General features: G+C 69.2%; 55 protein-coding genes and 2 pseudogenes (1 of these 57 only partly in view). 41 read left to right on the top strand and 16 right to left on the bottom strand.

Annotated elements, in window-relative coordinates:
* A protein-coding gene (gene rpsB / locus BJF87_RS14035) for a 30S ribosomal protein S2 (protein ID WP_005198990.1) crosses the window boundary here: on the top strand, positions 1-572 show its 3' portion. The gene continues 250 nt to the left of window position 1, outside the view; 572 of the gene's 822 nt are visible here — the last part of the coding sequence; its start codon lies off the left edge, out of view; the stop codon is at positions 570-572.
* A 55-nt stretch (positions 573-627) separates the two neighbouring features.
* The gene (tsf, locus tag BJF87_RS14030) at positions 628-1,452 is read left to right on the top strand and encodes a translation elongation factor Ts (protein WP_005198991.1); all 825 of its coding nucleotides are present in this window, start codon (positions 628-630) and stop codon (positions 1,450-1,452) included.
* Here tsf and BJF87_RS14025 read toward each other — a convergent pair.
* Positions 1,424-2,284 (bottom strand): hypothetical protein, encoded by an 861-nt coding sequence (locus BJF87_RS14025; protein ID WP_396246701.1) that lies wholly within the window; start codon positions 2,282-2,284, stop codon positions 1,424-1,426. The two genes, tsf and BJF87_RS14025, sit on opposite strands and share 29 nt — an antisense overlap.
* Positions 2,285-2,301: 17 nt before the next feature.
* Here BJF87_RS14025 and BJF87_RS14020 point away from each other — a divergent pair.
* The 5 genes and pseudogenes from BJF87_RS14020 to BJF87_RS14000 all read left to right on the top strand — a co-directional run.
* A pseudogene (locus tag BJF87_RS14020) lies at positions 2,302-2,838 on the top strand (alpha/beta hydrolase); the annotation flags it as partial.
* On the top strand, positions 2,835-3,407 hold the full coding sequence (locus tag BJF87_RS14015) for a glucosyl-3-phosphoglycerate synthase (protein ID WP_316042965.1): 573 nt from the start codon (positions 2,835-2,837) through the stop codon (positions 3,405-3,407). The pseudogene BJF87_RS14020 and the gene BJF87_RS14015, both read left to right, overlap by 4 nt.
* Positions 3,408-3,440: 33 nt before the next feature.
* Entirely contained in the window at positions 3,441-4,196 is a 756-nt protein-coding gene (pyrH, locus tag BJF87_RS14010; protein ID WP_006359271.1) for a UMP kinase, read from the top strand.
* Positions 4,197-4,273: 77 nt separating this feature from the next.
* Positions 4,274-4,831: a ribosome recycling factor gene (gene frr / locus BJF87_RS14005; protein WP_006359272.1), complete on the top strand. Its 558-nt coding sequence runs from the start codon at positions 4,274-4,276 to the stop codon at positions 4,829-4,831.
* Positions 4,828-5,694, top strand: a complete 867-nt coding sequence (locus BJF87_RS14000; protein ID WP_006359273.1) for a phosphatidate cytidylyltransferase — start codon at positions 4,828-4,830, stop codon at positions 5,692-5,694. The genes frr and BJF87_RS14000 overlap by 4 nt, the downstream gene beginning before the upstream one ends.
* 10 nt (positions 5,695-5,704) lie before the next feature.
* On the opposite strand, the gene BJF87_RS13995 is transcribed toward BJF87_RS14000, so the two are convergent.
* Entirely contained in the window at positions 5,705-6,139 is a 435-nt protein-coding gene (locus tag BJF87_RS13995; RefSeq protein WP_035754099.1) for a lipopolysaccharide assembly LapA domain-containing protein, read from the bottom strand.
* Between the two features lie 30 nt (positions 6,140-6,169).
* On the opposite strand from BJF87_RS13995, the pseudogene rlmN reads away from it, so the two are divergent.
* A pseudogene (gene rlmN / locus BJF87_RS13990) lies at positions 6,170-7,275 on the top strand (23S rRNA (adenine(2503)-C(2))-methyltransferase RlmN).
* Positions 7,276-7,355: 80 nt separating this feature from the next.
* On the opposite strand, the gene BJF87_RS13985 reads toward rlmN, so the two are convergent.
* Complete coding sequence (locus BJF87_RS13985) at positions 7,356-7,637, bottom strand: DUF2631 domain-containing protein (RefSeq protein ID WP_006359276.1); 282 nt, start codon at positions 7,635-7,637, stop codon at positions 7,356-7,358.
* 114 nt (positions 7,638-7,751) lie between these two features.
* Between BJF87_RS13985 and puuE the strand changes: the two genes are divergently transcribed.
* The 6 genes from puuE (at position 7,752) to BJF87_RS13955 (ending at position 15,272) form a co-directional block, all read left to right on the top strand.
* Positions 7,752-8,738 carry an allantoinase PuuE gene (gene puuE, locus BJF87_RS13980; RefSeq protein WP_042375886.1) on the top strand — a complete coding sequence of 329 codons (987 nt, stop codon included), beginning with the start codon at positions 7,752-7,754 and terminating at the stop codon, positions 8,736-8,738.
* Positions 8,739-8,751: 13 nt separating this feature from the next.
* Positions 8,752-9,924 carry a 1-deoxy-D-xylulose-5-phosphate reductoisomerase gene (dxr, locus tag BJF87_RS13975; protein WP_035754162.1) on the top strand — a complete coding sequence of 391 codons (1,173 nt, stop codon included), beginning with the start codon at positions 8,752-8,754 and terminating at the stop codon, positions 9,922-9,924.
* 34 nt (positions 9,925-9,958) lie between these two features.
* Complete coding sequence (locus tag BJF87_RS13970) at positions 9,959-11,185, top strand: RIP metalloprotease (RefSeq protein WP_035754101.1); 1,227 nt, start codon at positions 9,959-9,961, stop codon at positions 11,183-11,185.
* Between the two features lie 79 nt (positions 11,186-11,264).
* Complete coding sequence (gene ispG / locus BJF87_RS13965; RefSeq protein ID WP_006359280.1) at positions 11,265-12,452, top strand: flavodoxin-dependent (E)-4-hydroxy-3-methylbut-2-enyl-diphosphate synthase; 1,188 nt, start codon at positions 11,265-11,267, stop codon at positions 12,450-12,452.
* A 62-nt stretch (positions 12,453-12,514) separates the two neighbouring features.
* Positions 12,515-13,351: a GNAT family N-acetyltransferase gene (locus tag BJF87_RS13960; protein ID WP_035754163.1), complete on the top strand. Its 837-nt coding sequence runs from the start codon at positions 12,515-12,517 to the stop codon at positions 13,349-13,351.
* A gap of 82 nt (positions 13,352-13,433) precedes the next feature.
* A complete protein-coding gene (locus BJF87_RS13955; RefSeq protein WP_042375889.1) occupies positions 13,434-15,272 on the top strand; it encodes a penicillin-binding transpeptidase domain-containing protein in 1,839 nt (612 codons plus the stop codon).
* On the opposite strand, the gene BJF87_RS13950 is transcribed toward BJF87_RS13955, so the two are convergent.
* From BJF87_RS13950 to BJF87_RS13940, 3 genes are read right to left on the bottom strand one after another with little or no spacing between them, the layout of a single operon-like run.
* The gene (locus BJF87_RS13950) at positions 15,269-16,060 is read right to left on the bottom strand and encodes a heme ABC transporter ATP-binding protein (protein WP_006359283.1); all 792 of its coding nucleotides are present in this window, start codon (positions 16,058-16,060) and stop codon (positions 15,269-15,271) included. The two genes, BJF87_RS13955 and BJF87_RS13950, sit on opposite strands and share 4 nt — an antisense overlap.
* Positions 16,057-17,166, bottom strand: coding sequence for an iron ABC transporter permease (locus tag BJF87_RS13945; protein ID WP_035754103.1), 1,110 nt, complete (start codon positions 17,164-17,166; stop codon positions 16,057-16,059). The genes BJF87_RS13950 and BJF87_RS13945 overlap by 4 nt, the downstream gene beginning before the upstream one ends.
* On the bottom strand, positions 17,163-18,140 hold the full coding sequence (locus tag BJF87_RS13940; RefSeq protein WP_042375910.1) for a hemin ABC transporter substrate-binding protein: 978 nt from the start codon (positions 18,138-18,140) through the stop codon (positions 17,163-17,165). The genes BJF87_RS13945 and BJF87_RS13940 overlap by 4 nt, the downstream gene beginning before the upstream one ends.
* 174 nt (positions 18,141-18,314) lie before the next feature.
* On the opposite strand from BJF87_RS13940, the gene map reads away from it, so the two are divergent.
* On the top strand, positions 18,315-19,178 hold the full coding sequence (gene map / locus BJF87_RS13935) for a type I methionyl aminopeptidase (protein WP_042375891.1): 864 nt from the start codon (positions 18,315-18,317) through the stop codon (positions 19,176-19,178).
* A gap of 15 nt (positions 19,179-19,193) precedes the next feature.
* Here map and BJF87_RS26730 read toward each other — a convergent pair whose 3' ends face one another.
* Both BJF87_RS26730 and BJF87_RS13930 read right to left on the bottom strand, forming a co-directional pair.
* On the bottom strand, positions 19,194-19,928 hold the full coding sequence (locus BJF87_RS26730) for a hypothetical protein (protein ID WP_262338964.1): 735 nt from the start codon (positions 19,926-19,928) through the stop codon (positions 19,194-19,196).
* A complete protein-coding gene (locus BJF87_RS13930) occupies positions 19,916-21,382 on the bottom strand; it encodes a serine/threonine-protein kinase (protein ID WP_262338963.1) in 1,467 nt (488 codons plus the stop codon). Before BJF87_RS13930 ends, BJF87_RS26730 begins: the two co-directional genes overlap by 13 nt.
* A 144-nt stretch (positions 21,383-21,526) precedes the next feature.
* Between BJF87_RS13930 and BJF87_RS13925 the strand changes: the two genes are divergently transcribed.
* Together BJF87_RS13925 and BJF87_RS13920 are read left to right on the top strand one after the other, a co-directional pair.
* Positions 21,527-23,104, top strand: a complete 1,578-nt coding sequence (locus BJF87_RS13925) for a cobyric acid synthase (RefSeq protein WP_187346507.1) — start codon at positions 21,527-21,529, stop codon at positions 23,102-23,104.
* Between the two features lie 13 nt (positions 23,105-23,117).
* Positions 23,118-23,921, top strand: a complete 804-nt coding sequence (locus BJF87_RS13920) for an alpha/beta fold hydrolase (RefSeq protein ID WP_081724851.1) — start codon at positions 23,118-23,120, stop codon at positions 23,919-23,921.
* 7 nt (positions 23,922-23,928) lie between these two features.
* Here the strand turns inward: BJF87_RS13920 and mtr are convergent, their stop codons facing one another.
* Both mtr and BJF87_RS13910 read right to left on the bottom strand, forming a co-directional pair.
* On the bottom strand, positions 23,929-25,326 hold the full coding sequence (gene mtr, locus BJF87_RS13915; RefSeq protein WP_035754108.1) for a mycothione reductase: 1,398 nt from the start codon (positions 25,324-25,326) through the stop codon (positions 23,929-23,931).
* A complete protein-coding gene (locus tag BJF87_RS13910; RefSeq protein ID WP_035754109.1) occupies positions 25,323-26,384 on the bottom strand; it encodes an alpha/beta hydrolase in 1,062 nt (353 codons plus the stop codon). Before BJF87_RS13910 ends, mtr begins: the two co-directional genes overlap by 4 nt.
* 152 nt (positions 26,385-26,536) lie before the next feature.
* On the opposite strand from BJF87_RS13910, the gene mqo reads away from it, so the two are divergent.
* From mqo to BJF87_RS13880, 6 genes are read left to right on the top strand one after another with little or no spacing between them, the layout of a single operon-like run.
* The gene (gene mqo, locus BJF87_RS13905) at positions 26,537-28,063 is read left to right on the top strand and encodes a malate dehydrogenase (quinone) (protein WP_035754111.1); all 1,527 of its coding nucleotides are present in this window, start codon (positions 26,537-26,539) and stop codon (positions 28,061-28,063) included.
* A gap of 32 nt (positions 28,064-28,095) precedes the next feature.
* Positions 28,096-28,593 carry a GNAT family N-acetyltransferase gene (locus BJF87_RS13900; RefSeq protein WP_006359294.1) on the top strand — a complete coding sequence of 166 codons (498 nt, stop codon included), beginning with the start codon at positions 28,096-28,098 and terminating at the stop codon, positions 28,591-28,593.
* Positions 28,590-30,494 carry a VWA domain-containing protein gene (locus tag BJF87_RS13895; RefSeq protein WP_035754112.1) on the top strand — a complete coding sequence of 635 codons (1,905 nt, stop codon included), beginning with the start codon at positions 28,590-28,592 and terminating at the stop codon, positions 30,492-30,494. The genes BJF87_RS13900 and BJF87_RS13895 overlap by 4 nt, the downstream gene beginning before the upstream one ends.
* Before the next feature lie 25 nt (positions 30,495-30,519).
* The gene (cobO, locus tag BJF87_RS13890; RefSeq protein WP_035754113.1) at positions 30,520-31,137 is read left to right on the top strand and encodes a cob(I)yrinic acid a,c-diamide adenosyltransferase; all 618 of its coding nucleotides are present in this window, start codon (positions 30,520-30,522) and stop codon (positions 31,135-31,137) included.
* A complete protein-coding gene (locus tag BJF87_RS13885; RefSeq protein WP_035754114.1) occupies positions 31,131-32,591 on the top strand; it encodes a cobyrinate a,c-diamide synthase in 1,461 nt (486 codons plus the stop codon). Before cobO ends, BJF87_RS13885 begins: the two co-directional genes overlap by 7 nt.
* Positions 32,588-34,219, top strand: coding sequence for a GAF domain-containing sensor histidine kinase (locus BJF87_RS13880; protein WP_035754165.1), 1,632 nt, complete (start codon positions 32,588-32,590; stop codon positions 34,217-34,219). The genes BJF87_RS13885 and BJF87_RS13880 overlap by 4 nt, the downstream gene beginning before the upstream one ends.
* On the opposite strand, the gene BJF87_RS13875 is transcribed toward BJF87_RS13880, so the two are convergent.
* Positions 34,216-34,881, bottom strand: a complete 666-nt coding sequence (locus BJF87_RS13875) for a response regulator transcription factor (protein ID WP_006359299.1) — start codon at positions 34,879-34,881, stop codon at positions 34,216-34,218. The genes BJF87_RS13880 and BJF87_RS13875 overlap by 4 nt on opposite strands.
* Before the next feature lie 208 nt (positions 34,882-35,089).
* Between BJF87_RS13875 and BJF87_RS13870 the strand changes: the two genes are divergently transcribed.
* From BJF87_RS13870 to BJF87_RS13855, 4 genes are all read left to right on the top strand, one after another.
* A complete protein-coding gene (locus BJF87_RS13870; RefSeq protein ID WP_006359300.1) occupies positions 35,090-36,085 on the top strand; it encodes an acyl-ACP desaturase in 996 nt (331 codons plus the stop codon).
* Positions 36,082-36,375 (top strand): hypothetical protein, encoded by a 294-nt coding sequence (locus tag BJF87_RS13865; RefSeq protein WP_006359301.1) that lies wholly within the window; start codon positions 36,082-36,084, stop codon positions 36,373-36,375. The genes BJF87_RS13870 and BJF87_RS13865 overlap by 4 nt, the downstream gene beginning before the upstream one ends.
* A 53-nt stretch (positions 36,376-36,428) precedes the next feature.
* Entirely contained in the window at positions 36,429-37,628 is a 1,200-nt protein-coding gene (cobA, locus tag BJF87_RS13860; protein ID WP_187346506.1) for a uroporphyrinogen-III C-methyltransferase, read from the top strand.
* 72 nt (positions 37,629-37,700) lie between these two features.
* Positions 37,701-39,200: a DHA2 family efflux MFS transporter permease subunit gene (locus BJF87_RS13855; protein WP_035754115.1), complete on the top strand. Its 1,500-nt coding sequence runs from the start codon at positions 37,701-37,703 to the stop codon at positions 39,198-39,200.
* Here BJF87_RS13855 and yaaA read toward each other — a convergent pair whose 3' ends face one another.
* Complete coding sequence (gene yaaA / locus BJF87_RS13850; RefSeq protein WP_187346505.1) at positions 39,201-39,983, bottom strand: peroxide stress protein YaaA; 783 nt, start codon at positions 39,981-39,983, stop codon at positions 39,201-39,203. It abuts the gene before it with no gap.
* Between yaaA and BJF87_RS13845 the strand changes: the two genes are divergently transcribed.
* Entirely contained in the window at positions 39,982-41,712 is a 1,731-nt protein-coding gene (locus BJF87_RS13845) for a proline--tRNA ligase (protein ID WP_035754166.1), read from the top strand. The genes yaaA and BJF87_RS13845 overlap by 2 nt on opposite strands.
* Here BJF87_RS13845 and BJF87_RS13840 read toward each other — a convergent pair.
* Entirely contained in the window at positions 41,709-42,173 is a 465-nt protein-coding gene (locus BJF87_RS13840) for a ferritin-like domain-containing protein (protein ID WP_006359306.1), read from the bottom strand. The genes BJF87_RS13845 and BJF87_RS13840 overlap by 4 nt on opposite strands.
* On the bottom strand, positions 42,170-42,673 hold the full coding sequence (locus BJF87_RS13835) for a hypothetical protein (RefSeq protein WP_006359307.1): 504 nt from the start codon (positions 42,671-42,673) through the stop codon (positions 42,170-42,172). Before BJF87_RS13835 ends, BJF87_RS13840 begins: the two co-directional genes overlap by 4 nt.
* Before the next feature lie 116 nt (positions 42,674-42,789).
* Between BJF87_RS13835 and rimP the strand changes: the two genes are divergently transcribed.
* The 7 genes from rimP to BJF87_RS13800 all read left to right on the top strand — a co-directional run bounded on the left by rimP (position 42,790) and on the right by BJF87_RS13800 (position 50,673).
* Entirely contained in the window at positions 42,790-43,359 is a 570-nt protein-coding gene (gene rimP, locus BJF87_RS13830) for a ribosome maturation factor RimP (RefSeq protein ID WP_006359308.1), read from the top strand.
* A 63-nt stretch (positions 43,360-43,422) separates the two neighbouring features.
* Positions 43,423-44,433 (top strand): transcription termination factor NusA, encoded by a 1,011-nt coding sequence (gene nusA / locus BJF87_RS13825; RefSeq protein WP_006359309.1) that lies wholly within the window; start codon positions 43,423-43,425, stop codon positions 44,431-44,433.
* Between the two features lie 103 nt (positions 44,434-44,536).
* Complete coding sequence (locus BJF87_RS13820; protein ID WP_075863322.1) at positions 44,537-44,791, top strand: YlxR family protein; 255 nt, start codon at positions 44,537-44,539, stop codon at positions 44,789-44,791.
* Between the two features lie 131 nt (positions 44,792-44,922).
* Complete coding sequence (gene infB / locus BJF87_RS13815) at positions 44,923-47,802, top strand: translation initiation factor IF-2 (protein WP_075863321.1); 2,880 nt, start codon at positions 44,923-44,925, stop codon at positions 47,800-47,802.
* Positions 47,803-47,897: 95 nt separating this feature from the next.
* Positions 47,898-48,347: a 30S ribosome-binding factor RbfA gene (rbfA, locus tag BJF87_RS13810; RefSeq protein ID WP_006359570.1), complete on the top strand. Its 450-nt coding sequence runs from the start codon at positions 47,898-47,900 to the stop codon at positions 48,345-48,347.
* A complete protein-coding gene (locus BJF87_RS13805) occupies positions 48,344-49,300 on the top strand; it encodes a bifunctional oligoribonuclease/PAP phosphatase NrnA (RefSeq protein ID WP_006359569.1) in 957 nt (318 codons plus the stop codon). The genes rbfA and BJF87_RS13805 overlap by 4 nt, the downstream gene beginning before the upstream one ends.
* Positions 49,297-50,673 carry an MATE family efflux transporter gene (locus BJF87_RS13800; protein WP_075863345.1) on the top strand — a complete coding sequence of 459 codons (1,377 nt, stop codon included), beginning with the start codon at positions 49,297-49,299 and terminating at the stop codon, positions 50,671-50,673. Before BJF87_RS13805 ends, BJF87_RS13800 begins: the two co-directional genes overlap by 4 nt.
* A gap of 3 nt (positions 50,674-50,676) precedes the next feature.
* Here the strand turns inward: BJF87_RS13800 and BJF87_RS13795 are convergent, their stop codons facing one another.
* Complete coding sequence (locus BJF87_RS13795) at positions 50,677-51,552, bottom strand: hypothetical protein (RefSeq protein ID WP_035754118.1); 876 nt, start codon at positions 51,550-51,552, stop codon at positions 50,677-50,679.
* Between the two features lie 69 nt (positions 51,553-51,621).
* On the opposite strand from BJF87_RS13795, the gene BJF87_RS13790 reads away from it, so the two are divergent.
* From BJF87_RS13790 to truB, 3 genes are read left to right on the top strand one after another with little or no spacing between them, the layout of a single operon-like run.
* Complete coding sequence (locus BJF87_RS13790; protein WP_035754169.1) at positions 51,622-52,611, top strand: metallophosphoesterase; 990 nt, start codon at positions 51,622-51,624, stop codon at positions 52,609-52,611.
* Positions 52,608-53,264, top strand: a complete 657-nt coding sequence (locus tag BJF87_RS13785; protein ID WP_006359565.1) for a 4'-phosphopantetheinyl transferase — start codon at positions 52,608-52,610, stop codon at positions 53,262-53,264. The genes BJF87_RS13790 and BJF87_RS13785 overlap by 4 nt, the downstream gene beginning before the upstream one ends.
* 1 nt (position 53,265) lies before the next feature.
* A complete protein-coding gene (truB, locus tag BJF87_RS13780) occupies positions 53,266-54,186 on the top strand; it encodes a tRNA pseudouridine(55) synthase TruB (protein WP_006359564.1) in 921 nt (306 codons plus the stop codon).
* Here the strand turns inward: truB and BJF87_RS13775 are convergent.
* Positions 54,183-54,872: a metal-dependent transcriptional regulator gene (locus tag BJF87_RS13775; RefSeq protein ID WP_164905319.1), complete on the bottom strand. Its 690-nt coding sequence runs from the start codon at positions 54,870-54,872 to the stop codon at positions 54,183-54,185. The genes truB and BJF87_RS13775 overlap by 4 nt on opposite strands.
* Before the next feature lie 116 nt (positions 54,873-54,988).
* Between BJF87_RS13775 and BJF87_RS13770 the strand changes: the two genes are divergently transcribed.
* From BJF87_RS13770 to rpsO, 3 genes are all read left to right on the top strand, one after another.
* Positions 54,989-55,960 (top strand): bifunctional riboflavin kinase/FAD synthetase, encoded by a 972-nt coding sequence (locus BJF87_RS13770; RefSeq protein ID WP_075863320.1) that lies wholly within the window; start codon positions 54,989-54,991, stop codon positions 55,958-55,960.
* The gene (locus BJF87_RS13765) at positions 55,957-56,652 is read left to right on the top strand and encodes a hypothetical protein (RefSeq protein WP_006359561.1); all 696 of its coding nucleotides are present in this window, start codon (positions 55,957-55,959) and stop codon (positions 56,650-56,652) included. Before BJF87_RS13770 ends, BJF87_RS13765 begins: the two co-directional genes overlap by 4 nt.
* A 77-nt stretch (positions 56,653-56,729) precedes the next feature.
* Complete coding sequence (rpsO, locus tag BJF87_RS13760; RefSeq protein WP_005199046.1) at positions 56,730-56,999, top strand: 30S ribosomal protein S15; 270 nt, start codon at positions 56,730-56,732, stop codon at positions 56,997-56,999.
* Positions 57,000-57,289: the final 290 nt, after the last annotated feature.

Below are 57,289 nucleotides of genomic sequence, written 5' to 3'. Positions count from 1 at the left end.
CCACCCGCGTCGGGATGCCTTACGTCAACCAGCGTTGGCTCGGCGGAATGCTCACCAACTTCAACACCGTGCACAAGCGTCTCCAGCGCATGAAGGAGCTGGAGACCATGGAGCAGACCGGTGGCTTCGAGGGTCGCACCAAGAAGGAGATCTTGATGCTGACCCGCGAGAAGAACAAGCTCGAGCGCACGCTCGGCGGTATCCGCGACATGGCCAAGGTTCCCTCGGCCGTGTGGGTCGTCGACACCAACAAGGAGCACATCGCCGTCGGTGAGGCTCGCAAGCTGAACATCCCGGTCATCGCGATCCTGGACACCAACTGCGACCCCGACCTCGTCGACTACCCGATCCCGGGCAACGACGACGCCATCCGTTCGGCTGCTCTGCTGACCCGCGTCGTGGCCTCGGCCGTCGCCGAGGGCCTGCAGGCCCGCGCCGGTGCTGCCGGTGGCGACGCCAAGCCGGAGGCAGCCGCAGGCGAGCCGCTCGCCGAGTGGGAGCAGGAGCTGCTGACCCAGGCCGCCGCTCCGGCCGGTGGCGAAGCAGCCACCGACGCGCCGGCTGCCCAGTAACACCTGCCGCAGCAATTCGGTCCCACCACACTCTTTCGAAGGAGGCTCGCCAACGATGGCGAACTACACCGCAGCCGACGTGAAGCGACTTCGCGAACTCACCGGTTCTGGAATGCTGGACTGCAAGAACGCGCTGGCCAACAACGACGGTGATTTCGACAAGGCCGTCGAGGAGCTGCGCATCAAGGGCGCCAAGGACGTGGGCAAGCGCGCTGAGCGCTCCACCGCCGAGGGCCTGGTCGCCGCCAAGGGCGGTGCGCTGATCGAGATCAACTCCGAGACCGACTTCGTCGCCAAGAACGACGAGTTCCAGAAGCTCGCCGATGACATCGTCACCGCCGCCGCCGAGGCCAAGACCAACGATGTCGAGGAGCTGAAGAAGGCTGCTCTCGGCAGCGGCACGGTCGACGAGGCCATCGCCGCGCTCTCGGCCAAGATCGGCGAGAAGCTCGAGCTCCGTCGCGTCGTCTTCTACGACGGCCCGGTCGCCGTGTACCTGCACAAGCGTGCTTCGGACCTCCCGCCCGCCGTCGGCGTGCTGGTGTCCTACACCGGTGAGGGCGAGGGTGCCGAAGAGGCCGCTCGCGGCGCCGCCATGCAGGTCGCAGCTCTCAAGGCCAAGTACGCCACTCGCGAAGAGGTCCCCGCGGACGTCGTCGAGAACGAGCGTCGTATCGCCGAGCAGACCGCCAAGGAGGAGGGCAAGCCGGAGCAGGCTCTGCCCAAGATCGTGGAGGGTCGGGTCAACGGCTTCTACAAGGACGTCGTGCTGCTCGACCAGCCGTCGGTCCAGGATTCGAAGAAGACCGTCAAGGCTCTGCTCGACGAGGCCGGTGTGACCGTCAACGGCTTCACCCGCTTCGAGGTCGGACAGGCCTGATCGCCTCCGGGGTCTCCCCGGACGACGACTCGACCGCCCCGTCTCCCATCGTGGAGGCGGGGCGGTTGTCGTTGCGCCGCAACACGAATGTCAGACCGCCGACGCCGATGGCGAGTGCGGCCAGCACCCACAGCGTCGTGCGGAACGCACCCAGGAAGGTGCGCGCGGTGACGGCCCGCGCCGCCTCCTGCGTGTACGGCTGCGCGTCGGCGGCGATCGCCGCGACGGCGCTGTTCGCCGGGGTGTCGGCGCATCCCGGGACCGGTCGCTCCGGATGCGGTGAGGTGAGCTGTTGCGTCGCACACCAGGCGAACCGGTCGGCGACGGTCGGCCGGAACATCGGGTCGACCGGCGAATCCTCCAGGGCGACGGCGAGTTCGGCGCGTACCGCGGGCACACTGGTGTCGGTCTGCCCGGCCACCTGGCCGAAGAAGAACATCGTCACCAGCGCCAGGCCGATCGACGCCCCTATCTGCTGCACGGTGGGGATCGTGCCGCTGGCCGACCCGACCGTTTCCGGCGAGGTGTCGGAGAGGATGACCGCCTGAAGGGGTGCGACGAACAATCCCGTGCCCACCCCGCCGAGTACCAGGGGAGCCAGGATCGCGCCCACCGGAAGGATTTCCGACGCCGGGTCGAGGGTCATCGCGATCCATGCGAACGCCACCCCGACGGTGACCACACCGCCGAGCAGCACCCGGGGCGCGCCCATCCGGGCGACGGCCCACGGCGACGCGACCGACCCCACGGCCGCCCCGCCGGCGAACGGCAATGCGAGAAGTCCGGTGTCCAGTGCCGAGTACCCGAGACCGAACTGCGCGGAAATCGACACGGTGAAGAAGAATCCCGCGCAACGCGGTCGCCGGGATCTCGATGGCCGGCACCTCGGTGTTCCAGCTCTCGCTGCACGCGCCCGAACTGTACGAGGCGCTCGGTTCGTTCAGCGGGTGCGCGCAGACGAGCGATCCGCTGGGGCAGGCCGTGGTGCGCATGGTCGTCGAGGGGCGCGGCCACGGCAACACCCTCAACATGTGGGGGCCGCCGACGAGTCCGGCGTGGCGCGCCAACGATCCCTTCGTGCATGCGGAGTCGTTCCGCGGCAAGTCGATCTACGTGTCCAACGGTTCCGGTGCGCCGGGGCGTTACGACACGATCGACGGGCCGGGCATCGACGGCAACGGTTCCAAGCTGTTCGACCAGCTCGCCGTGGGCGCGGTGATCGAGACCGCCACGGCGGAGTGCACCCGCAATCTGCAGCGTCGGATGCGGGAGCTCGGGGTGCCGGCGACCTTCCATCTGTACGAGGGCGGCACCCACTCGTGGCCGTACTGGCAGGACGAACTGCACCGCGCCTGGCCCCAGTTCCGCGCGGCACTCGCCGGGTGACCCCCGACGACCTCGTCGTCTTCGTCGATGCCGACGTCGTCGACCCTGAACCGGAGGATGTCTCCCGGATGCTCGGCCCGCTGCTCACCACCCCGGGCCTGCAGCTGGTCAAGGGGTACCGCCGGGATCCGGCCGGTGGCGGTCGTGTCACGGAGTTACTGGTGCGGCCCCTGGTCGCGTCGCTGTGTCCCGAGCTGGCGGGGATCATCCAACCGATCGGCGGTGACCTCGCCGGGACACGCGACCTGCTGACGTCGATCCCGTTCGCGCCCGGCCACGGCGTCGACATCGGCATCCTCCTCGACACCGTCGCGGAGTTCGGGACAGATGCCGTCGGTCAGGTCGATCTGGGCGTCCGGGAATCGCGGAGTCGCCCGCTGGTGGAGCTCGGCCCGGTGGCGCGCCAGATCGTCGCCACCCTGCTCGAACGGCTCGGGATCGAGGACTCGCAGGCCCCCCTGGCACAGTTTCTGCCCGACGGCGACGGGTATCGGTGTGTGCGGACGTTTCCGATGCCGGCCCGGGCCGAGGAGTACGCGTGTCGCGAGTCGCATTCGGTGAGGACGTAACATAGTCCACCGAACCGACGAGTGAGGAAGCGAATGAGCGAAGCGCCCGATCCCACCCCATCCGATCTCAAGAAGGCCGAGCGTTCCGGATTCAAACGAGTCCTGTTGAAGCTGGGCGGTGAGATGTTCGGCGGGGGAGAGGTCGGTCTGGACCCGGACGTCGTGGCGACCGTGGCCGATCAGATCGCCGACGTCGTGAACTCCGGCGTCCAGGTGGCCGTCGTCATCGGCGGCGGCAACTTCTTCCGCGGGGCCGAACTGCAGCAGCGCGGCCTCGACCGCAGCCGCTCGGATTACATGGGCATGCTCGGCACCGTGATGAATTGCCTTGCTCTGCAAGACTTCCTGGAGAAGCGCGGCATCAGCACCCGCGTGCAGACCGCCATCACCATGGGCCAGGTCGCCGAGCCGTACCTGCCGCTGCGCGCCCAGCGCCACCTCGAGAAGGGGCGCGTGGTCATCTTCGGCGCCGGCATGGGCATGCCGTACTTCTCCACCGACACCACCGCGGCCCAGCGTGCGCTGGAGATCAAGGCGGAGGTGGTCCTCATGGCCAAGGCCGTCGACGGTGTCTACGACGCCGACCCGCGGACCGATCCGAACGCCAGGCTGTTCACCGAGATCACCCACCGCGAGGTCCTCGACAAGGAACTCAAGGTCGCCGACGCGACCGCCTTCAGTCTGTGTATGGACAACAAGATGCCGATCTTGGTGTTCAATTTGCTCCAACAGGGCAACATCGCCAGGGCGGTGGCCGGTGACCGGATCGGCACGCTGGTCAGCACCTAGCAGCCCGCGACCCCACGAGAACACGGCCCGCACGAGAACCGGCCTGCCAGGCCCTACGGAACGGAACAAGGACGAAGATGATCGACGACGCGCTGCTCGACGCCGAGGAGAAGATGGAGAAGGCGGTCAACGTCGCCAAGGAGGACATGGGCTCCATCCGCACCGGACGTGCGAACCCGGCCATGTTCAACAGGATCAACATCGAGTACTACGGCTCCATGACCCCGGTGACGCAGGTCGCGTCGATCAACACGCCCGAGCCGCGCCTGGTCGTCATCAAGCCGTACGAGGCGTCGACGCTCCGTGACATCGAGACCGCGATCCGCAACTCCGATCTCGGCGTGAACCCGACCAACGACGGCACGATCATCCGCGTCGCCATCCCGCAGCTCACCGAGGAGCGTCGCCGCGACCTGGTGAAGCAGGCCAAGGGCAAGGGTGAGGACGCGAAGGTCGCCATCCGCAACGTGCGCCGCAAGGCCGCCGACGAGCTCAAGCGCATCCAGAAGGACGGCGAGGCGGGCGAGGACGAGGTCACCCGTGCTGAGAAGGAACTCGACAAGACCACGGCCACGTATGTGCATCAGGTCGACGAATTGGTGAAGCACAAAGAAGACGAATTGCTCGAGGTGTGAGCGAGAAGGCATCCGACCCCGAGAACAAGACCGGCCCCGAGAAGAAGTCACGGGCAGGTCGTGACCTGCCGGCCGCCATCGCGGTCGGAGGCACTCTCGGCGTCAGCATCATCCTGATCCTGCTGTTCGCGCCGATGCTCTGGTACGTCCTCGTCGCGGTCGCCTTCGCGATCGCGACCTGGGAGGTCACCAAGCGGCTGCAGACCGCGGGGTACAACGTCGCGTTCTGGCCGCTGCTCATCGGCGGTCAGGCCATCATCTGGGTCAGCTGGCCGTACGGGCCCACCGGCGTGCTGGTCGCGTTCGTCGCGACCGTGCTGGTGTCGATGGTGTGGAAACTGCTCGCCCAGGGCATCTCGAACGCACCGGAGAACTACCTCAAGGACCTCGCCCTCACGGTGTTCGTGCTGGCCTGGCTACCGCTCCTGGCGTCTTTCGGCGTCCACCTCGTCACGCAGGAGGACGGCGCCGCCCGGGTCGCGACCCTCATGGTGGTCGTCGTCTGCTCCGACGTCGGCGGATACGCCGCCGGTGTCATGTTCGGCAGGCACCCGATGGCGCCGGCGATCAGCCCCAAGAAGTCCTGGGAGGGTCTCGTCGGTTCGCTGCTCGTCGGCACGATCGGCGCGGTCGGCTGCATCACGTTCCTGATCGGCAGCCACTGGTGGATCGGTCTGATCCTCGGACCCGTGCTGGTCGTGTGCGCAACGCTCGGCGACCTGGTGGAGTCGCAGGTCAAGCGTGATCTCGGCATCAAGGACATGGGCACGCTGCTGCCGGGCCACGGCGGCATCATGGATCGCCTCGACAGCCTGCTGCCCTCGGCGTTCGTGGTGTGGGCGGTGCTGACGGCTCTGCTGTAAGGAGCCCGACCTACCCGGCGGCCCTCTTCAGCGCCCGACGCAGCTGCAACATGCGCAGACCGCCGATGATGGCGACGATCAACGCACCCGCGATCGCGGCGATCAGCAGGCTCACCCCGAGCGGGAGGTTGACCTCCCAGAAGATCAGCTCGATCCGCTGACTCTCCAGGTTCTGCACGATGAACACCAGCAGCAGGACCAGGATGATCGCGCCGATGACGACGCCGAACCAGGTCGCGCGGGTGCGGGTGTGCTCGACGTCGGCGACGGTCTGGCGCAGACGGTCGCGCTCGGCCAGCACGGCGTCGTGATCATCCGCGGTCGGCACCGGGGTCACGGCTGCGGGCTCGGGGACGGGCACGGTGTCATGAGCAGGGTGGGGCTCGCCCTGCGAACCCCACTGGGGGACCGGATTCCCGGTTCGTCGGCGATCGGGTGTGGTCATGGGTTCATCATGACATGCGACAATGGCCCGATGACCTCATTACCGCTGGTGTTCGACGCGCCCAAACGTGGGCTGCCGCCGACACACTTCGCCGACCTCGACGCCGCCGGCCGCGTCGCGGCGCTGGCCGAATTGGGTCTCCCGAAGTTCCGGGCCGATCAGCTGGCCCGGCAGTACTACGCGCGCCTCAACGGCGACGTCGAGGAGATGACCGATCTGCCCGCGGCCTCCCGCGACGCCGTGCGAGAAAAGCTCTTCCCGCAGCTCCTCACGCCGGTGCGGCACATCTCGTGCGACGGCGACTCGACCCGCAAGACCCTGTGGCGCCTGCACGACGGCACTCTCCTCGAGAGCGTGCTGATGCGCTACACCGAGCGCAACACGCTGTGCATCTCCAGTCAGGCCGGCTGCGGCATGGCCTGCCCGTTCTGCGCCACCGGACAGGGTGGCCTCGACCGCAACCTGTCGACCGCCGAGATCGTCGACCAGGTGCGGGCCGCGGCGCGTGCCCTGCGCGACGGGGAACTCGGCGAGCCGGGACGCCTGTCGAACGTCGTGTTCATGGGCATGGGCGAGCCGCTCGCGAACTACAAGCGCGTCGTCAGTGCCGTCCGCCAGATCACCTCGCCGGCACCCGACGGGCTCGGGATCTCGGCGCGATCGGTGACCGTCTCGACCGTCGGTCTCGCCCCGTCGATCCGGCGTCTCGCCGATGAGGGTCTCGCGGTCACGCTCGCGCTGTCCCTGCACACCCCCGACGACGAACTGCGCGACACCCTCGTGCCGGTCAACAACCGTTGGTCGGTGGCCGAGGTGCTGGAGGCCGCGCGCTACTACGCCGACACCACCGGACGCCGCGTCTCCATCGAGTACGCGCTGATCCGCGACGTCAACGACCAGCCTGGCGGGCCGACATGCTGGGACAGAAGCTGCACAAGGCGCTCGGCTCCCTCGTGCACGTGAACCTCATCCCGCTCAACCCCACACCGGGCTCGGAGTGGGATGCCAGTCCCAAGCCGGTGGAACGGGAGTTCGTGCGCCGCGTCCGCGAACAGGGCGTGTCCTGCACGGTGCGCGACACCCGCGGGCAGGAGATCGCCGCGGCCTGCGGCCAGCTCGCCGCCGAAGAGCGCTAGCCCGCTGGAGGCTGTGGACACAACAAACGCTGAACGGCAAAGCCGTTCAGCGTTTTTCGAATGTCTGGGTCAGGGGTGCGTCAGGACCACTTGCCGCGGTTCATCCACCAGCCGCGCACCACGAAGTACAGGACTCCGACCGCGAAGGCGATGAGCCAGAGGTCCTCGACGTGGCCGGTGTGGTTGCCGATCATCATGAGCAGCAGGAAGGCCGCGAAGAAGATGGCGGCACCGTAGAAGGTCTTCGTCGCCGATCCGAACCAGCCGAAACGAGCCGACGGTGCATCGGCGGGCTCACGACGCCAGCCGGTGTCGATGACGTCGGCGTGTCCGCCAGTGTGCTCCACATCGGTGCTTGCCACAGCCACTCCTCACAGCGCGGGTCGTCAGAAGTCTGACGAACGGTAGTAGTTCTCGATCAGCATAGCGGCACGGTGATCTCGCCGACCGAGCCCGGTGGGTGATTCGGTGACAGAATGCGGCACATGTCTTCGTCCGAGTTCCGCGCCGGCCCGGGTGCGGGCCGTTCCCTGGCCGACTACCGCGCCGAGGCCTATCCCCGCGACATGGTCGGATACGGTGCCACGCCACCGAATCCGCAGTGGCCCGGCGACGCGAAGATCGCCGTCCAGTTCGTTCTCAACTACGAGGAGGGCGGCGAGAACAACGTGCTCGAGAACGACCGCGGCAGTGAGACCTTCCTGTCGGAGATGGTCGGCGCCCAGCCTTTCCCGAACCGGCACATGAGCATGGAGAGCATGTACGAGTACGGCTCGCGGGCCGGGGTGTGGCGGGTCCTGCGCGCCTTCGACCGCCGCGGGTTGCCGCTGACGATCTTCGCGGTCTCCCAGGCGATGGCCCGTAACCCCGAGGTGGCGGCGGCCTTCGTCGATCGCGGCCACGAGATCGCGTGCCACGGCTACCGGTGGCTCAACTATCAGCTGATCGACCCCGAGGTCGAACGTGATCACATGCGCGCAGGCATCGAACTGCTCACCGAGATCACCGGTGAACGCCCACGCGGCTGGTACACCGGCCGGGACTCACCCAACACGCGGCGCCTCGTCGTCGAACAGGGCGGATTCACCTACGACTCCGACAGTTACGCCGACGATCTGCCGTATTGGGTGAAGGTCCCGCGCGGCGACGAACTCGTCGATCACCTGGTCGTGCCCTACACCCTCGACACCAACGACATGCGGTTCTCCTCGCCCGGCGGCTTTCCGTCGGGGGAGCAGTTCTTCGCGCATCTGCGCGATGCCTTCGACGTGCTCTACCGCGAGGGCGTCGAGGGTGCGCCGAAGATGCTGTCTGTCGGACTGCACTGCCGGCTCGTGGGCCGGCCGGCACGGCTGGCGGCTCTCGAGCGGTTCCTCGACCACATCGGGTCCCACGACGACGTGTGGATCACCCGCCGGATCGACATCGCCGAACACTGGCGGAAGGTGCACCCGGCCGGCTGACACAATGGACAACGTGCCCACACGTGTCTTGATCCTCGGTTCGACCGGCTCCATCGGCGTTCAGGCGCTCGAGGTGATCGCCGAACATCCCGACCGCTTCGAGGTCGCCGGTCTCGGCGCGGGTGGCGGGAACCTCGACCGGCTGGCCGATCAGGCCGCGGCCTTCGGGGTCCCCGCATCTCGGCTGGCCGTCGCCGACGAGGCTCGCGCCGCCGAGCTCGCCGAACGACTCGGAGCGCCGGTTCTCGGTGGCACCGAAGCCATGTGCGACCTGATCGATGCGGTCGCCGCCGACGGCGGAACCGATGTGGTGCTGAACGCCGTGGTCGGTTCGATCGGCCTGGCGCCCTCGCTCGCCGCGCTGCGGACGGGTGCGCGTCTCGCGCTCGCGAACAAGGAGTCCCTCGTCGCCGGCGGGTCGCTCGTCCTCGATGCGGCGGCTCCCGACCAGATCGTCCCCGTCGACTCCGAGCATTCGGCCATTGCCCAGTGTCTGCGCGCCGGAACCGCCGCCGAGGTGGACCGCTTGGTCCTCACCGCGTCGGGCGGACCGTTCCGCGGCTGGTCGGCCGAACAGCTCCACAACGTCACCCCCGAGCAGGCCGGGCGCCATCCCACCTGGTCGATGGGCCCGATGATCACCCTCAACTCGGCGACCCTGGTCAACAAGGCCCTCGAGGTCATCGAGGCGCACCTGCTCTTCGACGTCGACTACGACCACATCGACGTCACCGTCCATCCGCAGTCGATCGTGCACTCGATGGTGACCTTCGTCGACGGCGCGACCGTCGCCAAGGCGTCGCCGCCGTCGATGAAGCTGCCCATCGCGCTGGCACTGGGCTGGCCGGATCGTGTCCCCGGATCGTCGACCGCGTGCGACTTCTCCACCGCCTCGGCGTGGACGTTCGAGCCCGTCGACGACAAGGTCTTCCCGGCGATCGAGCTCGCCCGGGAGGCGGGACGGGGTGGCGGGAGTCTCACCGCGGTGTACAACGCCGCGAACGAGGCGGCCGCCGCGGGCTTCTTCGCAGGTACGATCCGTTTTCCGCGGATCGTCGAGATCATCGGTGAGGTGCTCGGCGAGGCGGATCAGTGGCGAGTCGAGCCAGGTACTGTGGAGGAGGTCTTCGCCGCCGATCGGTGGGCCCGGGAGCGCGCCGCACAGCTGGTCGCCGCCTCGTCGTGATCGGTGCGCATCGTGATCTGGATGGAGTGAGTACGTGAGTTTCGCGATCGGTGTCACGCTCTTCGCGGTGGCGCTGTTGCTGTCGGTCGCCTGGCATGAGTGCGGTCACATGTGGGCCGCACAGGCAACCGGCATGAAGGTCCGTCGCTACTTCGTTGGCTTCGGGCCGACGATCTGGTCGACGCGCCGCGGCGAGACCGAGTACGGACTCAAGGCGATCCCGCTCGGCGGCTTCTGCGACATCGCGGGCATGACCCCGCACGAGGAGCTCACCGCCGACGAGCAGGACCGGGCGATGTACAAGCAGAAGGCCTGGAAACGCCTCGTCGTGCTGTTCGCCGGTCCCGCGCAGAACTTCATCCTCGGCTTCGTCCTGATCATCATCGTCGGCCTCACCTTCGGGCTGCCCGATCTCAGCCCGCCGCCGACCCCGGCGAAGGTCGCCGAGACCCAGTGCGTGTCGTCGACGATCACCATCGCCGACGGCGAGCAGACCAACTCGCCCTGCACCGGCGGCGGACCTGCGGCCGCCGCGGGTCTGCGCCCGGGCGACGAGATCGTGGCCATCAACGGGACACCCGTCGGCAAGGCCGCGGACCTGACCCCGGTCATCCGTGAGTCCACGGGCCCGGTGGTCCTCACCGTCGACCGCGCCGGTGAACGCCTCGACCTGACGATGACGCCCGAGCCGGTCACCGTCACCGCCAAGCGCGCCGACGGCACCACCGAGAGCGTGTCCTACAACATGGTCGGCATCGCCTACGACGCCCCGCCGGCGATCAAGGACTTCAGCGGCCTCGACGTGATCCCGGGTGCTTTCGTCTTCACCGGCGACCTGATCAAGGAGACCTGGAACGCGCTCCTGTCGCTGCCCACCAAGATCGGTGCACTGTGGACCGCGGTGACCGGTGGCGAGCGCGCGCTCGACACCCCGGTCAGCGTCTACGGTGCCTCGGTGCTCGGCGGCCAGGCGGTCGAACGCGGCCTGTGGGACATGTTCTGGATGCTGCTGATCAGCATCAACTTCTTCCTCGGCCTGTTCAACCTGGTCCCGCTGCTGCCGCTGGACGGCGGACACATGGCGATCGTCGGCTATGAGAAGGGCCGCGACACCGTCCGTCGCTGGTTCGGCCGGGCCCCCGGCGCGGCAGTCGACTACTACAAGCTGCTCCCGATCACCTACGCCGCGGTGGTGGTGATGGCCGGCTTCATGGTGCTCACCCTCACCGCCGACATCATCAACCCGATCAATCCGTGGTGACCTCCCACAACGAATTCCCACCCGACACCCGACACCCGACACCCGACACACCCACACCCGAATCCCAGAGGTGAATGCGATGAACGCCCCGACTCCTGCCAACGCCGTGCCGATCGGGCTCGGCATGCCGGCCGGACCCCCGCCGGTGCTGGCCCCGCGCCGCAAGACCCGGCAGCTGTTCGTCGGCTCGGTCGGCGTCGGCAGTGACCACCCCATCTCGGTGCAGTCGATGACGACCACCAAGACCCACGACATCAACGCGACCCTGCAGCAGATCGCGGAACTCACCGCGTCGGGCTGCGACATCGTGCGCGTGGCCTGCCCGCGACCCGAGGACGCCGAGGCGCTGCCGATCATCGCGAAGAAGTCCAAGATCCCGGTCATCGCCGACATCCACTTCCAGCCGAAGTACATCTTCGCCGCGATCGACGCGGGGTGTGCGGCGGTGCGCGTGAACCCGGGCAACATCAAGGAATTCGACGGCCGCGTGAAAGAGGTCGCGAAAGCCGCCGGGGACGCGGGCATCCCGATCCGCATCGGCGTGAACGCGGGCTCCCTGGACAAGCGCATCCTGCAGAAATACGGCAAGGCGACGCCCGAGGCGCTCGTCGAGTCGGCGCTGTGGGAGGCGGGTCTGTTCGAGGAGCACGGCTTCGGGGACATCAAGATCTCGGTCAAGCACAACGACCCGGTGATCATGGTCGAGGCCTACCGCCAGCTGGCCGCCCAGTGCGACTACCCGCTGCATCTCGGCGTCACCGAGGCCGGTCCGGCGTTCCAGGGCACCATCAAGTCGGCCGTGGCCTTCGGTGCACTGCTGAGCGAGGGCATCGGCGACACCATCCGCGTGTCGCTGTCGGCGCCGCCGGCCGAGGAGATCAAGGTCGGCGACCAGATCCTGCAGTCGCTCAACCTGCGTCCCCGCAAGCTCGAGATCGTGTCGTGCCCGTCGTGTGGCCGTGCCCAGGTCGACGTCTACAAGCTGGCCGACGAGGTGACCGCCGGCCTCGAGGGCATGGAGGTCCCGCTGCGTGTCGCCGTCATGGGCTGCGTGGTCAACGGACCGGGTGAGGCCCGCGAGGCCGACCTCGGCGTCGCCTCCGGAAACGGCAAGGGTCAGATCTTCGTCAAGGGCGAGGTCATCAAGACCGTGCCGGAGGCGCAGATCGTGGAGACATTGATCGAAGAAGCGCTGCGGATTGCCGAGGAATCAGGGGAAACTGGAGACGGCACGCACGTCGGCCCGCCGGTGGTCACCGTCTCCTAGGGTCCGCGACCCGAACCGAACGGGCGCTGTCGCGAGTCCCCATGGGGAAGTGAGGAGCGGTGGTGCTGAAGCTACTGGGCGACAAACCGCTCGGCGCGCGTGACTCGGCGGCCGTCGAACGCGTCCTCATGTCCGACCCGGTGGCGATGTGCATGGTCGCCGCGAGGTTCGAAACCCACGGCATCAACCCGCGCCTGCTCGGCGGTGAACTCTGGACCGCGCACGATCCGTCGACGTCGCTGTGCTTCTCCGGCGCCAACCTGATCCCGCTGATCGGGTCCGCCGACGACCTCGACTACTTCTCCGATCGCGCGGTCGCCGCACCCCGCGCCTGCTCGTCGATCGTCGGCCGCGCCGACCTGGTGTTGCCGATGTGGCAGCAGATCGAGCCCGTTTGGGGTCCGGCGCGAGAGGTACGTCCGGTCCAGCCGCTGCTGGTCCTGTCCGGGAATCCGGCGGTCCCGTCGGATCCGGCCGTGCGGCTGGTGACCCTCGACGATCTCGACGCCTACATGCCGGCCGCGGTCGACATGTTCATCGGTGAGGTCGGCGTCGACCCGACGGCCGGCGACGGCGGACGTTCGTATCGCAGACGGCTGGCGTCGCTGATCTCGGCGCAACGTGTCTTCGCGCGTTTCGACGGTCCCGATGTCGTGTTCAAGGCGGAGATCGGGTCGCTGTCCCGGCGCGTCGGCCAGATCCAGGGTGTGTGGGTGTCGCCGGACCGACGCGGTGAGGGTCTGGGCCTGGGTGGCACCGCGGCCGTCGCCGAGGCGGTCGCCGCCCACGGACGACTTCCGAGCCTGTACGTCAACAGCTTCAACGAGACCGCCCGTGCGGTGTACGACCGTATCGGGTTCACCGAGGTCGGTACCTTCGCGACCGTCCTCGTCGACTGAACGGATCTCCGGGCGACGTCACACCGTGGCCTCCCGCGTGGCTTCCCGGGATCGGCCCGTCGCGGCCCTAGACTCGACCGCGATGTGGCGCACGCGAACTCGATGGACCCCGGCGGTGATCGTCGCGGTCTGTGCTGTCGTGATCACCGCGACCGCCGCCTGCTCGTCCGCGGAGGACGACGGCCCGCGCCGGGCCGCAGAACGATTCCTCGAGGCGTACTCGCAACAGGAACTCGACGCCGCGGCCGCCCTCACCGACGTGCCGCAGACCTCCCGCTCGGCGATGGAGTCGGCGTGGTCGGGACTCGCCGCGGAAGAGCTCGAGGCGAAAGCCGGCCGGGTCCGCGTCACCGGTGACACCGCCGAGGTGCAGGTCGACTACACCTGGGCGCTGCCGCGCGGTCGTGACTGGTCGTACGACGCGACGCTGCGCCTGGGCCGATCCGACTCCGGCTGGGCGGTGCGCTGGGCGTCGACCGCGGTCCATCCGAAACTCGGCGCCGACCAACGACTCTCGCTGCAGATCATCGAGGCGCCCCGGGCGACGGTGAACGAGGCCGACGGTTCGGAGGTCATGGTCAACGGCACTGTCGTCGGCGTGAACTTCGACCCGGAGAAGGCCACCGAACTGGGGGCCTCGGTCGCGTCCTCGGTCACGAGCGCGGTCGCCGTGCTGCGTCGGTTCAACCGCGACCTCGACGAGCAGCTGATCACCGAACAGGTCACCTCGAACGGTCAGCAGTATCCACTGGCCCGCCTCACCCACGCCCAGTTCGACCGGCTGCGCGACCAGCTCGCGATCCCCGGCGTCGTCACCAACGAACAGGCCGAGCTGGTCCCCAAGGACCCGAAGTTCGCGCCGGCGCTGCTGACCGAGGTCAAGAAGGTCGTCGACGGCGAGGTCGCCGGACGTGCCGGCTGGCGGGTGGTCTCGGTGAACCCCAACGGACTCGACGCCGACGTGCTGGCCGACCACGACGCCGACCCGTCGCCCGCCGTGTCGCTCAGCCTGTCGCGGACCGTGCAGAACGCCGCTCAGCGAGCGGTCAACGCCGCCAACAGGTTCCAGGTCGCGATGGTCGTCGTGCAGCCGTCCACCGGCCGAATCCTCGCCGTCGCACAGAACCCCAACGCCGACCGGCAGGGTCCGATCGCGACGACCGGCCTGTACCCGCCCGGTTCGACCTTCAAGATGGTCACCGCGGCTGCCGCCATCAACCGCAAGATGGCCGGACCCGACACCACCGTCGGCTGCCCGGGGGAGATCCAGATCGGTCCGCGCCTGATCCCGAACTACAACGGCTTCTCGCTCGGCACGGTGTCGATGCTGCAGGCGTTCGCCGCGTCCTGCAACACCACGTTCGCCAAGCTCGCCAGCCAGATGGGTCCGTCGGACCTCGCCCACGCCGCCGCGGCGATGGGGATCGGTCAGCGGTACTCGATCGCCGGCCTCGACGCGGTGTCCGGGTCGGTGCCCATCGAGAACGAACTGGTCGCACGCAGCGAGGACGGCTTCGGCCAGGGCAAGGTGCTGGTGTCACCCCTCGGCCTGGCGCTCGTCGCCGCAACCGTCGCCAACGGTTCCAAAGCCCCGGTGCCGCAACTGATCCTGGACAAGCCCACCGAAATCGAGGGGCCGACCCCGACGATGCCGCCGGAGGTCTACCAGCAACTGCGGCCGATGATGCGCGCGGTCATCACCAGCGGTACCGCGTCGGTCATCGACGGTCGCGGAGCGGTGTTCGGCAAGACCGGTGAGGCCGAATTCGCCGGCGGATCACACGCCTGGTTCGCCGGCTACCGCGGCGACATCGCCTTCGCGACGCTCGTCGTCCGCGGTGGCGACTCGAACAACGCGGTCGCCGTCACCCGCGACTTCTTCGACGGGCTGGGCCCGGGGTACGCGATCCGTACGCCCTAGCTGCGTTCGGGCAGGATCACCCGGCGCCCGCCGTGGTCGATGACCTCGACCGGATGGTCGTAGGTGCGGCTCAGCAGTTCGGCCGTCATCACCTCGTCGGTGGAACCGATGGCGAGCAGCTCACCGTGTTTCATCACCGCGATGCGGTCGGCGTAAGCCGCGGCGAGGGTCAGGTCGTGCACGACGAGCAGCACGGCGTTTCCGGCATCGCGGTGGATGCGCAGGATCTCGAGGACCTGTTCCTGGTGGTGGATGTCGAGGGCGGCGGTCGGCTCGTCGAGCATCATCACCGGGGTGTCCTGGGCCAGCGCCCGCGCCAGCGACACCCGGGCCTGCTGTCCGCCGGACAGCTGGGCGAAGGGGCGGTCGACGATGTCGGAGAGTTCGCACAGGTCGACGGCGTCGGCGATGACCGCGGGGGAGTCGGCGGCCCGCGGGGTCCGCAACCAGGGATAGCGGCCCATGGCGACGACCTCGGCAACGGTGAACGGGGTGTCCACGCGGTTCTGCTGGGTGACCACGCTGCGGTGTCGTGCGAGCTCGCGCAGCGAGGTGGTCGACACGTCCCGTCCGTCGATGGTCACGCGACCGCTCTTCGGGGGACGCGTGCCCGACAACACCGACAGCAGCGTCGATTTGCCGCATCCGTTGGGGCCGACCAGCGCGACGAGTTCGCCGGCATGGACCTCCAGGGACACACCGCGGACGACCTCACGGCCGCCGAGCTCGACCCGGACGCTCTCGGCGGCGATGCCCGGCGTACCCGGGGGTTGCACGACGGCGGTCACCAGCCCGCTCCCGCACGACGGCTGCGGCGCAGCAGAATGAAGAAGACCGGCCCGCCGATCAGTGCGGTGAACATGCCGAGGGGGAGGTCGGCGTCGCCGAGTATCGTGCGGGCCGCGAGGTCGGCGCCGGTGATGACCAGCGCGCCACCGATCACGCTGGTGGGCAGCAGGATCGAGTGTTTGGGGCCGACGATGAGTCGCATCACGTGCGGGACCACGAGGCCGACGAAGGCGATGATCCCGGCGAAGGCGACGGCCGCGGCGGTGAGGATCGCGGTCAGCACGATCGCCTGACGTCGAACCGATTCCACGTTGACGCCGAGCGACGCCGCCTGGATCTCACCGAGGGCGAGCAGGTCGAGTTTGTGGACCAGCAGTACGCAGGCGGCGACGCCCACGACCACGAGTGGCGCCACCACCCAGATCTCGCTCCAGGTGCGGCCGGCCAGCGAACCGAGCTGCCAGAAGATGATCTGCTCGCGGGCGGCGGTGGAGGCGACGAAGGTCAGGAAGGCAATGACGCCCGCGGCGAACGCGTTCACCGCGATACCGGTCAGCACCAGCATGATCGCCGACGACGATCCGTCGCGCAGCGAGAGCAGGTAGACCGCGGCGGCGGTGACGAGTCCGAAGAGGAAGGCCGCGCCGGCCAGCGCCCAGTTCCCGGCGGCCCCACCGGCTCCCGCCGATCCACCCGCGAGGACGATCACCAGGCAGGCGCCGATGGCCGACCCGGAGGACACCCCGATGATGCTCGGCTCGGCGAGCGGATTGGCGAGGACGCCCTGCAGCAGGCACCCCGCGGCGCCGAGTGCGGCACCGACGAACAGTCCGAGCACGATGCGCGGGAACCGGACGTTCCAGAGCGCCCCTTCGCCGTTGGGATGTGAGGGCAGCGGCCCGATCTCGAGGTGGAAGTGGTGCGCGATGCTGCCGAGCACCTCCAACGGTGGGATCTCCACCTGACCGATCCCGGCGGAGACGATCGCGAGCGTCGCGGTCGCGAGAAGCATCACGGCGACGACGACGGTGTTGCGCATCCGGTGCGAGCGGGCGGCGACTGGTGCCGCGGCGTCGGTCCTGGTCTCGGCGGTCGGGATGCTCACGTGTAGATCGCCTTCGCCAGCGCCGAGAGGACGAGTCCGACATCGGGGCCGAAGGCCAGGATCTTGCTCTCGTCCATCTGCACGACGCGGCGGTTGCGGCCCGCCTCGGTGTCGGCGATCCCGGGAAGCGTCAGCACCCCGTCGGGTCCGCCGACGGTGTCGGCGCCCTGGGTCATGACGATGAGGACGTCGGGGTCGGCGGTGATCATCGACTCGGCGGTGACGGCGGTGAACGCACCGGTGAGCCGGGCCGCCTCACCGGCGTCCCGGCCGCCGAGTTCGGCGATCAGATCGTCGGCGCCCGAACCGGGACCGGCGAGGAGCAGGAGATTGCGGCCGCGGATGTAGAGGAAGGCCATCGTCGGGTCGCCGGAGGGGTCGGGGACGAGATCGCGGGCCGCCTCGATCTGCGCATCGGTGCGGTCGACGAGCTTCTCACCCGCCTCGGGAACGCCGAGTGCCTTGGCGACCGACCGCATCAACGTGTCGTTGGACGCGAGGTCGCGAGTGGCGGGGAACACCACGACGGTGACCCCGGAGTCGCGGATCTGGTCCACCGCGGTCACCGGTACCGTCGACTCGCTGACCAGCAGGACCGTCGGTGCAAGGGCCAGAACGGATTCGGCGTTGAGGCTGTGCCCGCGGTTCGTCACCACCGGGAGTCCGATCGCGGACGGGAAGGCCGTCGAGGTGTCGCGGCCGACGACCCGCGAGCCCATGCCGAGAGCGAAGACGATGCTGCCGAGGGTGCCGCTGACGTCGACGGCGATGATCCGGCTGGTGTCGGTCACGGTCACCGGTCCGTAGCGAACGGAATCGACGGTGACCGGCAGTGCCGATCTCGGATCGTCGGCGACGGGTGTCACGTCGTTTCCGTCGAGGGCGGCCGTCTGCGGCCCGTTGCGAAGGTGCGCACCGGGGGAGTGCCGGTCCTGTTCGATCGGGGTGACGAAGCACGCCGAGACGGTCACCATGGTGAGGACCACCACCAGCAAGGCCCGCACCGATCTGATCGACGCGCCCACCGTCACCACCTTCGAATCGGTTTCCGACGCCCAGTGGCGTGGAAGTCTTAGGGCGAGCTTAGTTGTCGCGAGCTTGCCGTCCGCGCGCCGGTCCTCCTCGGACGGGCGGATAAAGTGGTTCGCATGCCAGTTCGCAGTGTCCTGACCCCCGGTACCCCGACGCCGATCCGGACCGTGCCCGACTTCATCGAGCGGCCGGAATACGTGTGGAAACCCACCGTGAACGAGGGCCACGAACCCTGGGTGCAGACGCCGGAGACCATCGAGAAGATGCGCCTCGCCGGCAAGATCGCCGCGAATGCGCTCGCCGAGGCCGGCAAGGCCGTCGCACCCGGCGTGACGACCGATGAACTGGACCGGATCGCGCACGAGTACATGGTCGACCACGGCGCCTACCCGTCGACGCTGGGCTACAAGGACTTCCCGAAGTCCTGCTGCACCTCGCTCAACGAGGTGATCTGTCACGGCATCCCGGACTCGACCGTCATCGCCGACGGCGACATCGTCAACATCGACGTCACCGCCTACATCGACGGCGTGCACGGCGACACCAACGCGACCTTCCTCGCCGGGGACGTCGAGCAGGAGGTCGTGGATCTCGTCGAGCGCACCCGTACCGCCACCGAGCGGGCGATCAAGGCGGTCAAGCCGGGACGCGAACTCAACGTCGTCGGTCGCGTCATCGAGGCGTACGCGAATCGCTTCGGCTACAGCGTCGTCCGCGACTTCACCGGGCACGGCATCGGCGAGACCTTCCACAACGGGCTCGTGGTGCTGCACTACGACGAGCCCAACGTCGACACCGTCCTCGAACCCGGCATGGTGTTCACCATCGAGCCGATGATCAACCTCGGCGGCCTCGCCTGGGAGATGTGGGACGACGGCTGGACCGTGGTGACCGCCGACCGGAAGTGGACCGCGCAGTTCGAACACACCCTCGTGGTCACCGAGGACGGCGCAGAGATCCTGACCCTGCCGGACGCCTGATCGGCATTCCCCTGACTAGGCCGGGAAGCGCACGGGCTGCGGCTCGTTGCTGGTCGTCGTGGTCCCGTTGCCGAGCTGTCCCTTGCCGTTGAGTCCCCAGCAGTACATCTCGGCGCCCGCGACCGCGCAGACGTTGGCCGAGCCGGTGGTCACCTGGGTGACGCCCGACAGCCCGTTGATCCGGCTCGGGGCGTGGTCGGGGAGCGTGCTCCGCGAACCCCAGCAGTAGGCGGAACCGCTCGCCGCGGCGCAGGCGGCGTAACCCGCGGTGGAGACCTGTGTCGCGCCCCGCACATCGATCGGGGTCGGTCGCTGTCGGCTGACCTCGGTGCCGTCGCCGAGTTGACCGGAACCGTTCTCGCCCCAGCAGAACACGGTCCCCGAGCCGCCGGAACCGTTCGCCACCGCGCACGTCGAATAGAGACTCGTGCTGATCGAGGAGGGGGAGTCCAGGTCGAGCCTGGTCGGGGTGGGCCGGTTGGTGGTGGTGCCATCGCCGACCTGCCCGTCGGCGTTGTTGCCCCAGCAGTAGGCGGAGCCTGCGGCGATGGCACAGGTCGTCGTGTGCGAGGTCGAGACCGCCGTGACATCGGACAGACCCGAGACCCGCGTCGGGGTGGGGATGGTGGGGTCGGTGCCCGCACCGGTCTGCCCGTTGAGATTGTTGCCCCAGCAGTAGAGGTCGCCGGAGCTGATCGCGCAGGTGGTGAGGCCGACGGCCACCGCTCTCACGTCGGTCAGGCCGGACACCTTGGTCGGCAGCGTGACGTTCTGGGCGGTCGGCCCGGCACCCTGGCCCCAGCAGTAGAGGTCGCCCGAGGCGATCGCGCAGGTTCTACCGAGCCGCCCATGCCGACCGCCGACACGTCCTCGAGACCGGACACCTTCTCCGGGCGCGCCCGGTCCGTCGTCGAACCGTCGCCGAGGGTGCCGTACAGGTTTCCGCCCCAGCAGAACAGCTCGCCGCCACGCACCGCGCAGGTGCTGTCGCCGCTCGAGGCGATGGACTCGAAGTCGCCCGAACCCGTTGTGGCACTGGTCGATCCGGCGGACGAACGCGAAGGCGTCGAGGTCCCTGAGGTCGTGGTCGCCGGGGCGTCGTCGGAGCCGACCAGGACGATCGCGGTGATCACGAGCGCCAGGACGAGGACGAAGACACCGGCGCCGACGCCGACGAGGAGTCCGGTGCGCTTCTCGGACGGTGCCGGGGTGAAGCCGCCGGCGAAGACCGGGGCCGAGGTGTGTGGCCGGTGCGGGTGGTAGCCCGGTGGCGGGAGCGGGGGGCGCTGCCGGGTAGGCGGGTGTTGCCGAGCCGGAGGGTGATGGCCGACGCGTGGCGGAAACGCCGGGGCCGGCGTGGTGGGCGCCGCACGACGCGGGCCCGCGGCCGCCGCCTGCTCGAGTGCCCGCGCGAAGTCCGTGCACGAGGCGAACCGGTCGCCGGGCTGCTTGGCCAGCGCCCGGGCGAAGACCGGATCGAGATGCGGCAGAGCCGGATCGTGGTCCGACGGCCGGGGCACGGGGGAGTTCACGTGACCCGAGATGAGTGCCATCGGCGTCGTGCCCGGGAACGGCTGACGGCCGGTGAGCAGCTGGAAGACGGTGCAGGCCAGGGCGTACTGGTCCGAGGCGGGGATCGCGGCCTCGCCGGTGAGCAGCTCGGGGGCGGCGTAGGCCAGGGTGCCGACGAACAGGTTGGTCGCGGTCATCTTGTTGCCGTCGACCAGTCGGGCGATACCGAAGTCGAGAACCGTGACGCGGGTGATGCGGCCGTCCGGTCCGCGGGCGACGACGATGTTCGCCGGCTTGATGTCGCGGTGGATGACCCGCTGACCATGCGCGTAGTCGAGAGCGTCGGCGACGCGACCGGCGATGGTGACGACCTCGTCGACGGGCATCGGGCCGGCGCCGGTGAGGTCTTTGCCGTCGAGGTAGGTCATCGAGAACCACGGGCTGCCGTGCTCGACGCCGTGGGTGAAGACGGTGACGATGCCCGGGTGATCGAGGGCCGCCGCTGTCCGGGCCTCGTTGCGGAACCGCTCGTGGAAGCTGGGGTCCGCAGGATTCGGCGAGATGATCTTCAGGGCCTCGCGACGGCCCAGTGTCGGGTGTTCGACGAGCCAGACCTGGCCCATCCCGCCGCGCCCGAGCAGGGAGACCACGCGATACCCGGCGAACACCGATCCGGGTTCCACGATCTCCACGCCCGACGACCCCCCTGTCCCGACCTGCTCGCACAGGCCCTCCCGGCCACGCCCTCGCAGGCGTTGCCGTCACTGTAACCAGCCGGAGCGGCCGGCGAGGCAAGTGGTGCGTCGTGTGAACGACCCCACCACTACGCTGTCGTGGTGGCCGATCTCGGTGGTGCGTTGCTCGTGGGCGGGACCAGTAGTGACGCCGGTAAGAGTCTCCTCGTCGCAGGTCTCTGTCGTGCTCTCGCGCGCGACGGCGTCCGGGTCGCGCCGTTCAAGGCGCAGAACATGTCCAACAACTCGGTGGTGACGCTCGACGGCGGTGAGATCGGCCGCGCCCAGGCCCTGCAGGCCTTCGCCTGCGGGCTCGAACCCTCGACGCGGTTCAATCCTGTTCTGCTGAAACCCGGCAGCGACCGGCGCTCCCATGTCGTGCTGCGAGGGCGCCCGGCCGGGGACGTCGGTGCCCGGGACTACATGGCCTGGCGGTCCCGGCTGAGGGAGGTCGTCACCGAGGAGCTCGCCGCGCTCCGCCGCGACTTCGACGTCGTGCTCTGTGAGGGAGCGGGTTCGGTCGCCGAGATCAACCTCCGCCGCAACGACATCGCCAACATGGGGCTCGCGCAGGCCGCACGGCTCCCGGTGCTGCTGGTCACCGACATCGACCGCGGTGGCTCGTTGGCGTCGCTGTTCGGCACCACCGCGATCCTCGAACCCGCAGACCAGGCGCTGATCGCGGGCTACGTCGTCAACAAGTTCCGGGGCGACCCGAGCATCCTCGAACCCGGGCTCCGGCAGGTCGAGGAGATCACCGGCCGCCCGACCCTCGGTGTCCTGCCGTTCGCCGACGACCTGTGGCTCGACGCCGAGGACTCCCTGGCGGCGCCCGTCGGCCGGCGGGTCGGACCGCCGCTGAACCCGGCCGGTCCGGGCGCGCGGCTCCGCGTCGCCGCGATCCGGTTGCCCCGCATCTCCAACTCCACCGACGTCGAGGCGCTCGCCTGCGAACCGGGCGTCGACGTGACCTGGGTCGACGACCCGGGCAGTGTCGCCGCCGCCGACCTGGTGGTGATCCCGGGAACCCGTGCCACGGTCTCCGACCTCGCCTGGATGCGCGACCGCGGGATCGCCGACGTGGTCACCGCCCGCGCGGCCCGGGGCGCCCCGGTCGTCGCCATCTGCGGGGGTTTCCAGATGCTGGCCCGCACCATCGACGACGCGATCGAATCCGGTCGTGGCCGCGTCGACGGCCTCGGTGTGTTCGATCTCGACATCTCCTTCGCCACCGACAAGACGTTGCGTCAGGTCAGCGGCACCAGCCGCGGTGGAGAGGTGATCAGCGGTTACGAGATCCACCACGGGCGGGTCGTCGGGTCGCGGGAGGACACCTGGATCGTCGACGACGCCGCGGGTCCCGAAGGTGCGGTGCGAGGCGCGATCCGTGGGACGCACTGGCACGGACTGCTGGCCAACGACGCCTTTCGGCGTCGGCTGCTCACCGAGGTGGCCGCCGAGGCCGGTGTGCCGGACTTCCGGGTCGCGGGCGACACCGAGGTGGAGGCGATCCGGCGGCGACAGGTCGACACGATGGCCGACCTGGTCAGCGAGCATCTCGACATGGACGCGGTGATGCATCTCATCGAGGACGGTCCGCCCGTGTCGGCGTCCGTCATCCGCCATCACCTGGACCCCGACACCGGTTCGGCGCAGACGCTATCGTGGCCCAATGACTGAAGATCAGCGTCAGGTGACCGTCAACGGCCTCACCTTCGACGTCCGGATCGGGGGACCGGAACGGGGCCCGTGGGTCCTGCTGCTTCACGGATTCCCGGTGGACGGATCCTGCTACGACGCGGTGCTCCCGCGACTCCACGAATCGGGCCTGCGGACGTTGGTCCTGAACCAGCGCGGCTACAGCCCCGGCGCACGACCCGAGGCCGTCGAGGACTATCACCTCAGCCACCTGGTGTCGGATGTGATCGCCGTGCTCGACGAACTGAAGGTCGGGTACGCGATCCTCGTCGGGCACGACTGGGGCGGCATCGTCGCGTGGCATCTCGCGGGCAAGTACCCCGACCGGTTCACCGGTCTGGTGGTCGCCAGCACCGGCCACCCGTCGGCGATGCGGGATGCACTCGCGGCGAGCGATCAGCGCGAACGATCGTCCTACATCCTCGATTTCGTCGCCGACGGCGCCGAGGAGACACTCCTCGCCGACGACGGCGCCAAGCTGCGCGCGGCCGGGGTCACCGCCGATGAGCTCGCCCCGCTGCGCGAACCGGGCGCCCTGCGGGCTGCATTGAACTGGTACCGGGCCAACTTCGTCGGCGACATCAAGGGCACCATGGCGTGCCCGCCGGTGGAGATCCCGACGACGCTCGTCTGGAGCGACGCCGACGCCGCGCTCGGCCGTGAGCAGGCGCAGGGCAGCGGCCGGTACGCCTACTCCGACTTCCGGTTCTGCGAACTGGCCGGCGTCGACCACTGGATTCCGCAGAACGCTCCCGCCGAACTGGCCAGCGAGATCGCCCTGCGGTCGACGGTGTTCTAGATCGCCACTAGATCTCCAGACCCAACAGCGCGTTCTCGAGCACCTCGGGCATCGCCGGGTGGATCCAGTACTGCCCCTTGGCGACCTCGAGGGCGGTCTGGCCGAAGGACATCGCCTGGATGACCGGCTGGATCACGGTCGGGGCCTGCGGGCCGATGATGTGCGTGCCGAGGATCTTGCCGGTGCCGCGTTCGGCGATCACCTTGCAGAAGCCGGTGGTGTCCTCCATCGCCCAGCCGTAGGCGACGTCACCGTAGGCCTGGACCTTGACCGTGATGTCGTACCCGGCGTCGCGGGCCTCGTCCTCGGTCATCCCGACCGAGGCGATCTGCGGGTGCGTGAAAACGGCCGCGGGGACGAACCGGTGGTCGAATTCGACGAGATCGTCTGCGTCCCAACCTTTGAGCAGGTTGGCCTGCACCACCCGCTCCTCGTGGTTGGCGACGTGCTTGAGCTGGTAGGGCGAGCTGACGTCGCCGAGCGTCCACACCCCGCGCGCGGCGGTGCGGCCGCGAGTGTCGCAGCGCACCCGGCCCTCCTCGTCGAGTTCGATGCCGACCGAGGACAGATTGAGGCGGTCGCCGTTGGGTTTCCGGCCGGTGGCGACGAGCAGGACATCGGCCTCCAGTTGGGTCCCGTCGTCGAACTGCAGGCGTACCCCGCCGTCGGGCAGATCCTCCGCACCGGTGATCCCGGTGTCGAGGTGGACGTCCCACTTCTCCTTCGCCACCTGGGTGAAGCGGTTGGAGATGTCGGCGTCCTGTTTCCGCAGCAGCGCGGGGCCGCGGGCGATGATCGACACCTTGGAACCGAGGGCACCGAAGACATGCGCGAATTCGGCTGCGATGTAACCGCTGCCGACGATGACGAGTCGCTCCGGCAGTTCCGGCAGCCGCATCACGTCGTTGTTGGTGTAGTACGTGACGCCGGAATCGGCGATGACCGGTGGGATGACCGCGCGGGAGCCGGCGGCCAGGACGACCTCGCGCGCGAGAACCGTTGCACCGTCGGCGGTGACGAGACGGTAGAGGCCGTCATCGTCCCGGCCGTCGAACTCGACATGGGAGCTGTACACGGTGATGTTCTCGCACCGGTCGACGCGATATTCCTTGCCGCCCTCGGAGATCGGGTCGATCCGTCCGAACACGCGCTCGACGATGCCGGGCCAGTCCACCGAGTCCACCTTGGCGTGCACACCGAGACGTGCTCCCTGCGTGGCGATCTCGGCGACCTCCGCCGCGTAGACGAACATCTTGGTCGGGATGCAGCCGACGTTGAGGCAGGTGCCGCCGTACACGCCTTCCTCGAAGATGGCGATCGTCTTGTCGACGTAGCGCTCGTCGGGGATGGAGTTGCCGCTGCCGGAGCCGATGATGGCCAGGTCGACGACCTGCGTGGCGGTCATAGGGTGCTCTCTTTCCTACTGGTTTCCGAGGATTCGGTGGCGGGCCGGATGGTGTGGGTGAGCCAGTCGTCGACCTCGCGATAGGCCTGCTCACGCGCATGTGGCACGGAGAGGAAGACGTCGTGGCGGGCATCGGGGATGGGGACGGTCGACACGCGTCCGCCGAGGCAGCCGCTCCAGCGGGCGATCTGGCGGACGTCGAGGACGACGTCGGCGCGATCGGTCGACGCCGAGTAGCTTTTCGCGAAATGGGTCTTGTCCGACCGCAACACGAGTGCCGGCGTGCCGACGTCGATGCCGCGGTGCAGCCGCCGTTGCCCGCTGCGGACGGCGTTCAGGAACCCGAAGGTGACCGGAAAACCGCCCATCGGTTTGAGGGCGAGGTCGTAACTCCACTCGCCGTGCGCACTCTCGTGAAGACTCTCGCCGTAGGCCGAGGAGAGTTCCTGCGGGATCACGCGGGTGGGTTGCACCGCGGCCACCGCCTTGATCAGCATCGTCACCGGCAGCGTCCGCAGGACGGCGTCGCCCTGGAGATCCAGCCACGGCGAGTTGAGCAGCAGGCCGTCGACGAGCCCGTGCCGGGCCGGGTCCTGCTCGCGCAGCCGGTCGAGCCACAGCGCGGTGATCAGGCCACCCGTCGAATGTCCGGCGATGATCGTGCGGGTGTCCGCACCCACCTCCTCGGCGATCAGCTCGAGCGCGAGGCCGAGTTCCTCGTCGTATCGAGCGAGGTCCGTCGTGAAGTGGGCGGTGTGGTGGCTCTCCCGCGACCGTCCGCACTTACGCAGGTCGATCGCGTAGAACGCGTAGCCGCGGGCGGTGAAGAAATCGGCCAGCGGCTCGTGGAAGAAGTAGTCGGTGAAGCCGTGGACATAGAGCACCGCGCCGGCCACGGGCCGCGGACCGGCGATCCGCGCACCCGCCTCGGCGCGGCGGATCAGGGTCGCGGTGACGGGTGATTCCCCGTCCGGATCGTCGCCCAGCGGGATGGTGCGGAGTTGGTAGTGGTCCAGGAAGCGGTCGGGTTGCCAGCCGGTGCCTGCGGATACGCTCACAGCAGCCAGCTTAGTGACCCGTCTGCTCGGGCAGGGGACGCCGCGGAAGTGTCACGGATGCCACAGTTGAGCAGGTCGATTCTGTGACAGGACGTGCCATGCTGGACAATGGCCGATGTAGAGATCGTTGATCAGGTTGAAGTGGAGTCCAGGTGTCGAAAACGGTGATCAAGACCGACGTGGCGTTGGTGGGTGCAGGCATCATGAGTGCCACCCTGGGAGCGCTGCTCCGTCAGCTGCAGCCCGATTGGTCCATCAGCCTGTTCGAACGGCTCGACGCCGCTGCGGCGGAGAGCAGCGACCCGTGGAACAACGCGGGCACCGGGCACTCGGCGCTGTGTGAGCTCAACTACACGCCCAAGACCGCCGACGGCGACGTCGACATCACCAAGGCGCTCAACATCAACGAGCAGTTCCAGGTGTCGCGTCAGTTCTGGGCACATGCGGTCGACAAGGGCATCCTCGGCGATCCCTCGGAGTTCATCAACCCGATCCCGCACGTCGCCTTCACCCACGGCGACGCCGGCGTGAAGTACCTGCGCAAGCGCTACGACAACCTCGCAGGACAGACCCTGTTCGAGGGCATGGAGTTCATCGACGATCCCGCCGAGTTCACCAAGCGTCTCCCGCTGATGTCGGCCGGTCGCGACTTCTCCGACCCGGTCGCGCTGAACTGGTTCGACCAGGGCACCGACGTAGACTTCGGCGCGCTGACCCAGCAGCTGCTCAACTATGTCGCGCAGGGCGCCGACATCTACTTCGGTCACTCGGTGACCAACCTGTCCAAGCAGTCCGACGGCAGCTGGATCGTCAAGGTCCGCAACGGCCGCACCGGCGACGTCCTGAAAGTCCATGCGAAGTTCGTCTTCGTCGGCGCCGGCGGCGGTGCGCTGCACCTGCTGCAGAAGTCGGGCATCAAGGAGGCCAAGGGCTTCGGTGGCTTCCCGGTCTCGGGCGAGTTCTTCCGCTGCACCAACCCCGACCTCATCGGTGAGCACCAGGCCAAGGTCTACGGCCAGGCCGCCGTCGGCGCACCGCCGATGTCGGTGCCGCACCTCGACACCCGTGTGATCAACCACAAGCCGGGCCTGCTGTTCGGCCCGTACGCCGGCTGGTCGCCCAAGTTCCTCAAGTCGGGAAAGATCACCGACCTGCCCGCCTCGATCAAGCCCGGCAACCTGCTGCCGATGGTCTCGATCGCGCCGCAGGAGTTCGGCCTGCTCAAGTACCTCATCAGCGAGCTCGCCGCGAACAAGGCCGACCGCGTCAACACGCTGTCGGAGTTCGTGCCGCGTGCGCTCGGAGCCGACTGGGAGCTCATCACCGCAGGTCAGCGCGTCCAGGTCATTCGCAAGACGGGTGTCGGCGGCAAACTCGAGTTCGGTACGGCCGTGGTGACCTCCGAGGACGGCACCATGTCCGGCCTGCTCGGTGCGTCCCCGGGTGCCTCGACCGCGGTTCCGGCGATGCTCTCGGTGCTCGAGAAGTGCTTCCCGGCCGAATACGCCGGCTGGTCGCCGAAGCTCACCGAGATCATCCCGTCGTTCGGTCAGACGCTCAACGACAACCGTGACCTGTACCGACAGGTGTGGGATTGGACCAACAAGTCCCTGCGGCTGACCGGTCGCGATGCGAGCACCGTCCAGACCGACGCGCTCGCCCCCGCCACCGCGGGGTGATCCCGGGCGGTCAACTGTGCTAACCACGACACATGAGTCCTGAACCGCAGCACGACCGGCGCCCGCAGGTACACCGCAGTACGTCTGCCGAGATCGACGCGGCCACGCTGTACCGGCTCCTGCGGCTCCGGGTCGACGTGTTCGTCGTGGAGCAGGCCTGTCCGTACCCGGAGATCGACGGCCGTGACCTCGAGCCGACGACGCGTCAGTTCTGGATCACCGAGAGCGGCGAACCCGACGACGACGCCGTGCTGGCGACCCTGCGACTCCTCGAAGAGCCGCCGGGGCCGGACGGTGGGACCGTCTACCGGATCGGGCGTGCCTGCACGGCACGGGCGCATCGCGGCCATGGGCTGGTCGCCCGGCTCCTGACGGTTGCGCTCGACGAGGTCGGGGACCGACCCTGCCGGATCGAGGCGCAGGCCTACCTCACCGAGATGTACGGCAAGTTCGGTTTCGTCGCCGAGGGCGACGAGTACCTCGAAGATGGGATCCCGCACGTGTCGATGCTCCGATCCGGTTCCCGATGACCGACGTCCAGGATTCGGCCCCGGTCCGCTATCCGTTCAGCGCGGTCGTCGGACAGGAACAGCTCAAGCTGGCCCTCGTCCTGTCCGCCATCTCGCCGGGCATCGGCGGCGTCCTCATCCGCGGCGAGAAGGGCACGGCCAAGTCGACCATCGTGCGCGGGCTCGGCCCGCTGATCGGCGGAGACGACCGATCCGGGCGCGTCGTCGAACTGCCGATCGGCGCGACCGAGGACCGGGTGATCGGTTCACTCGACCTGACCTCCGTGCTGCGCGACGGTCGCGCGGAGTTCACCCCCGGGCTCCTCGCCCGCGCCCATCGGGGTGTTCTCTACATCGACGAGGTCAACCTGCTCGCCGACCATCTCGTCGATGTCCTCCTCGATGCCGCCGCGAGCGGGCGCGTCACCATCGAGCGTGACGGCGTATCCCACACGCAGGAAGCAGATTTCGTGCTCGTCGGCACCATGAACCCGGAAGAGGGGGAGTTGCGCCCGCAGCTCCTCGACCGTTTCGGGCTGGCGGTCGACGTCGCCGCGGGAAAGGATCTCGACGAACGTGTCGAGGTCATCCGGCGGCGGATGGCGTTCGACGCCGACCCGGACGGGTTCGCGGCCGAGTACCTCGAAACCGAACATGAACTGGCACAACGGATTCATGCGGCCCGGGAAGCGGTGAGCGGAGTCGAGATCCCGACGCGCGAACTGCGCCGCATCGCCGGCATCTGCGCCCACCTCGACGTCGACGGACTCCGCGGCGACATCGTCGTCGCGCGCACCGCCGCCGCACACGCGGCTTGGCGCGGGGCTCCGACGGTGGACGAGGAGGACGTGCGGGCCGCCGTCGAACTCGCCCTGCCGCACCGCAGGCGCCGCAACCCCTTCGACGAGTCCGGTCTCTCGAACGACCAGCTCGACGACGCCATGTCGGCCGGCCAGGACGCCGCCGGCCCCGGCTCTCCCGATTCCCCGGACGACGATCCGACACCGCCGGAGGGTGGACCGGGCGGCGGTGCCCCGGAGCCGGGGGAGTCCTCGGAATCCTCCGGGGCCTCGGAAGAGGCCAATACGCACGAAGACTCGGAGCCCGGGTCGCAGCGGGCCCCCGGGCCCGCTTTCGGTGCCGCCCCGACGCCGACGGGGCGCCGGGTGCGTGCGCTCCGCGTGACCGGGGTCGGAGACGGAGACCCCGGCCGCCGGTCGAAGGCGCGCAGCCGGCGCGGGCACACGACCCACGCCGTCGACTTCGCCGACGGCCGGCCGGTGCACCTGTTCGCCACCGTCCTCGCCGCGGCGGGCCGGGCGCCGCAGTCGTCGGTCCGCATCGCGGCACCCGATTTGCGCGCAGCCGAACGCATCGGCCAGGAATCCAATCTCGTCGTCTTCGTGGTGGACCTGAGCGGATCGATGACCGCCCGCCGCCGGCTCACCGCGGTCGCAGAACTGTGCGTCGAGATGCTGCGGGACTCCTACACGCGTCGTGACCGGGTGGCCGTGGTCGTCGCCCGCGGCGGTACCGCGACGCTGGCCGTGCCGCCCACCAAGTCGGTGGACATCGCGGTGCGCCGCCTCGCCGAGATCCGTACCGGTGGCCGGACGCCACTGGCCGAGGGGCTGACCCTGGCCGGCGACGTCGTCGAACGCTGTCGCCGCACCGAACCGAATCGTCGGCCGCTCGTCGTCGTCCTCACCGACGGTCGCGCCACCTCCGGCCGGGATGCCCCGGCACGGGCGCGGCTCGCGGCGTCGGCGATCCGGCGCCGGGGGATCGAGTCGGTGGTCGTCGACTGCGAGCAGGGGCTGGTGCGGCTCGGCCTCGCCGCCGACCTCGCCTCCCACCTCGGCGCCGAGTTGCTGACCATGGACGAGCTGTCCGCGACCGCGCTGACCCGCGGTGCGGCCTGATACCGGTTACTGAAGGAGACATCCAGTGCCCCAAGGGGTTCCCGCCTCGGTTCCCGACGACGGCCTGACCACCCGCCAGCGCCGGAACCAGCCCGTGCTGGCAGTCCACACCGGTGACGGGAAGGGGAAATCCACCGCTGCCTTCGGCATGGCCATGCGCGCGTGGAACGCCGGTCTGCGGGTCGCCGTCTTCCAGTTCGTGAAGAGCGCGAAGTGGAAGGTCGGGGAGGAGTCGGCGTTGCTGGCTCTCGGGCAGTGCCACACCGACACCGGTGCGGGTGGTCCGGTGGAGTGGCACAAGATGGGCCAGGGATGGTCGTGGTTGCGAGCCAACACCGAGCACGCCGACAACCACGCCGCCGCCGCGCGCGCCGGTTGGGCCGAGATCGCCCGGCGGCTCGATGCCGGCGAACACGACTTCTACGTGCTCGACGAGTTCACCTATCCGCTCGACTGGGGCTGGGTCGACACCGACGAGGTCATCGAGACGCTCGCCCGGCGCCCCGGACGTCAGCACGTCGTCATCACCGGCCGCCGTGCACCGCAGGCGCTGGTCGACGCCGCGGACCTCGTGACCGAGATGCGCAAGATCGCCCACCCGATGGATGCCGGCCGCAAAGGCCAGAAGGGCATCGAGTGGTGACCGTGTCCCGCGCGACACCGGCGGTCGTGATCGCCGCGCCGTCCTCGGGCAGCGGCAAGACGACGGTGACGACCGGACTCATCGGCGCGTTGCGTGCAGCCGGTCACCGGGTTGCACCGTTCAAGGTCGGTCCCGACTACATCGACCCCGGGTATCACGCCGTCGCCGCCGGGCGTCCCGGTCGCAACCTGGACCCCAACCTGGTGGGCGAGAAGCTGATCGCACCGCTGTTCGCCCACGGTTCGGCCGGTGCCGACATCGCCGTCGTCGAGGGCGTGATGGGGCTGTTCGACGGCCGTATCACCAGCGACGACCCCGACGCCGCCGACACCGACGCGCTGGGCATCGGCTCGACCGCGCACGTGGCGTCGATCATCGGTGCGCCCGTCGTGCTGGTCGTCGACGCGGGTGGGCACAGTCAGTCGCTCGCCGCGGTGCTGCACGGGTTCCTGTCCTACGACACCTCGGTCCACATCGCCGGCGTCATCCTCAACCGGGTCGGCTCGCCGCGCCACGAGATGGTGCTGCGACAGGCGTGCGCCCGCGTGGGTGTCCCGGTCTTCGGCGTGCTGCGTCGCGACCCGTCGCTGACCGTGCCGTCCCGCCATCTCGGACTCATCCCCGCGGCCGAACGCAGCGCCGACGCGGTCGCCGCCGTCGCGTCGATGACCGATCACCTGCGCGACGCACTCGACCTTCCCGCGATCGTGGCCGCGGCCCGGCAGCGTCGGATTCCCGACGCCGCGCCGTGGTCGGCGACCGACGCACTCGCGCCCTACGTCGACGGCGCTCCGGCCCCGTCCTCGCGGCCCGTCATTGCGGTGGCCGGGGGCGCGGCGTTCACGTTCGGCTACGCGGAACATACCGAGATGCTGCGGGCCGCGGGTGCCGAGGTCGTGGCGTTCGACCCGCTGTGCGACCGGCTTCCGCCGGACACCGCCGGTGTCGTCATCGGCGGCGGTTTCCCGGAGGAACATGCCGAGGAACTCGGCGCCAATCACGAACTGCGGGCCGACCTGCGTGCACACGCGGCCGCGGGCAGGCCCATCCACGCCGAGTGCGCCGGCCTGGTCTACCTGGCCGACCGCCTCGACAATCGCCCGATGAGCGGCGTCCTCGACATCGCCGGCAGCTTCGGGCCCACACTGACGCTCGGCTACCGCGACGCGGTGGCCCTCGGCGACTCGGTCCTGTTCCGTGCCGGCGAGCGCGTCACCGGGCACGAGTTCCACCGCAGCACCGTGCACGTGGGAGACGCGTCGACGCCCGCGTGGGCCTGGCGTGACGTCGAGGGCCGGCCGGCCACCGACGGCGTCGTCACCGATGCTGTCCACGCCTCGTATCTGCACGTGCATCCGGCGGCCATCCCGGAGGCGCTGAACCGCTTCGTGTCCCGAGTAGGCTCCTCGTCGTGGACGATGCCGACAAACTCCTCGACGCAGGCTCACCGATGACGGCACAACGGCTCCGCGAGACCCTCGACGCGCTGGCGACCCACGGCGCCGACGACCCCGAACTGCTGCGTCAGTTGCTCGAGGCGGTGCTCGTCGTCGGACAGGGTGTCGAACTCGACCGGGCGCTGCAGCGCATCGTCGAGGTGGCCGCCGGTCTGGTGGACGCGCAGTACGGTGCGCTGGGCGTGCGCGGTCCCGATGGCGGTCTGAGCGAGTTCGTGCACATCGGGATCACCGAGGCCCAACGGGCGACGATGGGGCACCTGCCGGTCGGCCGCGGCGTGCTGGGTCTGCTGATCGACGACCCGCGACTGCACCGCATCCACGACCTCGGGTCGCATCCGACCTCGGTCGGGTTTCCGCCGAATCACCCGCCCATGCGCACCTTCCTCGGTGCGCCGATCCTGGTGCGCGGTGAGGTCTTCGGCAGTATCTACCTCACCGAGAAACGGTCGGCCGACGACTTCTCCGAGGTCGACGAGACGGTCGTGGCGGTGCTCGCGGTGGCCGCCGGTATCGCCATCGACAACGCCGGACTCTTCGAACGTGCGCGTACCCGGCACCGCTGGATGCAGGTTCTGGCCCGCCGCGGATCGGAGCCGCTCGCCGGAATCGCTTTGTCGGACACCATGTCCCGGATGTGTGTCGACGTCGCCGACCTGGTGGATGCGGTCGACGTCTTCCTCCTCACCGAACTCGACGGCGAGGTGGAGTTGCGCGGTCACACCGGGGAGCGGATCGAGATCGACAGCTTCACCGCGCCGCACGCGAACGCGCCCACCGTCCTGCGCGCCGGCACCATCCCGCCGTCTCTGGTGCGCCGGGGCGCCCGCTGGACGACGGTGCAACCGCTGCAGCGGGCATCAGGTGCCTTCGGCTGGATGCTCATCACCCACCGCAATCGTCCGTACTGGGACGACGAGGAGATCGCCGGACTGGCGGGCGTCGCCGAGATCGCCTCGCTGGCCGTCGTCTACGCCGAACAGCAGCAGATCGCCCGCGACCTCGAGGTGCTCGAGGACCGTCACCGCATCGCCCGTGACCTGCACGACCACGTGATCCAACGTCTGTTCGCGGTGGGTATGTCGGTGCAGACGCTGCTGGCCGGGTCGACCGATCCCGCCGCCGCCACCGCGCGACTCGAACAGATCATGACCGACCTCGATCGCACGATCGCGCAGATCCGGACGTCGATCTTCGACCTGCAGACGGTGACCGCCGACGCCGACGGGTCTACCCTGCGGCGTCGAGTACTCGACATCGTCTCCGAACTGTCCGGACACGCGTCGATCTCACCGAGCGTCCAGTTCGACGGCCCCGTCGACACCGTGGTGCCCGACACGCTGGGACCCCACATCGACGCGGTGCTGCGTGAGGGGCTGAGCAACGCGTTGCGGCACGCGCAGGCCGAACACATCGCCGTCGCGGTCCGCGCCGACGACGTGCTGACGGTCGAGATCACCGACGACGGTGTCGGTATCGGCACCGACGTCACCTACCGCGGGCTGGAGAACCTCACCCGTCGCGCCGAGGACTGCGACGGGACGTTCAGCGTGATGACCCGCCCGCGCGGTAACCGCGACGAGGGCGGGACGACCCTCACCTGGTCGGTACCCCTGATCGGTTAGTCCTTGCCGTCGCGCAGTTTGGTCGCCATCACCGCGACCTGGGTGCGGCGCTGCATGTCCAGCTTGCCGAGGATACGGGACACGTAGTTCTTGATCGTCTTCTCCGCCAAGAACATCCGTCCGGCGATCTGCCGGTTGGTCAGACCCTCGCCGATGAGGTTGAACACCTCGCGCTCCTGGTGGGTGAGATCGGCGAGCGGGTCCTTCTCCTGCTGCTTGCCGTCGCGCAGCTTTGCCAGCAGGGCGGCGGTCGACCGGTCGTCGAGCAGCGAACCGCCCTGTCCGACGGTGCGGACCGCGGCCACCAGGTTGTGGCCGAGGATCTGCTTGAGCACGAAGCCCGACGCGCCGGCGAGGACCGCGGCGAGCAGGGCGTCGTCGTCGGCGTAGCTGGTCAGCATCAGGCACTTCACGTCCGGTTCGGCCGCACGGACGTCGCGGCAGAGTTCGACACCGTTGCCGTCGGGCAGCCGGACGTCGAGCACGGCCACGTCGGGCTTGGTCGCGAGGATGCCGACCAGCGCCTCACCGACGGATGCGGCCTCGCCGACGACCTCGATGTCGCCTGCGGTGCCGAGGAGGTCGCGGAGTCCGCGTCGGACGAGTTCGTGGTCGTCGACGAGGTAGACGCGAACCGGGGTGGGGGTCGAATCGTCAGCCATGGTCTGAACGTACCGGACCTTCTCAGCTGCGAGAACTCACAGCCGGCGTTGTGTCGGCGGAGAGGAGGGTCCCGGCCGGATTCGCGACGTCCGCCCCCATGGAAGCGGGACTTTCTCCCCACGAGCAGCACCCGTCCCGGCGCGCAGAGTGGTTGTCGACGGATTCTCGATCCGCCTGTCCCACCCGACCTTCGGACCAGGAGAGCACGTGACCACCCTCATCGGACCCCCCGAACTGACCAACAGCGGGATGACCGGATCGGACCTGCTGCGCGAACTGCTACCCGTGTGCGAGACCGAGGTGGAGCGTCACATGCGGATGACCAAGGACTGGCATCCGCACGACTACGTGCCGTGGGACTCCGGCCGCAACTTCGCGATGCTCGGCGGCATCGACTGGGACCCGGAACAGTCGCAGCTGTCGGAGACCGCCAAGGCCGCGATGATCACCAACCTGCTCACCGAGGACAACCTGCCGTCGTACCACCGGGTCATCGCCGAGAACTTCAGCCTCGACGACGCGTGGGGCTGGTGGGTCGGCCGTTGGACCGCCGAGGAGAACCGCCACTCGGTGGTCATGCGCGACTACCTCGTCGTCACCCGCGGCGTCGACCCGGTCGAACTCGAAGAGATCCGGATGGCCCACATGACGTCCGGCTTCAACCCGCTGCCCGAAGATGACGGACAGCGCGACCACAGCTTCGACATGCTCTATGCCGTCGCCTATGTCAGCTTCCAGGAGCTCGCCACCCGCGTCTCGCACCGCAACACCGGCAAGGCCTGTGGCGACCCCATCGCCGACCGTATGCTGCAGCGCGTGGCGGCCGACGAGAACCTGCACATGCTCTTCTACCGCAACATCGTCGCCGGCGCCCTCGACCTGGTTCCCGACCAGACGATGGCCGCAATCTACGCGATCGTCTCCAACTTCCAGATGCCCGGCGCCACCATGCCGAACTTCCGGCGCAACGCGGTGCTGATCGCCAAGGGCGGCATCTACGACCTGCCGCAGCACATGTCCGAGGTGGTCATGCCGGTGCTGCGCAAGTGGCGCATCTTCGAGCGCGAGGACTTCGGGCCGCTCGGTGAGCACTACCGCGAACAGCTCGCGGCCTTCCTCGATGAGATGAACGTCAAGGTCGAGAAGTTCGAGGCCTCGCGTGAGCGCGCCCTGCAGCGCGAGCGGGCACGGAGCCGGGCATGACGCTCACACAGCCGATGGAGGTGGACGAGCTCGCGTGCGGGTGCGAGTCCGGGTTCGCCACGGCGATCTCGATGGCCGAGGCGGCCGCCGACCGGAACCCGGCATGGTGGAACGAGATCCGGACGGGCGCCGACGACGCGCTCGACGCCGCCTACTGCAGTTCCAAGCTGCTCGGCGCGCTGCTGCAGTCGGCCGCGCACCGGCTCGGTGTGCCATCCGCCGACATCTGGGCCCACATCCGCCGGACCGGCGAACTGCCGCTGCAGATCACACCGGACGGGCAGCTGTAGATCACACCGGCGGGCGCCGGGGACGGGGCGACCGCCCGGTAGTGTTCCGTGCCATGTCTGGTCACTACCTCGTCGGCCTCGATCTCGCGGGCCGCAGGGTGGTCGTCGTCGGCGGCGGTTCCGTCGCACAGCGTCGGCTGCCGAACCTCATCGCGGCCGGAGCCGACGTGCACGTCATCGCCATCGACCCGACGCCGGCCGTCGAGTCGTTCCAGGGCATCACCGTGACCCGCCGCGCGTACGCCGACGGCGACCTCGAAGGCGCCTGGTACGCGATGGCCTGCACCGATGATCCGGCGGTCAATGCGGCGGTCGTCGCCGAGGCCGAACGCCGCCACACCTTCTGTGTGCGCGCCGACGACGCACAGTACGGAACCGCGGTCACCCCGGCGTCCGCCCGGCACCGCGACGTCCAGTTCGGTGTCCTCGCCGGTGGCGACCACAAGCTGTCGGCCGCGTTGCGTGCCGCGATCAGCCGTGCGTTGGCGGAGGGCTCGCTGTCCGTGGACGACGTCGAACCGCACGCCCCGGGTGTCGCGCTGGTCGGCGGCGGTCCCGGCGATCCCGACCTCATCACGGTGCGTGGCCAGCGCCTCCTCGCCGAGGCCGACGTCGTCGTCGCCGACCGTCTCGCGCCGGCCGAACTGCTCGAATCCCTCGGCCCACAGGTGGAGATCATCGACGCCGCGAAGGTTCCCTACGGCCGCGCGATGAAGCAGGAGGCCATCAACGACGTCCTCGTGGCGCGCGCCAAGGAGGGCAAATTCGTCGTCCGGCTCAAGGGCGGCGACCCCTATGTCTACGGTCGCGGCTTCGAGGAGCTGCAGGCCTGCGTCGCCGCCGGTGTACCGGTGACCGTGGTGCCCGGCATCAGCAGCTCGATCGCCGCACCCGCGTCGGCCGGCATCCCGGTGACCCACCGCGGCGTCACCCATGAGGTGGTCATCGCCTCCGGTCACGTCCCGCCCGGCCACCCCGACTCGCTGATCGACTGGTCGGCGATGGGCAAGCTGCGCGGCACGCTCGTGCTGATGATGGCCGTCGAACGGGTCGACGTCTTCGCCGACGCCCTGCTCGAGGGCGGCCGGCCCGCCGACACCCCGGTGGCCATGATCGAGAACGGATCGCTGCCGACGCAGCGCCTGCTGCGCACCGACCTCGCGCATGCCGCCGAGGTCGCCGAGGCCGAGGGGTTGCGCCCGCCGGCCATCGTCGTCATCGGCCAGGTGGCCGCTTTCACCGAAGGCGCCTGAACCGGGCAGTTCGGGACATCGAACCAACAGGGATTGGCACATCGGCGCGCTCGGCCGGTACCGTCGTGCCTTATGTCGAATCCCGGATCAGTGCACGCTGGAACTGTGGACACCGCCCAGTTCCGTCCGGTCTTCGGACTGCCGATCCTGGTGCTGTCCGGAATGCAGCTGCTCATGGTGCTCGATGGCACCGTCGCGGCGCTGGCCCTCCCACGGATCCGCGACGCCCTCAGCCTCTCCGAGTCGAGCGCCAACTGGGTCATCTCCAGCTACGTCCTGGCCTTCGGTGGCCTGATGCTGCTCGGCGGCCGCCTCGGTGACACCTTCGGCCGCAAGCGGATGTTCATCGTCGGCGTCGTGGCCTTCACCCTGACCTCACTTCTGTGCGGTCTCGCGTGGAACGAGGCCAGCCTGATCGTCGGCCGCGCACTGCAGGGGGCGTCGGCCGCCATCGCCGCCCCGACCGCGATGGCCCTGGTCGCGACCACCTTCGCGCCGGGCAAACCCCGCAGCCAGGCCTTCGCCGTCTATGCGGCGATGACCGGCGTCGGTTCGGTCGCCGGCCTGATAGTGGGCGGCGTGCTGACCGAGGTGTCGTGGCGACTCGTGTTCCTCATCAACGTGCCGATCGGCCTGGTCGTCGTGATCGGCGCGATCATCGCGCTGCGCGAATCGCAGGGCGAGCGTCTGCCGCTCGACGTTCCCGGCGCGGTGCTCGGCACCCTCGGCTGCACCTTGCTGGTCCTCGGCGTCAACGAGGGTCCCAACGGCTGGGGTTCGCCCGTCGTGATCGGCTCGTTCGTGCTCGGCGTGCTGGCGCTGATCGCCTTCGTGGTGGTCGAGCGACGCGCCGCCAACCCGATCCTGCCGTTCTCGCTGTTCGACAACACCTCACGCGTCGCGGCACTCGGGGCGATCCTGTTCGCCAGCATGATCATGATGTGCATGGCGGTGTTCATCTCGCTGTATCTGCAGGGGATTCTGAAGTACTCGCCGATCCAGAGTGGTCTGGCCGTCGTGCCCTTCGCCTTCGGCCTCGGCATCGCCGCGGCGATCGCGTCGAAGCTCTCGCTGATGACCCAGCCGCGCTGGCTGGTCCTGGTCGGCGGCGCGGTGATCCTCGCCGGCTGCTTCTACGCCTCGTCGATCGCCACCGATGCCCCCGACTACTTCCCGAGCATCTTCCTGCCGGTCATCGTGATCGGCTTCGGCGTGGGCCTCGCCGTCATCCCGCTCACCCTGTCGGTGGTCGCCGGCGTCGGACCGAACGAGATCGGTCCGCTGACCGCCCTCGCGCAGGTCGCGCAGAACCTCGGCGGAGCGGTCGGCCTCGTCGTGGTGGGGGCGATGGTGACGTCGCGGGCACTGTCCAAGGGCGGCACCACCGAGCCCGTCGAGACCATGAACCCGACTCAGCTGGCCGCTCAGGCCGAGGGCTACGGCCTCGCCTTCGCGGCGTGTGCCGGCATCGCGGTCATCGCCGCGATCGTCGTCCTGTTCATGCGGTTCACCCCGGAACAGGTCGCCGAGGGCCAGGCCGCCCAGGAAGCAGCCGACGCGGGCGTCGAATAGTCAGTCCGTCAGCACCACGATCTGGTCGGGTGCGGGGATCTCGACGCGCTGACCGGCGTCGGACAGGACCGCGGCAAGGCCGTTGATGTCGCGCACGTTGCGTCGTGTGCGGACCAGTTCGCGCGCCATCAGGCCCTTGTAGTGCTTGTTGAAGTGGCTCACGACCTTGCGTGATCCATCGGGCTGTTCGGTCATCACCGTCGCGGTGACCGCACCCTTGACGGGCCCGAGCTGCTGGTAGACGCCGGAACGCAGATCCACCACGAAGTCGTCGACGGCGTCGAGCGTGGGGGACAGCTCCGGCTTCCAGATCGACGCCAGCGTCGGCATGCCGGGGAGCTTGGATCCACCCGACAGCCGGTAGGCGGGAATCGGGTCGGCAGCGCGCACCACACCGAACAGTGCCGAGCCGATGGCCAGTCGTTCGGCTGCCTTGGTCTTGCCGGCCTTGGTCAGCGCGGCGTGGTCGAGGGCGTCGTAGAGCACGCCGGTGTAGCGCTCGATCGCCGGGCGGGTGGGGGAGAGCCACAGGTCGGCGTTGCGGTCCACCTCGGAGAGCTGGGTGGCGCCGAGGCCGAGCGCCGTGCGGCTCGCGTCGAGGTCGCCGGCGAGGTCGACGATGGCCTCACCGATCCGTTTGCGGACGGGGTTCAGCTCGGAAAACGACAGGGTGTCCAGATCGAGGGGAGCCCCGCGCCCACCGTCGGATTTGGTCTCGGAGGGAGGGAGGATGACGAGCACCGGAACACCATAACTAAGCTGGTTTGTCGTGATCACACGCATGTCGACCCTGTTCCTGCGGACCCTGCGCGACGACCCGGCCGATGCCGAGGTGCCCAGCCACAAGCTGCTGGTGAGAGCGGGCTACGTCCGCCGCGTCGCGCCCGGCGTCTACTCCTGGCTCCCCCTGGGTCTGCGCGTGCTCAAGGCCATCGAGAACGTCGTGCGCGAGGAGATGAACGCGATCGGCGGTCAGGAGATCCTGCTGCCGGCGCTCCTGCCGCGCGAACCCTACGAGGCCACCAACCGATGGACCGAGTACGGCGACGCGCTGTTCCGTCTCAAGGACCGCAAGGGCGCCGACATGCTCCTCGGACCCACGCACGAGGAACTCTTCGCGACGCTGGTCAAGGGCGAGTACTCGTCCTACAAGGACATGCCGGTCATCCTGTACCAGATCCAGACCAAGTACCGCGACGAGGAGCGTCCGCGCGCGGGCATCCTCCGCGGTCGCGAGTTCGTGATGAAGGACGCCTACTCCTTCGACCTCGACGACGCCGGCCTCAAGAAGGCCTACAACGCCCATCGCGAGGCGTACCAGAAGATCTTCGAACGCCTGCAGATCAAGTACGTCATCGTCTCCGCCACCTCCGGCGCGATGGGCGGCAGTGCCTCCGAGGAGTTCCTGGCCGAGTCCGAGGTCGGCGAGGACACCTTCGTGCGATGCCTGGAGTCGGGGTACGCGGCGAATGTGGAGGCGGTCGTCACGCATGCGCCCGCCCCGAAGCCGATCGACGGTCTGCCCGAGGCAGTCGTCCACGACACCCCGGACACCTCGACCATCGACACGCTCGTGGCGTGGGCCAACGAGACCCTCGACGGTGAGTACACCGGTGCCGACACACTGAAGAACGTGATGGTGAAACTGCATGCGCCGGGCAAGGATCCGGAGATCATCGGTGTCGGCGTCCCCGGCGACCGCGAGGTCGATCTCAAGCGTCTCGAGGCATCCGTGTCGCCGGCCGAGGTCGAGCTGCTCACCGAGGCCGACTTCACCGCCAACCCGTTCCTCGTCAAGGGTTACATCGGTCCGAAGGCGTTGCAGGCCAACGGTATCCGCTACCTCGTCGACCCGCGCGTGGTCGACGGGACGTCGTGGATGACCGGTGCCGACGAGCCCGGACGCCACTACGTCGGTCTCGTCGCCGGCCGCGACTTCACGCCCGACGGCACGGTCGAGGCCGCCGAGGTCCGCGACGGCGACCCGTCGCCGGACGGCGCCGGGGTGCTGGTGAGCGCCAAGGGCATCGAGATCGGGCACATCTTCCAGCTCGGCCAGAAGTACACCGACGCCTTCGAGGTCGACGTGCTCGGCGAGAACGGCAAGCCGGTCCGGCTGACCCAGGGTTCCTACGGTGTCGGTGTGTCGCGCCTGGTGGCGGTCATCGCCGAACAGTCGCACGACGACAAGGGTCTGCGCTGGCCGAAGACCGTGGCGCCGTTCGCCGTTCACCTCGTCATCGCCAACAAGGACGAGGCCGCGATCGCCGGTGCCGAGCAGCTCGCCGCGGACCTCGACGCCGCCGGGCTCGAGGTGCTCCTCGACGACCGCAAGGCCTCGCCCGGTGTGAAGTTCAAGGATGCCGAGCTCCTCGGCATGCCGACGGTCGTGGTGGTCGGACGCGGCTATGCCAACGGCACCATCGAGATCCGCGACCGGTTCACCGGTGAGGCCGCGGAGGTGGCCGTCGACGGTGCGGTGGACGCGGTCGTCGCGGCGGCACGCGCCTAGCCTGAGACGGGAGACCCCGGGAACGCCACCGTGACCGGGGTTTCCTGCAGCAGCGCTCGCCACGTGGCGGCGCGGACCGCACAGTCCGACAGGCCGTCGACCCCGATCCGGCGGCCGGCTTCGTCGTCGGCCTGTTCGAGCAGGGCCCGGTATGCGGTCGTGCAGTCGATCTCGGCCGCGAGTGCCGCCCGAGCGGCGGTCTCGGGGTCGGTGACCTGCACCGGCAGCGTGTAACCGGCTGCGGCCAGCGGCGATGTGCCGCCGGCGGCGGTGATGGCCCGGTCGATCTCGTCCCGGCGGGCGCGGTGCTCGGCGGCGTAGTCGCCGACCATGCGACGGCGCGCGGCCGTGACGAACGCGGTGATCACCCCGTAGGTGAAGATCGCGGCGTTCTCGGCGTCCGCGGCGACGACGAGCGGGTCGCCGGTGTCGGCCACCGGGGAGGGGACGGGGCTGGTCATGCCAGTTGCACCTCTCGCATCGAGGTCACGGCGGCCGCGACCGATCCGGCCAGACCGGCCGGGTATCCGGGCAGGGAGATCGCCACATCGCGCGCTTCACCCGAGGACTGCTCGAGTCCGGCGCGCAGGCCCACCAGGGTCGGCGGTTCGGCCGGAGTGGGTGTCGTCGAGGGGCCCGGCTCGTCGACGGTGGTCGCGACGTCCTGGTCCAGGCGGATGATCTCCTCACGCAGCGCCCGTGCGTGCTCGGCGCGCTGATCTGCGACGACCGCGAGGGCTGCGGCATATCTGGGCTCGGCGCCGGCGAGCGATCGAGCGCTCTTCTCGTCGGCGAGGGCGCTGCGCACGAGGGGTACCAACCGCTCGGCGGTGATGGTTTCCTCCGACGGTCCCGTGCTGCAGCCCGACACGCCGACGGCTCCCAGGCCGGCCACCGCGACCCCTGCCACGAGTCCTCCGCGCAACACGGTGCGCCGATCCAATGTGGTCACGCGACACATGATGCCAGCCGCGAAACGAAGGTGGTCGGGGCATGCCCGGCGATCCACTAGGATGTGTCGAAGCAACTTCGTGCGAGACCTGGCACGGCCCGACAACTGAAGACGAGGGGAGTGGCATGCCGATCAGCCCGCCGCAGGTGAGTGAACTCGTCGAAAAGCTTGTCGTAGAGCAAGGTTTCGACCTCGAAGACGTCATCGTCAACCGACGCGACGGCCAGGACGAACTGACGATCGTCGTCGACCGCGACGGCGGTGGCGATCTCGACGTCCTCGCCGACCTGTCCAACCGGATCTCCGAGCTCCTCGACGCGGTTCCCGAACTCACCGACGAGGATGCCTACGTCCTCGAGGTGACCTCGCCCGGCGTCGACCGTCCCCTGACCCTTCCGCGGCACTGGCGTCGCAACACCGGACGCCGCGTCGCCGTCGACGTGGCCCCGCTCGAGGGGAGCGAGGAGCGGTCTCTCACCGGTCGCATCGGCAAGCTCGACGAGACGAACGTCGAGATCGTGATGAACCTCCGCGGACGGATCGCGGTGGAGACCATCCCGCTCGAGGCCGTGACGAGAGCCGTCGTGCAGGTCGACTTCTCGCAGCCGAGCGTCGCCGAACTCGAACTCTGCGGACTCGACGCCGAGGAGATCGAGCGTCGGCGGGCGCGGGACCGCACGCAACTGAACGACTGAAGACCGAAGAACCGAACAAGTGACAAGTGAAGAGCGGCGACAAGTGAATAGGAGCCAGACCCCATGAACATCGACATCGGCGCACTGCGCATGATCGAGGCCGACAAGGGCATCTCGATCGAGACGGTCATCACCGCCATCGAGACCGCCCTGCTGACCGCCTACCGTCACACCGACGGCTTCGCGCCGCATGCGCGTGTCGACATCAATCGCAAGTCCGGTGCCGTCCGCGTGATGGCACAGGAACTCGACCAGAACGGCGACGTCGTCCACGAGTGGGATGACACCCCCGAGGGCTTCGGCCGGATCGCGGCCACCACGGCGCGTCAGGTCATCCTGCAGCGCCTCCGCGACGCCGAGAACGAGAAGAACTTCGGCGACCTCGTGGCCCATGAGGGCGAGATCGTCGGCGGCGTGGTCCAGCAGGACTCCCGCGCCAACGCCCGAGGCATGGTCGTGGTGCAGATCGGCAGCGACGCCAACAGCACCGAGGGCGTCATCCCGCCCGCCGAGCAGGTGCCCGGCGAGGTCTACACCCACGGCGACCGCATCAAGTGCTATGTCGTCGGCGTCAGCCGCGGCCCCCGCGGACCGCAGATCACGCTGTCGCGCACCCACCCGAACCTGGTCCGCAAGCTGTTCTCGCTGGAGGTGCCCGAGATCGAGGACGGTTCGGTCGAGATCGTCGCGGTCGCCCGCGAGGCCGGTCACCGCTCCAAGATCGCCGTGCACACCGGTGTCGCCGGGCTCAACGCCAAGGGCGCCTGCATCGGCCCGATGGGCCAGCGCGTGCGCAACGTGATGAGCGAACTTGCCGGCGAGAAGATCGACATCATCGACTTCGACTCCGATCCCGGTGTGTTCGTCGGGAATGCGCTGTCTCCGGCGAAGGTTGTATCGGTCACCGTGGTCGACGAGGCCGCGAAGGCGGCCCGGGTCGTCGTGCCGGACTATCAGCTCTCCCTCGCCATCGGCAAGGAAGGACAGAACGCCCGTCTCGCCGCCCGGCTGACCGGTTGGCGGATCGACATCCGCTCCGACGCCGCCCCCGCGGCCGAGGAGGGAGCCGAGTGACACGGGTGACAGCCGATTGTTCGCAACCCGCCCGGTCGCGCTAGACTGATCGATGGTTCAGCGATCCGCCCCCCGCACGTCAACCAATCACAGGCCGGTACGGATGTGTGTCGGTTGCCGGCAACGGGCACAGGCCGCCGAGTTGGTTCGTGTCGTCGCGCAACAGCGCGAGGACGCCACCGTGCTCGTGGCCGATCCCGCGAAGACCGTGCCGGGACGTGGCGCTTGGTTGCATGCGAGGGCGGAGTGCATCTCCGTCGCGACGCGACGCAGGGCCTTCGCCGCGGCACTCCGGACTCCCGGTCTGACCGCGGACCCGGACGATCTCGCCGAACAGCTCGGCGTGATCACCCACTAAAGATGGCTCCTCGGAGCCGGAACAGGTTGCAGAAGACATGAGCACACCGTGAAGTCCCCACGATGAGCATGTACCGGACATAAATCGAGGCCGTAGCGGGTTAGCCGCTTGGCCTCCAGCAAAGGAGAGCAGTGGCAGGCAAAGCCCGCGTGCACGAACTGGCCAAAGAGCTCGGTGTTACGAGCAAGCAGGTGCTCGAGCGCCTGAAGGAACAGGGCGAGTTCGTCAAATCGGCGTCGTCGACGGTAGAGGCCCCAGTGGCCCGTCGACTGCGTGAATCATTCCCCGGCACGGACGGGGGAGCCAAGGACGGCGGTTCGTCGTCGGCACCCAGTCCTCGTCAGTCGGCCAAGCCCGGACCCAAGCCGTCCGGTGCGCCGAAGCCCGGTGCCGCCCCGGCAGCGCCGGCCGAGCGTCCCGCCCCGGGACCCCAGACCAGCGCGCCCCAGTCGGGCGCACCCAAGCCGGGCGGCCCGAAGCCGGGTCCCGCCCCGGTCGAGACACCCGCACCGGCGGCGGCCGAGCGTCTGAGCACGGCCCCGACCCCCGGTGCACCCAAGCCCGCGGCACCGGCACCTGAGGCGCCGGCGCCTGCGGCAGCTCAGGCGCCCGCCGCCTCGGCAGCACCCACGCCGCCGACCAAGGCGCCGGGTCCTCGTCCCGGCCCCAAGCCCGGCCCGCGTGCTCCGCGTGTCGGCAACAACCCGTACTCGTCGGCCCCGGCTCCCGCGCCGCGCCCGGCGGCTCGTCCCGGCCCCGGCCAGGGCGGTCCGCGTCCCGGTGGCGGCCGTCCCGGACCTGCCGGTCAGGGTGGCCCCCGCCCCGGTGGCGGTCGGCCCGCTCCCGGTCAGGGCGGTCCGCGTCCCAACCCGGGCAACATGCCCCCTCGTCCCAGCCCCGGCGCGATGCCCTCGCGTGCGGCACGTCCTGACGCCCGACCGGGTGGTCGCGGCGGCGGTGCCGGTGGTGGCCGTGGCGGAGGCGGCGGCGGTTACCGCGGCGGACCCGGCGGTGGCGGCGGCGCTCCCGGCGCACCCGCCGGTGGTGGCTTCCGCGGTCGTCCCGGTGGCGGCGGCGGTCGTGGCCGCGGCGGTGCAGCCGGTGCGTTCGGTCGTCCCGGTGGCGCTCCCCGCAAGGGTCGCAAGTCGAAGCGGGCAAAACGCGCCGAGTACGAGAGCATGCAAGCTCCGTCCGTCGGTGGCGTCCGTCTGCCGCGCGGCAACGGCGAGACAATCCGTCTCGCCCGTGGTGCCTCGCTGTCCGACTTCGCCGACAAGATCGACGCCAACCCGGCATCGCTGGTCCAGGCGCTGTTCAACCTCGGCGAGATGGTGACGGCGACCGAGTCGGTCAACGACGAGACGCTCGAGCTGCTCGGCTCGGAGATGAACTACCGTGTCCAGGTCGTCAGCCCGGAGGACGAGGACCGCGAGCTGCTCGACAGCTTCGACCTCACCTACGGCGAGGACGAGGGCGGCGAGGACGACCTCGCACAGCGTCCGCCGGTGGTCACCGTCATGGGCCACGTCGATCACGGTAAGACCCGATTGCTCGACACGATCCGTAAGGCCAACGTCCGCGAGGGCGAGGCCGGCGGCATCACGCAGCACATCGGTGCCTACCAGGTGAACACCCACCTCAACGGTGAGGATCGCCTGATCACCTTCATCGACACCCCGGGTCACGAGGCGTTCACCGCCATGCGTGCCCGCGGTGCGAAGGCCACCGACATCGCGATCCTCGTGGTCGCGGCCGACGACGGTGTCATGCCGCAGACGGTGGAGGCGGTCAACCACGCCCAGGCGGCAGATGTGCCGATCGTGGTCGCGGTGAACAAGATCGACAAGGAAGGCGCCGATCCGCAGAAGATCCGCGGACAGCTGACCGAATACGGTCTGGTGCCCGAGGAGTACGGCGGCGACGCCATGTTCGTCGACATCTCGGCCAAGCAGGGCGAGAACATCGACGCACTGCTCGAAGCCGTGCTGCTCACCGCGGACGCATCGCTCGACCTGCGTGCCAACCCGGACATGGACGCCCAGGGTGTCGCCATCGAGGCGCACCTCGACCGCGGCCGTGGCCCGGTGGCGACCGTGCTGGTACAGCGCGGCACGCTCCGCGTCGGCGACTCGATCGTCGCCGGTGACGCCTACGGTCGTGTCCGTCGCATGGTCGACGAGCACGGCGAGGACGTCCCCGAGGCGCTGCCGTCGCGACCGGTCCAGGTCATCGGTTTCACCTCGGTCCCCGGCGCAGGCGACAACCTGCTCGTGGTCGAGGAGGACCGCATCGCCCGGCAGATCGCCGACCGCCGCAATGCGCGCAAGCGCAACGCGCTGGCCGCGCGCAGCCGCAAGCGGATCAGCCTGGAAGACCTGGATTCGGCTCTCAAGGAGACCAGCCAGCTCAACCTCATCCTCAAGGGTGACAACTCGGGCACGGTCGAAGCCCTCGAAGAGGCCCTGCTGGGCATCGAGATGGGCGACGAGGTGTCGCTGCGCATCATCGACCGCGGTGTCGGTGGCGTCACCGAGACCAACGTCAACCTGGCGGCGGCCTCGGATGCGATCATCATCGGCTTCAACGTCCGTGCGGAGGGCAAGGCCACCGAGCTGGCCAACCGCGAGGGCGTCGACATCCGGTACTACTCGGTGATCTACCAGGCCATCGACGAGATCGAGAGCGCGCTCAAGGGCATGCTCAAGCCGATCTACGAAGAGGTGGAGCTCGGCCGCGCCGAGATCCGCGCCATCTTCAAGTCGTCGAAGATCGGCAACATCGCCGGTTGCCTCGTCCAGTCGGGCATCATGCGCCGCAACGCCAAGGCGCGCCTGCTGCGTGACAACGTCGTGGTCGCCGAGAACCTCACCGTGTCGTCGCTCAAGCGCGAGAAGGACGATGCCACCGAGGTTCGCGAAGGCTACGAATGTGGTCTCACGCTGACCTACTCGGACATCAAGGTGGACGACGTGATCGAGACCTACGAGCTGCGGGAGAAGCCGCGCGACTGATGCGCGTCAGCTTCTGAGCTCTCTCGACCCACGTCCGTGCGCGTCGGCCCGACACCGGGCCGGCGCGCACGGCACCGCTCACGGAAGGACTCCCGATGGCTGATCCAGCACGGGCACAACGTCTGGCCAAGCGGATCTCGACGATCGTCGCGTCGGCGATCGCCACCGAGATCAAGGACCCGCGCCTGGCCTACGTGACGGTCACCGACACCCGCGTGACCAACGATCTGCACGACGCGACCGTCTACTACACGGTGATGGGCGAATCCATCGACGCCGACCCCGACTACGAGGCGGCGGCCGCGGGACTGGCCAAGGCGACCGGCGTGCTCCGGTCCAAGGTCGGCGCCGGCACCGGCGTCCGCTTCACCCCGACCCTGCGCTTCATGCTCGACACGGTCCCAGACGCGGCCCGTCAGATGGAGGAGCTCGTCGCGCGCGCCCGCGCCAACGACGAGCTCGTCGCGCGGCGGGCGGCCGAGGCATCACCGGCCGGTGACGCCGATCCCTACCGCTCGGCAGACGACGCCGGCGACGACGAGTGAACGCTTCGGCGAGTGCGGCGATCGCCGCAGAGCTGGCGTCCGCGTCGGCGGTGACCATCTGCTGTCACATCCGACCGGATGCGGACACCATCGGCAGCGGTCTCGCACTGGGACTGGCCCTCGACCGGCGCGGCGTCGACGTCGAGGTGTCCTATCCCGGTTCCGAGCAGCTGCCGGCCTCCCTCGGCGGGTTGCCCGGCAGCAAACTCCTGTGTTCCCCGAACCAGGTGGTCGGGCACCCACTGGTGGTGTCGGTCGACGCCGCGAACCTCGAGCGCCTCGACTCGCTGGGCGAGGTCTTCACTGCGGCCGACACGTCGATCACCATCGACCATCATGCGTCGAATCCCGGTTTCGGTGACCTCGACCTGATCGATCCCGCTGCCGACTGCACGTCGGTCCTGGTGCTCGACGTACTCGACGAGCTCGGGGTCGAACTCGACGCCGACATCGCCACCTGCATCTACGCCGGGCTGACCACCGACACCGGTTCCTTCCGCTGGGCCCGGCCGCAGTCCTTCCGGATCGCGGCGCGCCTGCTGGAGACCGGCGTCGACGCACGCCGGTGGAGCCGCATCCTCTTCGACTCCCACCCGTTCGAGTGGTTCGCCATGATGTCCGGCGTCCTCGCCTCGGCGAAGCTGGTCCCGTCGGCGTGCAACGGCGAGGGACTCGTCTACGCGATCGTCGACCAGAAGGCCCTCGCCGGCATGAGCTGGGAGGAGTCCGAGAGCGTCGTCGACACCATCCGGACCGCCCGCGACGCCGAGGTGGCGGCGGTGTTCAAGGAGAGCGAACCGCAGGTGTGGACGGTGTCGCTGCGGTCCAAGGAGGTCGTCGACCTCGTCCCGATCGCCCGCGCCCATGGAGGCGGCGGGCATCGTCAGGCCTCCGGCTACAGCGACACCGGCACCGCCGACGAGGTGGTCGCGAGGTTGCTGGAGTCGCTCTGAGCGACACCCGCGACGAGGCCGCGACATCTGACGAGACAGGTGTCGCCCGTATCGCGACGCTGACCGTCTCGGCGCTCGCGGTCCTCATCGCTCCACCCCTCTACCTGCTCCTCGACCTCGCGGTCGTCGGCCGCCTCGGTGGCGAGCAGCTCGCCGCGCTCGGTGTCGGCACGCTGGTGCTCTCGATCGTCAGCACCCAGCTCACCTTCCTGTCGTACGGCACGACGGCCCGCTCGGCGCGCAGGTTCGGTGCGGGTGACCGTGCCGGCGCGGTGCGCGAGGGCGTGCAGGCCAGCTGGATCGCGGTCGCCGTCGGCGTGGTGATCGTGGCGGTCTCCTATCCGCTCGCGCCGATGGTCATGCGGCTCCTCGTCGGGGCGTCGTCGCCGGAGTCGGCCGCGGTGGCCGCCGATGCCGCGCACTGGATGCGCATCGCGATGTTCGGGGTGCCGCTGATCCTGCTGTCGATGGCCGGCAACGGCTGGATGCGCGGTGTGCAGGAGACGCGCCGGCCCGTGGTCTACGTGGTGATCGGGCTGTCCCTCGCGGCCGTTCTCGTGGTCGGCCTCGTGCACGGCATCGGGCCGTTTCCGCGGCTCGGCCTCCCGGGCAGCGCCGTCGCGAACGTGATCGGCCAAGGCGTCACGGGCGTGCTGTTCGCGGTGCGGGTGATCCGCGAGGCGGGCTCGTCACCGGAATCGAAGGGGTTCCGCCCCGACCGGACGATCATCGTCGCGCAGCTGGCGATGGCACGCGATCTCATCGTGCGCAGCCTGTCGTTCCAGATCTGCTTCGTCTCGGCCGCCGCGGTGGCCGCCCGATTCGGCGTCGCGCAGGTCGCGGCGCATCAGCTCGTACTGCAGCTCTGGGAGTTCATGGCGCTGTTCCTCGACTCGGTGGCGATCGCCGCGCAGGCGCTCGTCGGCGCCGCGCTCGGGGGCGGCCGCCTCAAGGTCGCCGACACCGTGGCGCGCCGCGTGACCGGGGTGTCGGTGGTCGCCGCGACCGCGATGGCCGCGGTCTTCGCGGCCGGCGCGACGCTCATCCCGCGCGTCTTCACCTCCGACGACGCCGTGCTCGACGCCATCGGTGTGCCGTGGTGGTTCTTCGTCGGCATGCTGCCGATCGCCGGCGTGGTCTTCGCCCTCGACGGCGTGCTGCTCGGCAGCGGCGATGCCGCCTTCCTCCGCACTGCGACCCTGACCGGCGCGCTCGTCGGGTTCCTGCCGCTGATCTGGCTGTCGCTGATCTTCGACTGGGGACTGGCCGGGGTGTGGTCGGGCCTGGTGGTCTTCATGGTCGTCCGCCTCGCGACCGTCGTGTGGCGCATCCGCTCCGGCCGCTGGCGGCAGACGGGAGCCGTACCCGCCTGACCCTCAGCGCTCGTCCCGGTTGTCGCCGGGGGTTCCGTCGCCGCGGGGCCGTCGGATCTGCGTCGTCCGGAAGCTCGGGTCGTCGGGTCGCCGTTGCGGCTGGGCGAGCGGGGGCGGCGGTGGCCGGTACCGCTCGGTCTCCCGCAGATCCGTCTGGCCGGCCTGCGTCCGGTAGAGCTGGGTGGTCCGGAAGCTCTCCACGTTCGGCGTGGTCGACGGCGTGCTCGTCGCGGGCGATCGGCGGGTGGCGAGGCCGATCGCGTCGCACGCCCACAGGACGAGGACGGCCGCGACGCCGAACATGGTCTCGAACGCGATCACGCCGATCCAGTAATGCAGGGGCAGGGCGACCTCGGTGGCCGTGAGGTCGACGCCGAAATCCGGTTGGTGATAGTAGGTGGCCCAGGTCCCCAGGGCGACCAGCCCGGCGGACGGGAGCAGACCCACCCAGGTCATGGCCGTCTGTCGCCGGGCGATCGACCACACGAGGATCAGGCCGGTGAGCAGCATCGCGGTCGCGGCCATCGAGGCGAGCCGGAACACCTCCGACGACCAGTCCTGGGTGACCGAGAGATCGAGGTAGAACGGGAGCAGCGCGAGTCGCTCCAACCCGACGAACAGCAACCCGAGCAGTACTGCAACGGTGACCCGCCATCCCGACCGCGCCCACGCCGCGGTGATCACCACGAAGATCACCAGGACGCCCGCGCTCAGGCCGTACTGCGTCCACCGCTCGGTGGTGTCGCCGACGGCGAATGCCGTCACCTGCGCGACGAGGTAGGCGAGCAGGATCAGGGAGCTCACGACGACCTGGACCCACCAGGGTCCGCGACTGCCCGGGAGGCGTGATCCGCTCGGGGCGACGGGTGCGCCGTACACCGCTCGATCGTCCCACGCCGACCCGCCCCGGGCACGGTGGAATCACGACCTCTGGCACGATGGATCCTCGTGGCAACTTTGTGGGCGATCAGCGATCTGCACGTCGCCCATCGGGGCAACGAGCACATCATCGACGAGATCCGGCCGACGTCGTCGGCGGACTGGCTCATCGTGGCCGGTGACGTCGCCGAACGCACCGACGACATCGTCGACACCCTGCGCCGCCTCCGGACCCGTTTCCACACGGTTATCTGGGTCCCGGGCAACCACGAGTTGTACACCACGGCCAAGGACCCGCTGCAGGTGTTCGGTGTGGCACGCTACGACTATCTCGTGCAGGCGTGCCGCGACATCGGCGTGGTGACCCCCGAGGACATCTACCCGCTGTTCGACCCGGGCGACGGCAGCGATCCGGTCCGCGTCGTCCCGATGTTCCTGCTGTACGACTACACCTTCCGGCCGGAGGGCACCGCCAATAAACTCACCGCGCTGGCGCTCGCGCGCGAGCGCAACGTGGTGGCCACGGATGAGTTCCTGCTCTCGCCCGAGCCGTTCCCGACCCGCGACGCCTGGGGTCGTGCGCGGATCGAGATCACGCGTCGCCGGCTGCAGGCCCTCGACCCGTCGGAGAAGACGGTCCTGATCAACCACTGGCCGTTGCGCCGCGAACCGTGTGATGCGCTCATCTACCCGGAGTTCGCGCTGTGGTGCGGCAGTGAGCTGACCGCGCACTGGCACACCGAGTTCAATGCGTCGTGTTGCGTGTACGGGCACCTGCACATCCCGCGCACCACCTGGTACGACGGCATCCGGTTCGAGGAGGTGTCGGTCGGCTATCCCCGCGAGTGGAAGCGGCGCGGCCTGCCGAACCCGTTGATGCGCAACATCGTGCCGGGTGACGGCCTCGGCGAGTCCGACCTCCCCGAGCACGGGGTGCGGTTCGACCTGCCGCCCGACTACGCCGAGCGTGCCGCGGAATTCCGGGCACGGGTGGAGCAGAGGCAGGCAGAGCGCCGGACGCGACAGGCGGAACGGCAAGAACGAAAGGGCGAGCAGTGATCGAACAACTCCTCCCATCCGGGGTCGCCTCGGCGGAGGCGTTCGACGATCCGCCCGGACTGATCGCGATGCCCGCCGAGCAGGCGCTCATCGGCAAGGCCGTGGAGAAGCGTCGCCGCGAGTTCACCACCGTCCGGCACTGTGCCCGGCAGGCGCTGGGTCAGCTGGGTTACGACCCGGTGCCGATCCTCAAGGGCGACAAGGGCGCCCCCATCTGGCCCGCGGGCATCGTCGGCAGCCTGACCCACTGCGACGGATACCGCGCCGCGATCGTCGCCCACGCGATGGGGGTTCGATCCCTCGGCATGGACGCCGAACCGCACGACGCGCTGCCCGACGGCGTCCTCGAGCACACCAGCCTGCCCGCCGAGCGAGAGGTCCTCGCGACCCGGCCGGCCGGACTGCACTGGGACCGCCTGCTGTTCTGCGCCAAGGAGGCCACCTACAAGGCCTGGTTCCCGATCACCAAGCGGTGGCTGGGATTCGAGGACGCCCTCATCACCTTCGAACAGACCGTGGATACGTCCGGGACGTTCGTCTCGCGCATCCTGATCGACCCGGCCGCCTCCGACGGCGGTGCTCCGGTGATCGAGTTCCACGGCCGCTGGCTCGTCGAACGGGGCATCATCACCACGACGATCGCGATGGTCTGACATGGCCGACGCAACCATCGAGAAGGCCGGCCTGCTCATCGTCGACAAGCAGGCCGGGATCACCAGCCACGACGTCGTGTCGCGGTGCCGCAAGATCTTCGACACCCGCCGGGTCGGCCACGCCGGCACCCTGGACCCGATGGCCACCGGCGTTCTCGTCGTCGGGATCGAGAGGGCGACAAAGCTTCTCGGCCTGCTATCGTTGACCACCAAGTCCTACACGGCGACCATCCGGCTGGGCGCCTCGACCACCACCGACGACCGCGAGGGGGAGATCCTCACCACCGCGGACGCCTCCGGTGTGACCGACGACGAGATCGCCTCGGGCGTCGCCGATCTCACCGGCGACATCCAGCAGGTCCCGGCGAAGGTGTCGGCGATCAAGGTCGACGGCCGGCGAGCGCACGCCCTGGTCCGCACCGGCGCCGACTTCGACCTCGAAGCCCGCCCGGTCACCGTGTCACGATTCGACGTGCTCGCCATACGGCGCGACGGCGACACCGACAACGGCACCCCGGGCGTGGTGGATCTCGATGTCGCGGTGGACTGTTCGTCGGGTACCTACATCCGGTCCCTGGCCCGTGACCTCGGCGCCGCACTGGGGGTCGGGGGACACCTCACCGCACTCCGACGCACCGCGGTCGGGCCCTTCACCCTTGAACACGCCCGCACGCTCGACGAGGTCCGCGAGGACGGCCGCGTCAGCCTCGACATCGACGAGGCCGTGAAGCTGTCCTTCCCGCGCCGCGACATCAGCGACGACGAGGCCGAATCCATCAGCCAGGGACGGTGGCTCGAGCCGATCGGCATGAAGGGCGTCTACGTGGTCGTCGACCCGCACGAGCAGGCCATCGCGCTGATCCAGGAGAAGGGCAAGCGGGCGAGTTCGGTGATGGTGGTACGACCCGCGACCCTGCGTTAGCGCGGGACGACGAAGATCGCGCGGGCGGCGATGTCGCCCAGGTCGATCGGCGCCGCGTCGTCGAGGGACACCGAGATGGTGCCGGCGAACGGCCGCTTCTCGGCGACGGTCACCACGCGGTCGAGGGCCACGCCCACCTCGTCGAAGTAGCGCAGCATCTCCGGATCGGTGTCGGAGATGCGTGCGATGCATCCCGACGCCCCGACCTCGAGGTCGGCGAGCAGGGCCGCGGCGGGAGTGGGGATCGAACCGTCGAGTGCGGGGATCGGGTCGCCGTGCGGATCCCGGTCGGGGAAGCCGAGTTTGGCGTCGAGCCGGGCCATCAGGCGGTCGGACACCGCGTGCTCGAGGATCTCGGCCTCGTCGTGCACCTCGTCCCAGCGGTAGCCGAGTTCACGGACGAGGAAGGTCTCGATGAGACGGTGGCGCCGCACCATGAGGATCGCGGCCTCGCGGCCGTGATCGGTGAGTGTCACCGCGCCGTAGGGCTCGTGGGAGACCAGACCCTGGTCGGCGAGCTTGCGGATGGCCTCCGACGCGGTGGACGGGGACACTCCGAGGGACTGGGCCAGCAGCTTGGTGGTGACCTTGACGTCCTCCCACTCCTGGCTGGTCCAGATGACCTTCAGATAGTCCTGGGTGACCTGTGACAGCTCGGTCACCGGACGGTCTGATCGCCATGGCATGGATCGAGCTTAGCGTCCCCTTGTCGCCTCGCCGACACCTCGTCGTCGGCATCGTGTCCGCTCGTAGGCGTGTGGCGGTGGTGGTTTGGAACTGGTGCTCCCCGTAGGCTGGTCGCGTGTTGCGATGGCGAGGTCTTGATGACATCCCCGCGGACTGGGGACGGTGCGTGGTCACCATCGGTGTCTTCGACGGTGTGCACCGTGGGCATGCCGAACTGATCCATGCCGCCACGAAGGCGGCGAAGGAACACGGGGTGCCCTCCGTGCTGATGACCTTCGACCCGCATCCGTCGGAGGTCGTGCGGCCGGGATCCCATCCGCCGCAACTGACCACGCTGACGCGACGGGCAGAACTGGCCGAGGAGCTCGGGATCGACGTCTTCTGCGTCATGCCGTTCACCCCGGAGCTCGCGGCCCGCTCGCCCAAGGACTTCGCCCACGACATCCTCGTGGAGACACTGCATGCCGCCGACGTGGTGGTGGGGGACAACTTCACCTTCGGACGCAAGGCCGCCGGCGATGTCGCGAAACTGACCGAGCTCGGCGCCAAGTTCGGCTTCGAGGTGCAGGCCATCTCGCTGTTCGGCGAACACGCGGTGACCTACTCGTCGACCTACATCCGGTCCTGCGTCGCCGCCGGCGACATGGACCGCGCCGCCGAGGCCCTGGGTCGCCCGCATCGGGTGGAGGGCGTTGTCGTCCGCGGTGACGGTCGCGGACGCGATCTCGGTTATCCGACCGCCAACGTCGCGCCGCCGATGTACGCCGCGATCCCGGCCGACGGCGTGTACGCGGCCTGGTTCACGATCCTCGGCGTCGGCCCGGCCGTCGGTGAGGTCGTCCCGGGGGAGCGCTATCAGGCCGCGGTGTCGGTGGGCACCAACCCGACCTTCTCCGGACGCACCCGCACGGTCGAGGCCTTCGTCCTCGACAAGAACGCCGACCTCTACGGCCAGCACGTCGCCGTCGATTTCGTCCACCGCATCCGCGGCATGGTCCAGTTCGACGGGATCGACGCCCTCATCGACGAGATGGGGAACGACGTCGCCAAGACCAGGGAGATCCTGGCGGCGGCCGAGACATCGTGAGCGCTCTCGGCAAGAGTCCCGCTCAGACGTCGGCGATCGCCGCGGCCCTCGCGTCGGTCGTGCTCGGCCTGGTGGTCGTGGCCGCGACGTTCATGCAATGGGTGGACCTCGCCGCGGTGGGACTCGCACCGCTCAACCCGAACGGTTTCGGCGTCCACGACGGGCGCTACGCGCAGACGCTCGGAACCCAGCTGACGCTCGGGTGGTTCACCGTCCCCCTCGGTCTGCTGATCATCGTCGGTGGTCTCGCCGCCCTCTACGGCCTCGTGCGGCGGGTGGGTGCACCCCACCCGGGTTTCGCCACGGTCGCCGGGGCAGGTGTCGGCGTCGTCGTCATGGCCGGGGCGGTACCCGTGCGGCCCCTCGGGCTGACGCTGCCGCTGGGGCAGATCGGGGCGACATCGGCGGCCGCCGACGTCGGTGAACCGACCGTCGGCTTGTTCCTGATGCTCGCCGCGGCCCTGACCTCCGTTGTTCTCGGACTGATCGGCGTCTCGCTGACCGGGCGAGGCGCCGAGCGTCAACCGGCCCGACGCCTGCTCGCCATCGCGATCGTCGTCGGTGCGGTCATCGGCGTGGTCGCCGTCGCCCTGGTGTGGTGGTGGCTCGGCCGTGACGCGGCCATCAGCATCCATGGACTCGGGCCGGTCCCGCACGGATTTGGGGCGGGCCCACTCCGGCAGGTAGCCTGATCAGTCGGTGTTGCTGCAGTCCGCAGTGGCGCACCGGATGTATCTGAGACGCGGCACTGAGAAACAGGAGTATCTCCATGGCTTTGACTGTCGAGCAGAAGAAGGAAATCCTCAGCGAGTACGGTCTGCACGAGACCGACACCGGTTCGCCCGAGGCCCAGGTCGCTCTGCTGACCAAGCGCATCGTCGACCTCACCGAGCACCTCAAGCAGCACAAGCACGACCACCACAGCCGCCGCGGTCTGCTGCTGCTCGTCGGCCGTCGTCGTCGCCTGCTGAAGTACGTCGCCAAGGTCGACATCAACCGCTACCGTTCGCTCATCGAGCGCCTCGGCCTGCGTCGCTGATCGCAGACCGCGACAACAGACTCACCACCGGCCATCTCCCGAACGGGAGGTGGCCGGTTTGTCATATTGAGGTATTGACACGGCGCGGTGATAGGCTGACAACGGATCGTTGCCGTGAACTGATGGCAGTGCGTGACGAGCCAGATCGGTCCTCGGTAGTGGCCGCCGGAACAATGGTTCCGGCCGCTTCGATCGAAGGCCGTCTGAGCACTCAACCGGGCGCGAAACGTCGCGCCATTCACCCGCTGCCGTATTTTCTCGGCGCGTTCTGGGTCGGTCCGATCCGCGCG

This window comes from Gordonia sp. CNJ-863, from assembly GCF_001942325.1.
GTDB classification, from domain to species: domain Bacteria; phylum Actinomycetota; class Actinomycetes; order Mycobacteriales; family Mycobacteriaceae; genus Gordonia; species Gordonia alkanivorans.
The sequence above is the reverse complement of the archived record's forward strand: the minus strand, read 5'-3'. Positions and strand labels throughout refer to the sequence as shown.

Excerpts from the sequence above, each read along its gene's own strand:
- tsf (WP_005198991.1), top strand. The coding sequence starts at position 628 with ATGGCGAACTACACCGCAGCCGACGTGAAGCGACTTCGCGAACTCACC.
- pyrH (WP_006359271.1), top strand. The coding sequence starts at position 3,441 with ATGAGCGAAGCGCCCGATCCCACCCCATCCGATCTCAAGAAGGCCGAG.
- frr (WP_006359272.1), top strand. The coding sequence starts at position 4,274 with ATGATCGACGACGCGCTGCTCGACGCCGAGGAGAAGATGGAGAAGGCG.
- BJF87_RS13995 (WP_035754099.1), bottom strand. The coding sequence starts at position 6,139 with ATGACCACACCCGATCGCCGACGAACCGGGAATCCGGTCCCCCAGTGG.
- puuE (WP_042375886.1), top strand. The coding sequence starts at position 7,752 with ATGCGGCACATGTCTTCGTCCGAGTTCCGCGCCGGCCCGGGTGCGGGC.
- ispG (WP_006359280.1), top strand. The coding sequence starts at position 11,265 with ATGAACGCCCCGACTCCTGCCAACGCCGTGCCGATCGGGCTCGGCATG.
- BJF87_RS13955 (WP_042375889.1), top strand. The coding sequence starts at position 13,434 with ATGTGGCGCACGCGAACTCGATGGACCCCGGCGGTGATCGTCGCGGTC.
- BJF87_RS13940 (WP_042375910.1), bottom strand. The coding sequence starts at position 18,140 with ATGGTGACCGTCTCGGCGTGCTTCGTCACCCCGATCGAACAGGACCGG.
- map (WP_042375891.1), top strand. The coding sequence starts at position 18,315 with ATGCCAGTTCGCAGTGTCCTGACCCCCGGTACCCCGACGCCGATCCGG.
- mtr (WP_035754108.1), bottom strand. The coding sequence starts at position 25,326 with ATGACCGCCACGCAGGTCGTCGACCTGGCCATCATCGGCTCCGGCAGC.
- BJF87_RS13900 (WP_006359294.1), top strand. The coding sequence starts at position 28,096 with ATGAGTCCTGAACCGCAGCACGACCGGCGCCCGCAGGTACACCGCAGT.
- BJF87_RS13895 (WP_035754112.1), top strand. The coding sequence starts at position 28,590 with ATGACCGACGTCCAGGATTCGGCCCCGGTCCGCTATCCGTTCAGCGCG.
- BJF87_RS13880 (WP_035754165.1), top strand. The coding sequence starts at position 32,588 with ATGACGGCACAACGGCTCCGCGAGACCCTCGACGCGCTGGCGACCCAC.
- BJF87_RS13875 (WP_006359299.1), bottom strand. The coding sequence starts at position 34,881 with ATGGCTGACGATTCGACCCCCACCCCGGTTCGCGTCTACCTCGTCGAC.
- BJF87_RS13865 (WP_006359301.1), top strand. The coding sequence starts at position 36,082 with ATGACGCTCACACAGCCGATGGAGGTGGACGAGCTCGCGTGCGGGTGC.
- cobA (WP_187346506.1), top strand. The coding sequence starts at position 36,429 with ATGTCTGGTCACTACCTCGTCGGCCTCGATCTCGCGGGCCGCAGGGTG.
- BJF87_RS13855 (WP_035754115.1), top strand. The coding sequence starts at position 37,701 with ATGTCGAATCCCGGATCAGTGCACGCTGGAACTGTGGACACCGCCCAG.
- BJF87_RS13845 (WP_035754166.1), top strand. The coding sequence starts at position 39,982 with ATGTCGACCCTGTTCCTGCGGACCCTGCGCGACGACCCGGCCGATGCC.
- yaaA (WP_187346505.1), bottom strand. The coding sequence starts at position 39,983 with ATGCGTGTGATCACGACAAACCAGCTTAGTTATGGTGTTCCGGTGCTC.
- BJF87_RS13840 (WP_006359306.1), bottom strand. The coding sequence starts at position 42,173 with ATGACCAGCCCCGTCCCCTCCCCGGTGGCCGACACCGGCGACCCGCTC.
- BJF87_RS13835 (WP_006359307.1), bottom strand. The coding sequence starts at position 42,673 with ATGTGTCGCGTGACCACATTGGATCGGCGCACCGTGTTGCGCGGAGGA.
- rimP (WP_006359308.1), top strand. The coding sequence starts at position 42,790 with ATGCCGATCAGCCCGCCGCAGGTGAGTGAACTCGTCGAAAAGCTTGTC.
- nusA (WP_006359309.1), top strand. The coding sequence starts at position 43,423 with ATGAACATCGACATCGGCGCACTGCGCATGATCGAGGCCGACAAGGGC.
- BJF87_RS13820 (WP_075863322.1), top strand. The coding sequence starts at position 44,537 with ATGTGTGTCGGTTGCCGGCAACGGGCACAGGCCGCCGAGTTGGTTCGT.
- rbfA (WP_006359570.1), top strand. The coding sequence starts at position 47,898 with ATGGCTGATCCAGCACGGGCACAACGTCTGGCCAAGCGGATCTCGACG.
- truB (WP_006359564.1), top strand. The coding sequence starts at position 53,266 with ATGGCCGACGCAACCATCGAGAAGGCCGGCCTGCTCATCGTCGACAAG.
- BJF87_RS13775 (WP_164905319.1), bottom strand. The coding sequence starts at position 54,872 with ATGCCATGGCGATCAGACCGTCCGGTGACCGAGCTGTCACAGGTCACC.
- rpsO (WP_005199046.1), top strand. The coding sequence starts at position 56,730 with ATGGCTTTGACTGTCGAGCAGAAGAAGGAAATCCTCAGCGAGTACGGT.